This window comes from Streptomyces sp. NPDC047706 (assembly GCF_043204795.1).
GTDB lineage: Bacteria > Actinomycetota > Actinomycetes > Streptomycetales > Streptomycetaceae > Streptomyces.
On the sequence record NZ_JBIDCW010000003.1, the window covers coordinates 113,872 to 170,429 of the forward strand.

The window sequence follows — 56,558 nt, forward strand, 5'->3', positions numbered from 1 at the left end:
GCGGGCCTTCCTGAACCGCTCCAGGCCCTCGCGCAGGTCGATCACGGGCCGGGGGTAGTCGAGCGCCGAGCGCTCCGGGCCCGCCAGCTTCCACGGTTCGTGCACGGCGGGGCCCTCGACCCCCTGCAGCTCGGGAACCCAGCGCCGTACGTATTCCCCGTCGGGGTCGTACCGCTTGGCCTGGGCGACCGGGTTGAGGACCCGGCCCGGCCGGGTGTCGGTGCCGGTCCCGGCCACCCACTGCCAGTTGAGCTGGTTGTTGGCGAGGTCCCCGTCGACGAGCAGCGACAGGAAGTGCCCGGCGCCCACCCGCCAGTCGACGTAGAGCGTCTTGGCCAGGAAGGACGCCGTCAGCAGCCGGCCGCGGTTGTGCATCCAGCCCTCGTGGCGCAGCTGCCGCATCGCGGCGTCGACCACCGGGTAGCCGGTGCGGCCCGCGCGCCACGCCTCGATGTCGTCGTGGGCCTCCGGTTCACCGCGCCAGCGGTCGCCGCGGTCCCGGTAGTCGGCCCGCGCCGCGTCCGGCCGGGCCGCCAGCACCTGGCGGTGGAAGTCCCGCCAGGCCAGCTGCCGTACGAAGGCGTCGGCCCCGGCACCGCCCGCAGCGCGGGCCCGGTGGACGGTCTCCAGGGGCGAGAGGGTGCCGAAGTGCAGGTGCGGCGAGAGCCGGGAGGTGGCGTCGCCGGCCAGGTCGTCGTGGCGGTCCTCGTAGTCGCGCACGCCCCCGTCGAGCCAGGCCGTGAGCTGCTTGCGGCCGGCCGTCTCGCCGCCGCGCGCCAGTCCCGGGGAGACGCCCTCGACCTTGCGGCGGGAGGGCAGCGGCTCGGAACCGATGCCGTCGGGCACGCCCACCGAGCGCGGCGCGTCGAGGGGTTTGCGCAGGCTCTCCTGCGACCACCGGCGGAAGTACGGCGTGAAGACGGCGAAGTGGTCAGCGCCGGCCGGGGTGATCGCGCCCGGTGCCACGGCCGTGGTGACCGTGTCGTGCACGTGCAGTCGGCGGCCGTCGGCCTCCAGCGCGGCGCGCAGGCGCTCCTCGCGGTGGTGGGCGTACGAACTGACGTCGGAGGCCATGTGCACCTCGTCGGCGTCGGCCTCCGCGGCCACCTTGCAGACCTCGCGCACGACCTCGCCGGAGCGCACCACCAGCCGCCCGCCCCGGGCCCGTAGCCCGGCGTCCAGATCGCCGAGGCAGTCCGCCAGGAAGGCGGCCCGGTTCGGCACCGCGAACCCGGCGTCGAGCACGCCCCGGTCGTGGACGAACAGGGGGACCACCTGACGGGAGCCGTCACGCGCGGCGCGCAGCGGCGGGTGGTCGTGCAGCCGCAGGTCCGCGGTGAACAGGACGACGGAGACGTTCATGGGCGGGCTCCAGGGGATCCGGGAGACGGGACGGGGGACGCGGGGGGCGGCCGGCGCGCGGCGGGGGCCCGGCGGCGGGCGCGCGTCACGGGGCTCCACCGCCCCGGGCGCCGGTGGTCCGCGGTGCGGGCGCGTCCGTCGCCTTCGCCGCGGCGCGCGCGATGTTGCGGGCCATGCCGCCGAAGACGGCCGCGTGGAAGGGGGAGATGCTCCACCAGTAGAGGTGCCCGAGGAGGCCGTGCGGATGGAACAGGGCGCGCTGCCGGTAGCGGGCGCGGCCGTCGCCGAGCGGCTCGGCGTACATCTCCAGCCAGGCAAGCCCGGGCAGCCGCATCTCCGCCCGCAACCGCAGCAGGCGGCCCGGCTCGACGTCCTCCACGCGCCAGAAGTCCACGGCGTCGCCCACGCGCAGCCGGGTCGCGTCGCGGCGGCCGCGGCGCAGGCCCGCACCGCCGACCAGCCGGTCCAGCCAGCCGCGTACCGACCAGGCCATCGGCAGGGAGTACCAGCCGTTCTCGCCGCCGACGCCCTCGATGATCCGCCACAGCGCCTCCCGCGAGGCGTCCACGGCTACCGCCCGCCTGTCCTGGTAGAGGCTGCCGCCCGCCCAGTCGGGGTCCGTGGGCAGGGGATCGCTGGGCGCGCCGGGCAGCGCCGAGGACGACCAGCGCGTGGTGACCTGGGCGTCCCGGACGCGCTGGAGGGCGAGCCGCACCGCCTCGTCGAAGCCGATCAGGCCGCCGGGCGGGTCGGGGACGTACCGGGCGATGTCGTGCTCGCGGCAGACCACCTCGTGGCGCAGGGACTCGGTCAGCGGCCGGGCGATGGAGGACGGGACGGGCGTCACCAGGCCCACCCAGTGGCTGGACAGCCGGGGAGTCAGCACCGGCACGGGCAGGATCAGCCGCCGGGGCAGGTCCGCGACCGCCGCGTAGCGGAGCATCATGTCGCGGTACGTCAGGATCTCCGGGCCGCCGATGTCGAACGAGCGGTTCACCGAGGCCGGCATGCCGGTGCTGCCGACGAGCAGCCGCAGCACGTCCCGCACGGCGATGGGCTGGATCCGGGTGTGCACCCAGCTGGGTGTGACCATCACCGGCAGCCGTTCGGTGAGGTAGCGCAGCATCTCGAAGGAGGCGGAGCCCGACCCGATGATGACGGCGGCCCGCAGGACGGTCGTCGGCACGCCCGACGCGAGGAGGATGCGCCCGACCTCGTCGCGGGAGCGCAGATGCGGCGACAGCTCGCGGTCGGGGACGCCGGCCGGCTTCAGGCCGCCCAGGTAGACGATGCGGCGCACCCCGGCGGCCCGGGCCTGCTCCGCGAACACGCGTGCGGCCCGCCGGTCGGCGTCCTCGAAACCGCCGCCCGTGCCGATGGCGTGGACCAGGTAGTAGGCGACGTCGATGCCGCGCAGCGCCCCGGCGGCCGACGCGGCGTCCGTGACGTCCCCGCGCGCCACCTCGACCTCGTTCCTCCAGGTGTGGTCGCGCAACTTGTCCGGCGACCGCGTCAGACAGCGCACCCGGTGCCCCGCCTGCAGCAGTTCCGGGACGAGCCGGCCGCCGATGTAGCCGGTGGCACCGGTGACGAGGCAGTGCGGCCCGGGTGCGGTGGCGTGCTGGACCATGGGTGTTCCTCCGTGTCGGCGCCTTCGGGATACCTTCCACTCTGGCGGCGCGTTCGGATGCGGTGACGTTTCCCATAGGCTGATCAGGTGGCCGGAACAGACGTGGAGCACAGCGGGGCGGACGGGACCGACGAGGCGCCCGGGAGCCGGGCTCCGGGCGGCGGCCGGGACGTCGACCTCCAGTCGCTCGCCGTGGGGCTGCGCAGGCTGCACGGCGAGATCGGCCGGGTGGTCCAGCGCTTCGCGGGGGAGCGGGGCCTGCACACGACCGACGTCCAGGCGCTGGCGGCGATCCTGGACGCCCAGGAGCCGATGACGCCCGGACGGCTGCGCGAGAGCCTCGGACTGACCTCCGGTGCGGTCACCGCGTGCCTGGACCGGCTGGAGCGGGCCGGTCACATCCGCCGGGTACGGGAGAGCAGCGATCGCCGCGTCGTTCACCTGTACTACGTGGAGGACGCGCGGGCGGCGGCCCATACGCACTTCCGTCCGCTGGCCGACGCCACCTGGTCCGCCATGGACCGTTTCACCGACGAGGAGCTGGCCGTGGTGGTCCGCTTCCTCGCCGTCCTCAACGAGGAACTCGCCGTGGGCCGGTGAATCCGAAGGGCCGCCGGCGGCGGAATCAAGGGCGTCACCTATGATCACGAGCGGCCCAGACAACTCAATGATTGAGATTCTTTATAGTTGAGTTGTTGTGCCCGCCCGTCGTACCGCAGACCCCGACGCCTGGAGAACCATGTCCGTCCACCCCCGACGAGCGCGTCTGCTCGTCCCCCTCCTCCTCCTGATCGCCTGGCTCGGCATCGGCGGCGCGCTGGGCCCCTTCGCCGGCAGGCTCGGGGAGGTGGCCACCAACGACCAGGCGGCCTTCCTGCCCCGCAGCGCCGAGTCCACCAAGGTCATCGAGGCGCAACGCGCCTTCAGCCAGGCGGAGTCGCTGCCCGCGGTCGTCGTCTGGACGACCGAGGGCGAGGCCGCGAGCGCGCGGCCCGAGGCGACCCGGGCGCTGGCCTCGCTCGCCGGCACGCCCGGCGTGACCGGACGGCCCTCACCCGCGCTCCTCTCGGGGGACGGCGCGGCACTCCAGGGCGTCGTCCAGCTCCGCCCGGACCTCGGGGACGAACTGCCCGCGACGCTCGACCGGATCCGTGCCACCGCCGAGCGGGTACCGGGGACCACGGTGGCAGTGGCCGGCCCCGCCGCCACCCAGGCGGACCTGTCGGACGCCTTCGCCGGCATCGACGGACTGCTGCTGGTGGTGGCGCTGATCACCGTCCTGGTCATCCTCCTGCTGGTCTACCGCAGCGTGCTCCTGCCCTTCGTGGTGATACTCGGCTCGGTCTTCTCCCTCGGGCTGGCCTGCGCGGTCGTCTACGCGCTCGCCGACCGCGACGTCGTACGCGTCGACGGCCAGGTGCAGGGCATCCTCTCCATCCTGGTGATCGGCGCGGCCACCGACTACGCCCTGCTGATCACCGCCCGTTTCCGGGAGGAACTCGCGCTGCGCGAGGACCGCTTCGAGGCCGTGCGAGCCGCGCTGCGGCAGTCCTGGGGCGCCGTCGTCGCCAGCGCCGCGACCGTGGCGCTCGGCCTGCTCGCCCTGCTGCTCAGCGACCTGACGAACAATCGGGCCCTGGGACCGGTCGGCGCGATCGGCATCGCGTGCGCCGTGCTCAGTTCGCTCACGTTCCTGCCGGCGGCGCTCGTCCTGCTGGGCCGTGCCGCGTACTGGCCCGCGAAGCCCCGGACCGGCGGTGCGGGGAACGCCGCGACGGGCGTGTGGCGCAGGGTCGCGGATCTCGTGGACCGCGCGCCGCGCAAGGTCTGGGCGATCGCCCTGGCCGGACTGCTGGCCTGTGCCGCCCTGGCACCCGGTCTCACCTCCAAGGGGGTGCCGCTGGACGAGATCTTCGTGGACGACGCCCCGTCCGTCGCCGCACAGCGCACCCTCGGCGAGCACTTCCCGGGAGGTGCCGGCAACCCCACGGTGGTCCTCGCCGACGCCGGACGGCTGGACCGGGTGATCGCCGCGGCCCGGGCCACCGACGGGGTCGCGGGCGCGGCGGCCGTGACACGTTCCGGGCGGCCGGGACAGGAGCCGTTCGTGGTCGACGGGCGGGCACGCGTGGACGTCACCCTGAAGGCGGCCGCGGACAGCGAGGCTGCCAAGGAGACCGTGGCGCGCCTGCGCACCGCCGTGCGGGCCGTGCCGGACGCGGACGCGCTGGTCGGCGGCTACACCGCCCAGCAGTACGACACGCTGCGCACCGCCGAACGGGACCGCACCCTCATCGTGCCCGTCGTCCTCGCGGTGATCTTCCTCGTCCTCGTCGGGCTGCTGCGGTCCCTGCCGGCGGCGGCCCTCCTGGTGGCGACCGTGGCGCTCAGCTTCCTCGCCACCCTGGGGGTCGCGTCCCTGGTGTTCACGCATGTCTTCGGCTTCACGGGCACCGACCCCTCGGTGCCGCTGTACGGCTTCGTGTTCCTGGTGGCCCTGGGCGTCGACTACAACATCTTCCTGATGTCCCGGGTACGGGAGGAGTCGCTGCGGCACGGTGTGCGCGAGGGCATGCTGCGCGGGCTGGTCACCACCGGCGGTGTGATCACCTCCGCGGGTGTCGTGCTCGCGGCGACCTTCGCCGCGCTCGGCGTGATCCCCCTGGCCTTCCTGGTGCAGATCGCCTTCATCGTGGCGTTCGGCGTCCTGCTGGACACCCTGGTGGTCAGGTCCCTGCTGGTGCCCGCCCTGGTACGGGACATCGGAGCCCCGGTGTGGTGGCCGGGCCGGCTGGGCCGCGGGCGGTAGCGCCCCGGCGGTGGCGGCCCGGCCCGGGACTCACGGCTCCCCGAGCAGGGCCGCCAGGCCGCGCAGCGGTGCCGAGCGGCCGTGGCCCGGCACCGTCCGCAGGGGTTCGGCCCGTACCCCCCACCGGCGCAACAGGACGTTCGCGGCCAGGAATCCGCTGGTCGCGGCGCGTTCCATGAGGGCGACCGGGAGACCGGTGGCGACCATGTCGCCGGCCACGACGACCGCCGGGTCCGCCGTCCGTACCCGGGGGCGGCGGTCGTAGCCGCCGACGGCGAAGAGCGGGCAGTCCTCCCGCCATTCGTCGCGGGAGTCGATCACCGCAGCGTCCCGGGTCTCCGGATACACCCGGTGCAACTGGCTCACCAGCCGCTCCCGCACGTCCTTGCGGTCGGCGCCCGGCGGGACGGCGTAGGCGTGGAGTTCGACCACCGAACCCCCCGTGCGCAGCGCCCAGCGGTGCGCCTCGCCCTCCCAGCGGTCCAGGACGCTGATGTTGTCCAGCTCCGCGTAGCCGCTGGTGCCCAGGAACGCCGGGCGGTCGGGGTGCACGGGCCGGTCCAGCCAGAGCCGGGACACCAGGAACGGCGGGGCGGTGCGCAGCCCGGCGACCCTCTCGCGCCAGGACCGGTCGACCAGCTCCGGTGACGCGGCGGCGACCTGCCGCAGGCCCGGCACGTCCATCGCCAGCACCACGGCGTCGTAGGGCCGCGTCCGGCCGGCGACGGTCACCCGGACCGTGCCGTCCGGGGCAGGCGCCACCGACTCCACCGGGCTCGCCGTGAGGACCGTCGCCCCGCGTTCCTGGAGGTAGTCCCCGAGGGGCTCCCACAGCGCCTGGGGGAACGACTCGCGCGGCACGTCGAACAGCAGCCCCTCGCTGGAGCCGAGGAAGTAGATGTGGAACATCAGCGCCAGTTCCGCCGCCGAGAGCTGCCTCGGGTCCGCGAAGAAGCTGCGCGAGAACACCTCGAAGGCGAGGTGCCGGGCGGCCGCCGGGAAACCGATGCGCGTCAGGAAGTCATGCGCGCTGACGCCGTCCAGCCGCTCGTACACCTGGGGTACGCGGACGTCCAGCAACGGCAGCGCGGCCCGCGCGTTCATGGTCATCAGGTCCCGCCAGCCGAACGTCGGGCTCAGCGCGACGAACCCGAGGGCGTTCAGCGGGGGAGTGCGCGGCACACGGGCGAAGCTGTCGAGCAGCCCGGCGCTGTGGCGCAGCGGATAGTCGGGCAGGGCGGTCAGCCCGTGCAGGCCCGGGTCGGTCCGCCGCAGCAGCGCCCGGAGGTTGTAGTACTGGCGGAAGAAGGCGTGGAAGCCGCGTGTCATGGTGGCCGACGACCCGTCGGCCAGGCGCACCTGCCGGCCCGCCAGCCGCCCGCCCAGGTCGGACTCCCGCTCCAGCAGGGTCACCCGCACCCCGCGCTCCGCCAGGACGGTGGCGGCGGCGAGCCCCGCGATGCCACCGCCGGCGACGGCGACGGACGGCGCGGCGCCCGCCAGCCGCGACACGCCCCTGCGGTCCGTCAGCAGGCGTGCCCTGCGGTCCCGTCCCCGTCCGGCACCCCCGGCAGCGGCTTCGCCGGCGAAGCGCGTCCTCCTCATGCCCGTCCCCCTCGGGTGGCCGGCACCCGCGCCACGAACGTGTGGGTGATCCCGGTCTGCCAGCCCGTCAGCGGCAGTGTCCGCACGTCCGCGAACCCGGCCCGCTCCAGGCGCGCCGCGAAGGCGCCCGCGGTGTCGAACTCGACGACGCTGCGCCACAGGTGCGCGTACAGCGCGTCGTCCCCGGTGCGCCGGGCCACCGGCAGGACCAGGCCCTTGCACACGGCCGTCCACACCGCGCGGTGCGGCGTCCGCCCGGTGAGGCTGTACTCGTGCACCGCGAGCCGTCCGCCCGGCACGAGCAGGTCCCGCACGCCCGCGAGGACCCGGTCCGGGTCGGCCACGTTGCGGAACAGGTACGCGGCGAACACGGCGTCGAACGGGCCGGTGACCCCGGCCGTGGCCAGTTCCTCGGCGGAGGCGTGCACGAAGCTGACCCGGGCCGGCCAGCGCTTGGTCCGCGCCTTGGCGAGCATGCCCGCCGACGCGTCCACCGCGGTGATCCGGGCGCGCGGCGCGGCGGAGAGCAGGGCGGCGGTGGAGGCGCCGGTACCGCAGCCGAGGTCGAGCAGCCGCAGGCCGCTGCCACCGTCGGGCAGGGCCAGCCGGCGGGCGGAGCGGCGCAACTGGCCGTGGTACCCGGGGTTGGCGGCGACCATCCAGTCGTAGGACGGTGCCGCGTGGTCGAACGCGTCCGAGAGGTCGGCGTCGCGCAGGAGTGACATGGAGGTGCTCCTCGGTACGGCGGTGGAGGGCCGGGGCACGGTGGGGTGCTGGGCGGGGAGGGTCGTCGTCCGGCCGGACGGCGGGGCGGGCCGGGAAGACCGGGAAGGCCCAGAGACGCCGGAACGGCTGGAAGGATCGGGAAGGCCGGAAGGCCGGGAAAGCTGGGAGAGCCCGGAGGGAAGAGTCATGGTCCGGCCTGGCGCCGGGGAAGGAAGGGCAGCTCCAGGGCGGTGCGCAGCATCGGCCGTGCCGGGGTGCGCAGCCCGACCGCGATGTCCTCCAGCGCGTTGGTCCGGCCGTCGAGGAAACGCAGCAGGCGCCGCGCCGGCACCGTGCCGAACAGCCCGGTGAACAGGGCGGCCCCGTCGACCCGCCCGGTGTCCAGGGCGCGCAGCAGCACGGCGTCCATGGCGCGGGCCCGCGCCGCGTGCGGAGCGGGGGCGAGCGGCGTACGGCCCTGCGCGATCGCCACCGCGATCGCCCGCGTCTGGCGCTGGGCCGCGGCGAACGAGTAGCCGGTCGCGGGGCGGGTGGCACCGCCCGCCACCCCGATCGGGAAGACGGACCTGCCGGTACGGCGCGGAAACCGGGCGTCGGCCATCGCGATGACGCCCTCCTCCACGGCCGTCACCTCGAACTCCCCGAGGCGGAGCACTTCGGCGGCGTAGAGCGTCAGCGCATGGTCGTAGGAGGCGCCGTCGAGGACCTTGGCGGAGAACTCCGTGTACTCGACCAGCGCCTCCCGCCGGCCGAGGGGCAGGACGTACCCGAAGGCCAGGCCGTGCCGGGGCTGCGGAACGCGGAAGTCCATCAGGTCGGCGACACCCGGCTCGAAGGCGGGGCGGGAGGTCCGCACGAACCAGCCGCGGAAGTGCTGCAGGAGCGTGGTCCGGGCCGGTCCCGGCCGTTCCGGGGGCCGTGAGTCGAACACCCAGCGGGCCAGCAGCCGCACGGGGGCGCCGCGGTCGTCGTGCCCGCACACCTCGGCACCGCCGGGAACGTCGCGCACGCTCTCGACCACGGCCTCGTGACGGAGGCATCCGGAGCGGGCCAGCTCCACGCCCGCCCACCGCTCGAAGTCCACGGACCGGATCATCTTGTAGCGCAGCGGACCGGGATCCCGCACGACGGCCGTGCCGTCCGCGCCCGTGACGCGCAGGCGCCCCCAGTCGGCGTGGACGACACCGTCGTACTCACCGCCCGGCGCCTCCCAGTAGCACCACGTCCGGGGCGGCGGGCGTAGCGCGCCGGGCGGAGCGTCGACCAGCGCGACCGTCAGGGGCCGCCGGTTGCGCACCAGGGGCCCGGTGAGCCGCCGGGCCAGGGAAAGCCCCGCTGCGCCGCCACCGATGACGACTACGTCTGCGTCCCGCACCTAGGCTCCCTCGCGGCCGTGACGGTCCTGGGGCGCTGCCCCGGGCGCGTACTCATGATGCTGTTGCTTCCGTCCCGGACCCGCTCCTGGACGCACCCGCGCACGGAGTTCACGCGTTCGCCGTGCCCGCGTCCTCGCGCAGGCAGCGGGCGAGGCGGTGCAGCCCGCGACGGGCGTGGCTCTTGACCGTGCCCAGGGGCCAGCCGGTGACGTCGGCGATCTGTGCCTGGGACAGGTCGTCGTAGAAGGCCAGCCGCAGCACCTGGCGCTGCGGCGACGACAGCTTGGCCAGTTCGGTGGCCACCAGCACCCGGTCGATGGCCGCGTCCGGTTCCGCCGCGGCCCGCGCGGCACGGCCGGCCAGCAGCGACCCGGCGACCTCGGCGAGTTCGGTACGCCGGTACCGGGCGGCGAGCGCGTCCGCCACCTTGCGCCGGGTGATGCCCACCAGCCAGGCGGACAGCGCGCCCCGCTCCGGGGCGAAGCCCGCCCGGCCGCGCCACGCCGCCAGGAACACCGCCTGCGTGACGTCCTCGGCCTCGCCCCGGTCCGCGAGCGAACGGCTGGCCAGCGCGTGGACCAGCGGCCCGAACCGCTGGTACATCGCGGCCAGGCAGTCCTCGTCCCCGTCGGCGAACCGGGTTGCCAGGTCCTCGTCGACGATCCGCTGTGCGTTCATACTGCGTGGCCCCCTCAGCCGAGCGGTACTTCTGCGTCGTCCCAGGAGTCACCGTGCGACCCACGAACCAGGGGCCTCAACTCGCACCGACTGTGCATCGCTTTCGGGGATACCGGGGAAAACCGGTCGGCGCGCGGGACGGCCGCGGCTACTCTCGGCCGCGATGAACGGACGACGGCGCAAGAAGCTGGCAGGACGTCTCGTGACGGCGGCGTCCCGCGGTGATCACGCCGGCGTCAGGGCGCTGCTGCGGGCGGGCGCCGACGCGAACACGCGCGACGCCGAGGGCACCACACCCCTCTACGCGGCAGCCGTGAACGGTGACACCGCGGTCGTCCGCACCCTCCTGGCGGCCGGTGCCGCTCCTGACACCGAGAGCGCGGGAGCCGGCGCGGAGGGGACACCGCTGTGCGCGGCGGCGTGCTGGGGCCACACCGGGACGGTCCGTGAACTCCTGGCCCACGGCGCGGACCCGGCCCTGCGCGAGGACGCCGGCACGGGCCTCACCCCACTGGAGTGGGCGCTGCGCGCCCCCACCCCGAGACCGCGGAGGCACTGCGCCGTCACCCGCGACCGGTCACCGGGCGGCGGTCCGGGCCCGCCGGGGCGTGACCATCAGCGCGAGGCATCCCCCCACAGCGACCGCCCCCGCCAGGCCCGTGGCCGCCAGGATGACCGCGGCCGAGGCACCGGCCAGGCGGGGAACGGCGTTGAGCGGCGGGACGGCGCAGAAGGCGAGGAGTGCCACGCCGCGTGGACGGGTCAGCTCGGGACGGCCACGCAGCCGCCGCGGTACACGCCCGGCGAGCAGGGCGGCACCGGCGGGCAGCAGGGTCAGGGAGGAGAGGGCGGGTCCGAGCCACTGCCGGATCATCGTGAGTTCCGGAGTCTGCTGCTGCGGGGTTCCCGCCCTGAGCCGTGCCGCTTCCCGGTGAACACGAGCAGGCCGGTGACGAGCGCGGCCAGACCCGTGGCGAGGACGGGCAGGCCGGGGCCGGGCAGAACGTACAGTGCGGCGCCGGCGAGGGACAGCACTGTCCCCGCGACGGCCAGGGCGGCACCGGCATGCCGTGCGGTCATGCTGCTCCTCGCGGTCGAGGGCCGCTCGGCCTCATCGCCCGAGCGGCCCGGTGCGGGCGATGCGTGGGCGCACCCGCCAGGGGCACCAGCATGCAGGCGCGGGTGATGCTGCCGCATTGCGGGGTCCCGGCAGTCTTCGGTGACCTTCGCGCCCCGCCAAGATCCGGGCACCGGGGTGCGGCGGTCAGCCCACCTGCCCCATGCCCGCCGCGTTCGGCCACGTCGTCGTGCCCGGCCAGCCCGTCGCCGCCGCCGGGGCGAGGCCGGCCGGGGGGACCGGGGCGCCCGGGCCCGTGGCGCCACGGACCTGGGCCGCGGTGAGGCCGCCCCGCGCGGGGACGCCGGGCGGCGTCGGCGAGGGCAGGGGCTGCGGGGCCGCCGCCGGTTGCCGCACGGCGGGCTGGGGCACGGCCGGTTGTGGCACGGCGGGCTGAGGCATGGCCGGCTGGGGGACGGGAGGCTGCTGCATCGGCGGTTGCGGGACTCGCTGAGGCGCTTGCGGTGGGGGGACCTGCTGGGGGATCTGCGATGGCGGCATCTGCTGCGGCGGCGGGGGGTACGCCTGTGCCGCCGCCGGCATCGGCATGCCCGCGTCCGCGCCCGGTACGGCCGCCGCGACCGCCTGCGCGGCCAGGCCCCGCACGCCGGCCCCGTTGGTGGCACCGACCAGCCGGTCCACCGCCGCCGTGCCCGAGCTGTAGCTGGTCCCGGTGCCCAGCTCGGGCACGGCGGCTCCCCTCCTGGTCCCGTAGAGCACCTGTTCCAGGCCGGACACCAGGCGACGCACGTCCACCTGGGGACGCACCACGAGACGCAGGAAGCGGCTGGAGGATCCGATCTTGTTGCCGCACTCACGGACCAGGATCCGGTGCTCGGTGAGCAGCCGGTCCCGGACCACGGTGCCCTCCGCCCCCACGGGAAGACGCACGAAGAGGAAGTTTCCCTGGGAGGGGTAGACCGTGAGGCCGGGGAGGGAGGAGAGCTGGCTGGCCATCTCCAGGCGGTCCCGGCGGACCTGCTGAAGGCTCTGCGCGTACTCCTGGCCGTGCTCCTTCAGCATGAACACCACGTGCTCGGCGAAGGAGTTGAGGTTCCACTTGGGCAGCATGGAGCGGATCCGGCCCGCCAGAGCCGGGTTGGCGACCAGGTAGCCGAAGCGGATCCCGTGCAGGCCGAAGTTCTTGCCGAGGCTGCGCAGGACGACGACGTTGGGGCGGATCATCGCCTCCTGCACGACGCTCGGCTCGGCCTCCGCGTCCGCGAACTCCAGGAACGACTCGTCCACGACGACCAGGTCCCGGTCGGCCATCGCGTCCATGAACTGCACGACCGCGTGCTTGTGCACGAAGCCGCCGTCGGGGTTGTTGGGGTTGCAGATGACGGGGACCCGGGTGCCGCGGGCCCGGATGAACTCGGCGTACTGCGCGAGGTCGAGGGCGAAGCCGCTGGACTCCTGGAGCGGGAACATGTCGACCCGCTTGCCGGTCTCCATGGGCTGGTCGGTCCAGCGGCCGAAGGTGGGGACGGGGACGGCGAGGGACTCACGGACCAGCAGGTGGTCGATCCAGGTGATGAGTTCGGTGGATCCGTTGCCCATCGCCACGCACTGCGGCGGGAGCTGGAGCAGGCTGCACAGTTCGGCGGTGATGGTGTCGGCGCTGCTCGGGTAGTACGTGATGATGTCGCGCAGCTTGCCGGCCATCTCGTCGAACATCGCCGGGGTGGGGAAGTACGGGTTGCAGGGGATGCAGAAGTCCACCGGGCCCGATCCGTCGCTCTCCCGCGTCAACGCCGCCATCGACGGGCTGTGCGCCGCGGTGCCGCGGAACAGCGAGGTGACGTTGTCAGGCAAGGAGACCTCCGGTTGGGGCGGACCCGGCGGGGAGGACCGGGTCCGTCGTGCTGGGGGCCCGCGCGGGGGAGCACGGGCCGCCCTTACATACGGAGGCTGCGGTGGCCCCGTTCAGCTCATGTGACGAAAGTATGAAGCCGCGCACTGAACGAGTGGGCCGCCGCCGTCGACCACGAAGGACGAGGGGCCCCGCCGCGCGGCGGGGCCCGGGTGAGCTACGAACCGACCTTGCGCTTGTTCCACACGTCGAACCCGACCGCCGCCAGCAGCACCAGGCCCTTGATGACCTGCTGCCAGTCGGTGCCGATCCCGACCAGGTTCATGCCGTTGTTCAGCACGCCGAGCACCAGGCCGCCGATGATCGCGCCGAGCACGGTGCCGACCCCGCCGCTCATCGACGCGCCGCCGATGAACGAGGCGGCGATCGCCTCGAGTTCGAAGTTCAGGCCGGCCTTGGGCGAGGCCGCGTTGAAGCGCGCGGCGAAGACCAGACCCGCCAGCGCGGCGAGCATGCCCATGTTCAGGAAGACCAGGAAGGTGACCTTCTTGTCCTTCACACCGGACAGCTTGGCGGCGGGCAGGTTGCCGCCGATGGCGTAGATGTGCCGGCCGACGATCGCGTTGCGCATCACGTAGCCGAAGCCGACGACCAGGACGCCGAGGATCAGCAGCACGATCGGCGCGCCCTTGTAACTGGCCAGCAGCAGCGTGGCGACCAGGACGGCGGCGACCAGGGCTACCAGCTTCAGCAGGAACAAGTTCCGCGGTAGCACCTCCAGCGTGAACTCCTGCTGGCGCCGCCGGTCGCGCACCTCCTGGACGACCACGAAGGCGATCAGCGCGAAGCCCAGCAACAGGGTCAGGTTGTGGTAGTTGGTGTACGGTCCGACCTCCGGCAGGAAGCCGTTGGCGACCTTCTGCAGACCTTCCGGGAACGGGCCGAGGGTCTGGCCCTCCAGGAAGATCTCGGTGAGACCGCGGAAGATGAGCATGCCCGCGAGGGTCACGATGAACGACGGTATGCCGCCGTAGGCGATGAAGAACCCCTGTACGGCGCCCGCGACGGCACCCATGGCCAGGCAGAGGATCACCGCCAGCGGCCACGGTATGTCGTTCCTGACCATGAACACGGCGGCCATGGAGCCGATGAACGCCGTCAGCGAGCCGACCGACAGGTCGATGTGGCCCGCGATGATGACGAGCATCATGCCGATCGCGAGGATCAGGATGTAGCTGTTCTGCAGTACCAGGTTGGAGACGTTGCGCGGCAGCAGCAGGTCGCCGTCGGTCCACACGGCGAACAGCACGACGATCAGGCCGAGGGCGATCAGCATGCCGTACTGCCGCATGTTGCGGCGCATCCCGTCCAGCACCATCTGGAGCAGGCCGCCCCCCGCGCCCGCTCCGCCCTTGCCCGGCGGCGCGGGGGCCGGGGTCCTGGCGGTCACATCCGTGCTCATCGCGTTACCTCCTTGTCCTTCGTCATCTGACGCATCAGCGCTTCCTGGGAGGCCTCGGCCCGCGAGAACTCGCCGGTCAGCCGGCCCGCGGCCATCGTGTAGATGCGGTCGCACATGCCGAGCAGCTCCGGCAGTTCGGAGGAGATGAAGACGACCGCCCTGCCCTGGGCGGCGAGTTGGTCGATGACCGTGTAGATCTCGTACTTGGCGCCGACGTCGATGCCGCGCGTCGGCTCGTCCAGGATCAGCACCTCGGGACCCGCGAAGATCCACTTGCTGAGGACGACCTTCTGCTGGTTGCCGCCGGACAGCTTGCCCACCGGCTCGAAGACGGTCGGCGCCTTGATGTTCATGGACTTGCGGAAGCCCTCGGCGACCTGCCGCTCCCCGTGCTCGTCCACCACACCGCGCTTCGCGACCTTCTTCAGCGCCGTCAGCGAGATGTTCCGGTTGATGGTGTCGATGAGGTTCAGGCCGTAGTGCTTGCGGTCCTCGGTGACATAGGCGATGCCGTGCTTCACGGCCTCCGCCACGCTCTTCGTACGGATCTCCCGGCCGTCCTTGAGGACCGTGCCGCCCGCGTACCGGCCGTAGGCGCGCCCGAAGACGCTCATCGCCAGTTCGGTGCGGCCGGCGCCCATCAGGCCCGCGATGCCGACGATCTCCCCGCGCCGCACCGACAGCGACACGTCGTCGACCACCTTGCGCTGCTGGTCGATCGGATGGTGCACGGTCCAGCCCCGGATCTCCAGCGCGGGCGCGGCACCCTCCTCGGGCCGGTGCGGGGTGCGCTCCGGGAAGCGGTGCTCCAGATCGCGGCCGACCATCCCGCTGATGATCCGGTCCTCGGTGGTCTCCGCGGCCTTCACGTCGAGCGTCTCGATGGTCCGCCCGTCGCGCAGGACGGTCACCGAGTCGGCGACCTTTCGGATCTCGTTGAGCTTGTGCGAGATGATGATCGAGGTGATGCCCTGGTTCTTCAACTCCAGGATGAGATCGAGCAGTTTGCCGCTGTCCTCGTCGTTCAGGGCGGCCGTCGGCTCGTCCAGGATGAGCAGCTTCACCTTCTTCGACAGCGCCTTGGCGATCTCGACGAGCTGCTGCTTGCCCACCCCGATGTCCGCGACCCGGGTGTCCGGGTGGTCGGACAGACCCACCCGGCGCAGCAGTTCGGTGGCGTGCCGGAGGGTCTCGGTCCAGTCGATCCGCCCGCGTCTGGCGTGTTCGTTGCCGAGGAAGATGTTCTCCGCGATCGACAGGTACGGCACCAGCGCCAGCTCCTGGTGGATGATCACGATGCCGTGCTGCTCGCTGGCCCGGATGTCCTTGAACCGGCAGGCCTCCCCCTCGAAGAGGATCTCCCCGTCGTAGGTGCCGTGCGGGTGGACGCCGGAGAGGACCTTCATCAGGGTCGACTTCCCGGCGCCGTTCTCCCCGCAGATGGCGTGGACCTCGCCCTGCCGGACGGTCAGTGTGACGTCCGACAGCGCCTTGACGCCGGGAAAGGTCTTGACGATCGAGCGCATTTCCAGGACGGGTCCCGCCATGGTCGTGCCTTCCAATCCCTGGGTCCGGCGGTTTACTTGAGGTCGCTTTCCTTGATGTAGCCGGAGTCGACGACGGTCTCCTGGTAGTTCGCCTTGTCGACGCTCACCGGCTCCAGCAGGTACGCGGGGACGACCTTGGCACCGTTGTCATAGGTCTTGGTGTCGTTGACCTCGGGCTTGTCGTCGTTCAGAAGCGCGTCGACCATGTCGGAGGCCACCTTGGCGAGTTCGCGGGTGTCCTTGTAGACGGTCATCGACTGCTCGTCGGCGATGATCGACTTCACGGACGCGACCTCGGCGTCCTGGCCGGTGACGACCGGCAGCGGCTTGCCCTTCGAGCCGTAGTCGTCCGACTTCAGCGCCGAGAGGATGCCGATGGAGATGCCGTCGTACGGCGAGAGCACCGCGTCCACCCGCTCGGACTTGTACGCCGAGGTGAGGATGTCGTCCATGCGCTTCTGCGCGGTGCCGCCGTCCCAGCGCAGGGTGGTGACCTGCGTCAGCTCGGTCTGGCCCGAGCCGACGACGAGCTGCTTGTTGTCGATGTACGGCTGCAGGACGTTCATCGCGCCCTGGAAGAAGTAGCGGGTGTTGTTGTCGTCGTTCGAGCCGGCGAACAGCTCGATGTTGAACGGGCCCTTCTCGCCGCCGTCCTTCAGGCCGAGCTGCTCGAGGATGTAGGTGCCCTGGAGCTCGCCGACCTTCTCGTTGTCGAACGAGGCGTAGTAGTCGACGTTCTCGGTGCCGAGGATCAGGCGGTCGTAGGAGATGACCGGGATGTCCGCGTCCTTGGCCTGCTGCAGGACGTTGTTCATCGACTTGTTGTCGATGGCCGCGACGATCAGGGCCTTCACGCCCTGCGTGATGAGGTTCTCGACCTGCGAGACCTGCTGGTCGGGGTCGTCCTCGCCGTAGACGAGCTTGGTCTTGTAGCCCTTGGACTGAAGGTCCTTGACGACGTTGTCGCCGTCGGCGATCCAGCGTTCGGACGACTTGGTGGGCATCGCGATGCCGATGGTGGCGCCCTCGGCGCCGCCCTCGTCCTCCTTGCTGCCGCCCTCGCCGCTCTGGCCGCAGGCGGAGAGGGTCAGGGCGAGGGAGGCGGCCGCGGCGGTCGCGGCGAGTGCGGCTCTGCGGTTACGCATGATCATCATCCTTGATGTGTGCGAGGAGCTGGATGAGTGCCAGGAGGGACTCGGCGTGACGAGGTGTGTGGGATTGTGCGCGGCTGTGTCTTCTTCTGTGAAGCCGATTTTCCGGAACGTTATGACGAGATCTCGAATCTGCGCAGATCGCCGGGGAGCCGGGAGCCGAGCGGCGCCATCTCGCCGTCCACTCCGTGGCGGGCCAGCAGGTCGAGGGCGAGCCGGCCGCGCCGCACCCGCTCCTTCGCGGTGGCCAGGGTCAGCTCCCGCAGATGGTGGCCGTAGGGGTAGATGCCGGGGGCCTTGGAGAGGCCGAACTTCAGATACAGCGGTGCTCCGCGCCGGATCAGCTCGGCGACCTCGTACATCCGCACATAGCCGCCGAGGTCGTCGGGGGCCTCGATGTACATGTCCATGGGGGCGCCGGACACCCGCCGGATCTCGGTGAGGTGATCCGGCGTCAGGTCGCTCGGCACATTGACCGAGTCGGCGCCCAGGCGCTCGTACACCGCGTAACTCGCCGGATTCACCGGCCCGATGAGCGCCGATACCTTCAGCGTGGTGTCGGCCGGGAGCACGCCCTGGGCCCGCGCCCGGTGCAGCGTCCACAGCACGCCCTCGTCCGCGACGAGGAGGCAGCGCACACCCAGTCCGGTCGCGCGTACGGCGTCCTCGACGCAGCCGGCGACGGCGTCGTGGCCGCGCGCCCGCGGACCGCCGCCCCGCGAGTCGGTGCGCGTCGAGCCGCCGATGTCCCAGGTGCCGCGCGGGCCGGTGAACAGGCAGAGCTCGATGCCGCGTGCGCCGGTCGCCTCGACCATCTCGGTGATCTCGGCGTCGGTCAGCATCCACACCCCGCTGCCCTGGCTGATCCGGTGGATCGGCACGTCCAGGCGCGAGGACTCCTTGAGGACGACGGCCAGTGCCTCGGGGCCCTCGCACGAGGGGATCTCGGTGCGCCAGCGGCCACCGCCGGGGAAGCTGTGCGGTGAGGCGTCGGCGGGATCGGGGGCGGGCGCGCCCAGGCCGAGCGCGGTCAGCGCCGGCTCACCGGGCCTGCGGGCGGCCGTGGCGGAAGCGTCGGTCACGAGCTGTCCTTCTTGTTCGGTATTTCGGATGTGGTTCGGAACGATGGGTGTGCGGAGGAGCCGGCGCGGGACGGCGCGGTGGGCCCTCCCGCCGCCCCGGTACGGCGGCCGCCGGGCCGGCTGCGCACCGGCGTACGGACCGGGGGCTCAGGGCCGGAGCAGTACCTTGCCGACCTTCGGGCCGCCGGACCCGACCAGCTCGATGGCGTGCGAGAACTCGGAGAGGGGCAACTCATGGGTGACCAGCGGCGCCGGATCCAGCAGCCCGGCGGCGAACATCCGCACCGCGTGCGCCCAGGCGTCCGGCGGCGCCCCGAACACGGTCTGCACCTGAAGCTGCCGCACCACCAGGTCCGTCGGGTCCAGGCCGTCGGCGCCCGGCGCCGGGATGCCCGTCAGCACCAGCCGGCCGCCGCGGCGCAGCAGCGCGGCGGCGCTCCGGGCGGCGTCGGCGGACCCGGCCGCCTCGATCACCACGTCGAAGCCGCCGGGCAGGGGCTCGTCGCCGGTGCGGAAGCCGGTGGCGCCGAACTCCCGCGCCAGCGCGGCGCGGTCCTCGCGGGCGCCGACGACCAGCAGCTCGGCCGGGGAGACGGCCCGCAGGAACTGCACCGCGAACATGCCGAGGGTGCCGGTGCCGACGACGGCGACCCGCTCGCCCGGTTTCGCGTCCGCCTTCACAGCCGCGGCGGCGACACAGGCCGCCGGCTCCAGCAGCGCCGCCGCCGTCAGGTCGGCGTCGTCGGGCAGGACGTGCAGCAGGCGGGCCGGCAGGGTGAGGGTGGGGGCCATGGCTCCGGGCAGGGTGAAGCCGGTCTCCTCGTACCCGTCCGTGCACAGCGTGGTCTCGCCCGCGTGGCAGCGGTCGCACACCTGGCAGTTGCGGAAGCCCTCGCCGACCACCTTGCGGCCGGCCAGCGACGCGGGGACGCCGGGGCCGGTCACGGTGACCGTCCCGGACCACTCGTGACCGGGGACGAGCGGATAACGGACGTAGCCCTCGGGCCGGTTGCCCTGGTAGACCTCGCGGTCGCTGCCGCAGATGCCGACGGCGTGCACCCTCACCTGCGCCTCGCCCGGACCCGGCGGGCGGGGCGTGTGCGCGGCGAGCCGGTGCGTCCCGGGCGCCTCGACGACGACGGCCGTGCTCACCGCGTCGCCCCGGGCTTGCGCTGCTCCCAGCCCTCGGCCCACAGGTCGAAGCGGGCCTGCTGCTGCGGGAACTCGGCGGCCGCGTCGGTGTCCAGCTCGACACCGAGGCCGGGGGCGTCGGAGAGGTGGAAGCAGCCGTCCTCCGGGTCCACCCGGGGCGCGCCCTTGACGACCTTCTTGATCTCCGCGTCGGCGAAGTCGTTGAAGTGCTCCAGGATCTTGAAGTTGGGGGAGGTGAAGCCGACCTGGAGCGAGGCGGCGGTGAGCACGGAGCCGCCCACGTTGTGCGGCGCGACCAGCATGTAGTGGGTCTCTGCGGTGGCGGCGAGCTTGCGGGTCTCCCAGATGCCGCCGATGTGGCCGACGTCCGGCTGGACGATGTCGGCGGCCTGGCTCTCGAACAGCTCCCGGAACTCGATCCGGTCGTGGATCCGCTCACCGGTGGCGACCGGCATGTCCACCTTGGCGGCGACCTTCTCCAGGGCCTTGAGGTTCTCCGGCGGGACGGGCTCCTCCAGCCACGCCGGCCGGAAGGGCGCCAGCTCGTGGGCGAGCCGGACGGCGGTGGCGGGGGAGAAGCGGCCGTGCATCTCCAGCATCAGCTCGGCCTCGGGGCCGATGGCGTCACGGACCGCCTCGATGAGGGAGACGGCGTAGAGGGTCTGCCGGTGGTCCAGCTCGAGGTGCCCGGTCCCGAACGGGTCGATCTTCAACGCCCGGTAGCCGCGCGCCACGACCTCCTGGGCGGCCTTGTGGTACGCCTCGGGCGTGCGCTCCGTGGTGTACCAGCCGTTGGCGTACGCCTTCACCTTGTCGGTGACCTTGCCGCCCAGCAGTTGCCACACCGGCACGCCGAGAGCCTTGCCCTTGATGTCCCAGCAGGCCATCTCGACGACCGCGATGCCGGACATCACGATCTCGCCGGCCCGCCCGTAGTCGCCGTACTTCATGCGGCGCACCAGGTCTTCCACGGCGAACGGGTCCGAGCCGAGGACGTGGTTGCCCTCGGCCTCCCTCAGATAGCCGAGCAGGGCGTCGGTGTGGCCCAGCATCCGGGTCTCCCCGACGCCCGTGATCCCCTCGTCGGTGTGCACCTGGACGTACGTCAGGTTGCGCCACGGCGTCCCGACCACGTGCGTGCTGATTCCGGTGATGCGCACGGCAGTTGCCCCTTGTGAAGGTCGGTTCTGTTCGATATATCGTCACTCGTTCGAAATGCTGGCGTGACAGTAAGGAGGGGGCGGCCGGGGTGTCAATGGGGCGGGTCGATAACGGTTTCGAGACTTTCGATGGCCGGTTTCGTGATGATGCGCGTGGGTTGCTCTCCGGCCGGCATGCCGGAAGGAAACGTTCCGCACAGAACCTTCACCCTGACGACTATGAACGGTACCGATCAAAAACTTAACCTTCCCGCGTCATGGACTACTGCCACCCGTGCCGACGGCACCTGAACGGCGCGCTCGCGTGCCCGGGGTGCGGCACACCGGTCGAACAACTCCGCGCCTACGCGGAGGAAACCGTCGTGCGTACCGTCGTACGGACGGATGTGCGCACGGACGTCGTCACGGTGGTGCGGGCCGCGGAGCCCGGCGAGCCGTACGACGCCGACGACAGCGACGCCGACGACGCCGGCGACGACCGCCCCGGGCGGGAGTCCAGGCGCCGTCAGCCGAACGTCAGCCGGCGCGACCGCAAGGCCGCGGTCCACCGCCGCCGGCGCCGCCGCACCCTGCTGGTCGCGGCCGGTTTCCTGCTGGCCGCCGGCGCGCTCAGCCTCGCCGAACTCGGCCTGGACGCCCCCGGTTCCGCCCCGAACCCGGCCGCGGCCGGGGGCGCCTCGCCGGACGGCGGCGCGGAGGTCGAGTCGCAGGAGTCGACCGACCCGCTGACCGGCCCCGCCACGGGCGCCACACCGGGCAAGGCCACGTCCTCCGCCGACGGCTCCACCTCCCCCTCCCCGTCCAATTCCGAGGACAAGGACAAGGACAAGGACAAGGAGGACGACAAGGAGTCGGCGAGCCCGTCGCAGGAGGGCGGCTCGTCCCCGACGGACACGGCTCCCGGCCCCTCGGCCTCCGCCCCGGCGCCCCCACCCGCGCCGGACCCGACGCCGACCCCCACGGCGGACCCGCCGTCCTCGGACCCGGCCCCGCAACCGTCACCCACCAAGACGTGCGACCGCTTCCTGTGGTGGTGCACCTAGCGCCGCAACAGGCAACGCCGACGGCGAGTCCGCCGAGGACGGCCGTCCTGCCCGGACGGCGCGGGACCCGGCGCCGACGGCGCCACCCGGCCCGCCGGGGCCTGCGCGCCGGAGCCGATGCGGACGGACGGTCGGGACGTCGGGACCCGGCCGGTCGTCACCCCCCGAGAGGCGCGAGGGGTTCCTGCGGTGGTGCGCCCAGTTCCGGCGTGCTCCGGTCGGTGCCGGCCTCCTTCGCCCACGCCTCCAGCAGGTCCGTGAAGTCGGACGCCCGCTCCCCCCAGTCGAGTTCCGCCACCGCCGCCGCCCGGCCGCGTGCGGCCGTGTCCAGGCGCAGCCGCGTGTCGGTGCGCAGCCGCCGTACCGCCTCCGCGGTCGCCGCCGGGTCGCCGTAGGGGACGACGAGACCGCAGCGGTGCCGCTTCACCAGGTCCGACGCCAGCGGGTTCGGCGTGGTCACGACGGGGACGCCGTGGGCCATGTACTCGACGACCTTGGTCGGCCGCGAATGGCGGTAGTTGGGCTGGTCGTGGAGGAGGGACAGCCCCGCCGTCGCGCCGGAGAGCAGGGCCAGCGCCTGGTCGTTGGGCAGATAGCCGTGCCAGCTCAGGACGCCCTCGCGGTCGGCCTCGGTCAGCGCGCCGCGCACGTCCACGTCCGCCGCGCCGATGGCGTCGATGCGTACGTCCGGCGCCAGCAGCCGCGCCGTTTCGACGAGGTCGAGCGCGCCGCGCGCCCGGGACAGATGCCCCAGATAGACGACCCGGTCCGGGCCGGGCGGCTCGGGCGGCGCGGCCGGTACGGCGGTGAGGTTCGGCACGACGGGGTGGGGCCGCCGGAAGCGCTCCCGGTAGGCGTCCTCGGCGAGCAGCAGCCGTACATGCCGCTCGGCCAGCCGTTCCGCCGCCCGCACCGCCACCTTCAGCGGCATCCGCAGCGCCGGCGGCACCCAGCGCTTCATCGTCAGCGCCGCAGCCGTGTCCTCGTGCACGTCCCACACGGTCACCGGGGCCCGGCCGCCGCGCCGCCACCGGCGCAGGGTGCCGGGCAGGGCGAGCAGCAGCTCCGGGTCGTGCAGCAGCACGACATCCGCCTCCGGCCCGCGCTCCGCGAGCAGGGCGCGCGCGGAGCGCAGGGCGGCCCGGCGGTCCCGGCCGGCTGCCCGGGGGAGGTCCACGCCCTCGACGCCCGGGCGCGGCGCCACCCCGCGGGCGCCGAAGGGGGCGGCGTACACGATCCGGTGGCCGCGTTCGGCCAGGGCCGCGATCTGCCGGTGCAGTATCCGCGCGTCCTCGGGATGGTGGACGACGGTGACCACGAGTATCCGCATCAGAGCAGCACCTTTCGGCTCCGGCCGGCCCGCTACAGCACCTCGACACCGGGACGGAATATCCGCCCCCGGGTGTCGAAGAGCAGACGGGCCGCGTCGGCGAGGGCGGGCAGGTCGTAGGAGGTGTGGTCCTGGAGCAGGATCGTCAGGTCGTGCCCGGTGACGGCGGCCATGGGGTCGTCGACGCGGGGGACCGGCACGCCGTCGACGGACCACTCGTCGACGTGGGGGTCGTGGAAGTAGATCTCGGCCTCCCGCTGCCGCAGCAGCCGCGCCACCGGCACGGCCGGGCTCTCCCGCTGGTCGGCGACGTCGGGCTTGTAGGTGACGCCGAGCAGCAGTACCCGGGAGCCGTGCAGCGGCCGGCCGTCGTGGTTGAGCAGGTCCTGGGCGCGGCGCACGACGTACTCCGGCATCCGCCGGTTGATCTCCTGGGCCAGCTCGACGAACCTGAACTCGTAGCCGAGCGACGAACGCACCTTGTAGGAGAGGTAGTTCGGGTCGATGGGGATGCAGTGCCCGCCGACTCCGGCGCCCGGCCGGAAGGCCTGGAAGCCGAACGGCTTGGTGCTCGCGCAGCGGATCGCGTCCCACAGGTCGACGCCCAGCTCGTGGCTGATGACGGCGAGCTCGTTGACGAGGGCGATGTTGACGTGCCGGTAGGTGTTCTCCAGCAGCTTGGCCATCTCGGCCTCGCGGGTGCCCTTCGCCTGCACGACCGTGTCGACGAGCTTGCCGTAGAAGGCGACCGCGCGGGCGGCGCACGAGGCGGTGCAGCCGCCGACCACCTTGGGGGTGTCGCGCAGCCCGTGTCCGGTGTTGCCGGGGTCGATGCGCTCCGGCGAGAACGCGAGGGCGAAGTCCCGCCCGGCACGCAGCCCGGAGACCTCCTCCAGCAGCGGCCGTACGACCTCTTCGGTGGTGCCCGGGTAGGTGGTGGACTCCAGCACCACCAGCTGTCCGGGCCGCAGCCGGCCCGCGACCGCCCGGACGGCGGCGGTGACCGCGCTCAGGTCGGGCCCGCCGTCCCCGTTGAGCGGGGTCGGCACACAGATCACCACGGTCTGGACGCGGGCCAGACAGCTGTCGTCGGTGCGGGCGCGGAAGCCGGCCGCCAGCATCCGGCGGACGTCGTCGTCGGACACGTCGTCGACGTGGGAGCGTCCGGAGTTGAGCCCGGCGGCGATCCGGGGGTTCTTGTCGAGGCCGACGACCTTCAGGCCGACCGCCGCCGCCTCCCGCGCGAGCGGCAGCCCGACGTAGCCGAGCCCGATCACCGCGAGTTCGGCGGTGCCGGCCATCTCTGATTCCCCGAGCTGTGCGCTCTTGTCCCCGAGCGGTTCGGACTGGTCGACCTGCATAGGGCTGCTCCCGTCCCGTGGGCGGACTCGGATCTGAAGTTGTGCGGTCCGGTCCGCTCCTCCGGAAGCCGGGCGGCTCCTTCAGAGACAGCCGAGGGCGCGGTACGCCTCCCGGGTAGTGGCGGCGACCCGCGTCCAGGTGCGGTCGCTTGCCACGGTCTCGCGAGCGGCCGTACCCCATTCGGACCGCTTTCGACTGTAAAGAAGGAATTCGATGGCATCTGCCCAAGCCTGTTCGGACGAGGGCGGAACCAACTGCCCGGTCACTCCCGGCTTGACGAGCTCGCGCAGCGCGGGGAGATCGCTGGCGGCCACCGGCAGCCCGCTCGCCATCGCCTCGACCGGCTTCAGCGGCGTCACCAGCCGGCACACCCGCGCATCCGTGCGCGGCACCGCGAACACGTCCAACACGGCGTGAAACGCGCGGACTTGGGCGTACGCGACGCGGCCCGTGAACACGGCCGTCCCGTCGTCCATGCCCAGCCGGCCGGCCAGCCGCAGCAGCGCCGCGCGCTCGGGTCCGTCCCCCACGATCAGCAGCCGCAGCGGCACTCCGCGGCGCCTCAGCTCGGCACCCGCATGGAGCAATGTGCCGATTCCCTCGTGTGGAGTAAGGGTGCTGACCGTGCCGACCACGAAGGCGTCCGGCGCGATGCCGAGCCGGGCCCGCAGCGGCGCCCCGTCCGGCAGCGGCGTCAGGAACTCCTCGTCCACCGCGTTCGGCACGATCAGGACCCGCTCCTGCGGCACCCCACGGGCCACGATCTCCGCCTTCATCGCCGTACCCAGCGTCAGCACCAGGTCCGCCTCCCGCATGCAGTGCGTCTCCAGTTCGCGCCGGGCCCGGTACGCCGGGTCCTCGGGGGTCCGCCCCGGCGCCTGGGTCAGCCAGGTGTCCTCCAGGAAGCCGCGCACCTCGTAGACCACCGGCAGTCCGTAGGCCGCGCGCAGGGCCAGCGCCACCCGCCCGTTGCCGTGGTCGGTGGCCGGGTGCAGCACGGCGGGCCGCAGCCGCTCCACGAGCCGGCCGGCCAGCTCGGCGTTGCGGGCCAGCAACGCCGCCTGCCCGTACGGCAGCCACGGCGGCAGCAGCCGGTGCTGCGGCACCCCGTCCACGGTCTGCACCGCACGGGCGTCCAGCACTCCCTGCGCCACCGGGAACCCGACCCGCGTCACCACATGCGGATCGAGCCCGGCGGCCAGCTGCGCCGCGGCGATCTTCTGGGTGCGCACGGTGTATCCGGCGTGCTTGAACGGCAGCCCGTTGGTGACCAGATGCAGCACCCGGCCCGGCACCGGCCGGACGGCCGTGCGGGCGGGCGGCGCGGGCACCTGTACCCCGGATGGAGCAGCGGCCGGACCGGCTGTCCGGGCCCGGCCGGCGAGCCGCAGTTCCAGCGGACGGGCCCGGCGCCGCACGGGCGGCGGCAGCATCCGTACCCCCAGCAGCGCGGCCCTCAGGGGGTCGTGGCGCAGTTCGCCCCACGCCACGGATGCGGCCAGACTGAGCGCACGGGGGATATGACGCGACATGCCGTCACGTTAGGCGGCGAGAGCGGAGAAAGTACGACATGAACGGCCGCATACTTCACGTCGTCGGCACCCGACCGAACTTCGTCAAGGCCGCCCCGGTCGTCGCCGCACTGCGCACGGCGGGCTGCGACCAGGTGCTCGTGCACACCGGCCAGCACTACGACGAACGGATGTCGGACATCTTCTTCCGGCAACTGGGGCTGCCCGAACCGGACACCGATCTCGGTGTCGGCTCCGGCAGCCACGCCCGGCAGACGGCCGACCTGCTCCTCGCCCTGGAGGGTGAGCTGTCCGCCCGCGACCCCGACCTCGTGATGGTCTACGGCGACGTCAACTCCACGCTGGCGGCCGCCCTGGTCGCCGCCAAGCTGGGGATGCCGCTCGCCCATGTGGAGGCGGGCCTGCGCAGCTTCGACATGACGATGCCGGAGGAGGTGAACCGGCGCCTCGTCGACCAGCTGGCCGAGCTGCTGTTCGCCACCAGCCCGGAGGCGGTCGGCCACCTCGCCCGTGAGGGCGTCGACCCCGGCCGGGTCCACCTCGTCGGCAACCCCATGATCGACACCCTGCTCACCCATGTGGACCACTTCGACCCGGCCGCCGCCCGCGCCGCGTACGGGCTGCCCGAGCGCTACGCCGTGGTGACGCTGCACCGCCCCGCCAACGTCGACGACCCCGAGGCGGCCGAGGCGGCCGCCCGCGTGCTCACCGAGGCGGCCCGGCTCCTCGACCTCGCCGTCCCCCTGCACCCGCGCGGCAGGGCGGCACTCGGCGCCGCCGGCCTCGACGGCGCACCGGGCGTCCACGTCCTCGACCCGCTGGGATACGTCGAGTTCATGAGCCTGGTGCGCGGCGCGGCCGCCGTGATCACCGACTCGGGCGGCGTCCAGGAGGAGACCACCGTGCTCGGTGTGCCCTGCCTGACACTGCGCACCACGACCGAGCGCCCGGTCACCGTCACACACGGCACCAACCGGCTCGTCGGCCACGCCGAAGCCGTACCCGCCCTGCGCAAGGTGCTGGACGGCGGACAGCCGGCACCCGACGAGGGCCCGCCGCTGTGGGACGGGCACGCCGGGCCCCGGATCGCCGCCGAGGTCGTGCGCTGGCTGGAGCACCATGTCTGAAGTCGTGCGCGACTACTGGGACACCCGCCACCGCGAGCACGACGACCTCGCCTCCGGCGGCCACATCGGCCTGGACCGCGCGGGCAACGAGATCTTCTACGCCCAGCGGCTCGGCGCCCTGCTGCCGCTGATAGGCGACCTGGCCGACGGGTCGGCCCCCCTGTTCGTGCTCGACGCGGGCTGCGGCAAGGGGCACTTCGCCCGCGCCCTGGCCCGCTGCGGTCACCGCGTCGACGCCTTCGACACGAGTGACGAGGCCGTCGAGTACGCCGCCGCGCAGGGCGGCGGCCCGCGCTACGCGCTCGCCGCCCTGGACGAGTGGCGCAGCCCCTGGCCGTACGACGTCGTGCTCTGCGTCGACGTCCTCTTCCACGTCCTCGACGACGACGAGTGGGCGGCCGGCCTGCGCAACCTCGCGTCGCTGGTGCGGATCACCGGACGGCTGATCCTCACCGACGAGGACACCGGCACCCGCCGCCGGCGCGGCGACTACATCCTGCACCGCCCGGCCGCCGAGTACGCCGCGCTGCTCGAACCCCTCGGCATGCGGCACACCCTGTTCACCCCGTACGGCTTCCGCGAGAACGAGGTCGGCTTCCACGTCTTCACGAGGACCCGCTGATGCGCCTGACCGATCTGCTCCACCCTCACCTGGACGGCGTCACCACGGTCGTGGACGCCACCGACGGCGGGCTCGATCTGGAGCCCTATCTGCACCTGCCCCGCGATGTCGCCCTGCACCACGGCGAACGTGACATCGGCGAGAGCGAGCTGGTGATCGTGTCGTTCGGCCCCGACCCGGCGCTGCACGGCACCGAGACCGACTGTCTCGCCGTCCTGCAGCGCATGCGCCCGGGCGGCCGTGGCCTGATCCTCTTCGGCCACCGCGGCCCCGAACTCCCCTACCACCGGCTGCTCGACGCCCTGGTGGCGCACCGCTGCCAGGTGCTGCGCGCCGCCCCGCTCGACTACGTGCACCTGCACGCGGCGGCGGTGATCGTCCGCACCGACGAACTCCGGCCGCCGCACGACTGGTTCGGGCGGCCCGTCCCAGCGGAGGGCTTCGCCACCGCGCTGCGGATCGCCGACGAGTACGTCCTCGCCGACCTGGTCGCCCGCACGCTGCGGGCCCGCGTGCTGGACCTGGAACGCGACGCCGAGGAGGCGGAACGCGCCCGTGGCCCGGTCCACGAGGAGGGCCTCGCCGAGCGTCTCGCCGCCGCCGTACGGGACAAGGACCAGCTGGCGGCCGCCCTGCACCGCGCGCGGGACCGCGTCGGCCTGCTGGAGGCGCGGGTGGCCATGCTGGAGGGCTCCACCTCACTGCGGGTGGGCCGGGCCCTGGTGTCGGCGGCACGCTCACCCCGGCAGGAGGCGCCGCGACTGCCACGGGAGCTGTACGGCCTGTGGCGGGGACGGGTGAGGTCCCGTTCCCTGTCCGCGTCCTCACGCGCGGAGCGGGAGGCGGGGCTGCGGGAGCTGTACGGGCGCTGGCGGGGACGGCTCAAGCCGGGTGCCGTCGCCCCGCCGGTCACGGCTGCCCGGGGGACGGCGCGGCGCGCGCCGGCCGGTCTCCCGGCCCATGTCGCGGTGCCCGACGCGCGGATGCACCTCGCCCACCGGGCGTTCGCCTCGACGCCCCGCGACCGCATGGTGATCGCCGGTGTGCTCACCGACACCACCGCCGCGGATCTCGCGGCGGACGCCGTGGTCAACCGGGCGCTGCCGCACGACGGCCGGCTGATCGTGCAGCGCTCCGACCCGGACGCCCTGGTGGTCCAGCTCAGCGCCTGCACGGGGGAGGGGCCCTGGTCGCTCACCGGCACCGGACTCGCCCCCGACCTGGACCGGAAACTTGCCGAACTGCTCACCGAGACCCGGGCGGCGGGCCGCGCCTGCGTGCTCTGGCGGGACGGCCCGCTCTCCGCGGCCCCCGGCCTGACCCGGCTCGCCTGGGACGCCGTCCTCGACGCCGACGCCGGTGTGCGGCTGGCGAGTCTCGACCCGGCCGCGGTGGGCAGGCAGCGTCTGCGCGAGGCGTTCCGGGTGGACAGCACCCGGGTACGGCTGTCGCAGCTGGCCCGCCGGATCGGCGCCCCCGATCCGCTGGACCGGCGCCAGGTCTGCGTGCTGGCCGACCCACGGGACCGGGCCGGCATCGCCCGGCTCACCGAGCAGGTGCTCAGCCAGCGGCACCGGCCCGCCGAGGTCGTCGTGCCCGACCCCACCGGACTCGACGAACTCGCCGCCGCCGGCGTCGCCGTACGCACCGGCGCGCCCCTCGCGCCGTGGGTCGCCGACTGGACGGACCTCACCGAGGACCGCCCGGACACCCTGCTGCTGGACCTGATGTGCGCGCAGGAGTACTCCGGCGCCGACGCGGTGGGCTCGACGCCCGCCGCCGACGACTACACCTTCGTCCCCGAACTGCGCCCCCTGCTGGTGCGCCGGTCGCTGCTGACCTCCGGCGCCCCGCCCGAGGCCTGGGCGCGCCAGGGACACCGCCTGTTCGCCTGGTGCGGGAAGGAGCCGACATGAGCCGGACACTGAACGCGCTCGTCTACGGCGACGTTGACCTCAATCTCATCGACGGCTCGGCCGTCTGGGCCCAGTCGACGGTGCAGGCACTGTCGCGGGCCGGCTGCCGGACCCGGCTGGTCCTGAAGGCACCCGTACTCACCAGCCGGCTGATCGACCCGCTGGCCGGGCTGCCCGGCGTCACGGTGGTCCGCCCCCACGAGCAACGGCTGCTGTCCGGTCTGTCCGACCGGCCGCTGTCGCCCGTGCAGGCCTCTCAGGCGCTCGTCCAGCTCGACCAGGACGAGCCCTGCGACCTGCTGGTGCTGCGCGGCCGGCGCCTGGTCGGGCGGGTGGTCGCCGACGGCCTGTTCGAGGGGCGGATCTGGGCCTACCTCACCGACATCCCGCAGTCGGCCGCCGAGATGACCGAAGGGGTCCGCGCGGAACTCACCCGGATCGCCCTCGCCTCCCAGCGGCTGCTGTGCCAGACCGAGGAACTGCGCTGCCTGCTGGAGACGTCCGTGCCGGAGGCCTGCGGCAAGTGCGTGCTCAGCCCGCCCGCCGTACCCGAGCCGGGGTTCCCGCTGCCGGAACACGAGCGGCCGCACGACCCCTTCCGGCTCGTCTACACCGGCAAGTTCGCCCCGTTGTGGAACACCCTGCCCATGACACAGCTGCCGGCGCTCCTCGCCGAGCAGGGTGTCCGCGCCGAGCTGCACACCGTCGGCGACAAGATCCACGACGATCGCCGCTGCCCGGAGTTCCAGGCCGCCATGGCGCGTGCGCTGGCCGTCACCCCGGGCGTCGAGCACCACGGCGGCCGGCCGCGCGAGGAGGCCATGCGCATCGCCGCCGACTGCGACCTGGGCCTCGGCTGGCGCGAGCCCGCCCTGGACGCGAGCCTCGAACTGTCCACCAAGGTACTGGAGTTCGGCGCGCTCGGGCTGCCTGTCGTCCTCAACCGCACCCCCGCCCACGAGGCGCTGCTCGGCGGTGACTATCCACTCTTCGTGACCGGGCACGCCGCGCTCGACGACGCCGTCGAAACGGTCGCCCGCGCCGTGCGGGAGCCCGAGGTCCGGCGGCTCGCCGCCGAGCGCTGCCGGGACGCCGCCTCCCGGTACACGCTCCGGGCGGCCGCCGAACGCTGGCGTGCCCAGCTCGACGAGGCCTTCCCCGAGGCGCCGGCCGCCGTCGCCGCCCGGACGCGGCCCCTGCGGGTCGGTGTCGCGGGCCACGACCTGAAGTTCCTCTCCCGGCTCCTCGACCACTTCCGCACCGTGCCCGGTCTCGACGTCCGCGTCGACGCCTGGCCGGCGCTCGCCCGCCACGATCCGGCCGCGAGCCGGGAACTCGCCGGGTGGGCCGACGTCGTGGTCGTCGAGTGGTGCGGTCCGGCCGCCGTCTGGTACAGCCGCCACAAGCGGCAGGACAGCCGGCTGATCGTCCGGCTGCACCGCTTCGAACTGGACGCCGAGTGGCCCGCGCAGGTCGACATCGACGCCGTCGACAAGGTGATCTGCGTCAGCTCCTCATACGCCCGCCGCACCCTGGAGGAGACCGGCTGGCCGGAGTCGAAGGTCACGGTCATCCCGAACTGGGTGGACACCGACCAGCTCGACCGCCCCAAGGCGCCGGGCGCCCGCTTCCGGCTGGGCATGATCGGCATCGCGCCCAGCCGCAAGCGCATGGACCTGGGCCTGGACGTCCTGGAGGCCCTGCGCGCCCGGGACCGCCGCTGGCATCTCTCCGTCAAGTCGAAGCCGCCGTGGGAGTACTGGTGGATCTGGAACAAGCCCGAGGAGCGCGCGCACTACGACGCCGTACTGCGCCGGATGCAGACCTCGCCGCTGCTGGACGGGGCGGTGGTCTTCGACGACTTCGGCGCGGACGTGGCCGGCTGGCTGCGGCGCGTCGGGAACGTGCTGTCCACCAGCGACGACGAGAGCTTCCACCTGGCGCCGGCCGAGGGCATGGCCTCCGCCGCGGTCCCCGCGCTGCTGCCGTGGCCCGGCGCGGACGAGATCTACGACCGGCGGTGGATCCACCAGGACCCGCAGACGATGGCGGACGCCCTCGCCGGGCTCGGCGAGGAGGGCTGGCGGGAGGCCGGGCAACTGGCCCGCGCCCAGGTGCGGGAGCAGTTCGCGCTGCGCCGGGTGGCCCGGGACTGGACGGAACTGCTGGTGTCCGGCTGATGATCCCGGCCGGGTCTGACCCCCGGAGGTCAGGCCCGGTGCCCGGGTTTGGCGACCCGGAAGACGAACTGGCCGCAGAACGTCAGCTTGCGCAGGTTGACCAGTGCCGTCCGCCGCCCGGTCTGCCGCGCCCAGCTGTCGATCTCGGCGTTGAGCGGCGACTCCTCGTTCCAGTACCGCCCGTACTCCTGCTTCCGTTTGTCTCCGTAGGACCGCATGATCAGCGTCACCCCGTCCAGGGACGGCCGGATCTCCCGCAGGGCGAGCCCGGCCTCCTCGACGAGCATCCGGAACCCGTACGGCGTGTAGTTCCACAGGCTGAAGGAGTGGTACGGCTCGAACTGGGAGGTGCTGCCGATGAACAGCCCGCCCGGCCGCAGCACCCGGCCGATCTCGGCCAGCAGCTCACGCGGGCGCGAGACGTGCTCGAAGACCTGGTGGGAGTAGATCAGCGGCACGGTCTCCGAGCGGAACGGCAGGCGGACCCCGTCGAAGTGGACCAGCGGATCACCGTTCGGCCGGTGCTGCCTGGCCTCCGGGGAGTCCCGGATGTCGACCCCGACCCACCGCACCTTCGGATCGTGCCTGCGGAAGAGCGCGACGGACGCGCCCCGCCCGCACCCCAGGTCGACCACCCGGTCCGGCGCGCCCGGCGAGGTCATGACCTCGTCCAGGTAGTAACGGGACGTCACCTGGCGGGCGTGGTCGTCGGGGATGCAGTCGCGCATGAGGTCCCACAGGGTCGCCATGGGCCGAGGCTAAGGACCTGCGGCGCCCGCGGCCCAGGACCCGTGCGGCGGTTCGCGCCCGCCGCCACCCGGAAGGCGTGATGCCCCGGCCCCGCGGCGCAGGCTCCCGGTGCCGCGCGGAACCGGTGTCCGGCCCCCGTGACGCCGGCGTGGTCCGGACGACGGACGCTAGCCCTCCACCGCCACCATCCGCTGAAGCAGGTCCCGCAGTGTCCGCCGTTCTCCCTCGCTCAGCCCCGCCAGCGGCTCGCGGGCGAAGCGCAGCGACTCGCGCAGGCTGCGGGCCACCCGGTGGCCCTCGTCCGTCGCCGCCGCCAGCTTCACCCGGCGGTCGGCCGGGTCCGGGCGGCGCTCGGCCAGGCCCCGCGATTCGAGGCGGTCGACGATGCCGGTGACGTTGGACGGCTCGCACTTGAGCCGGTGGGCCAGCTTGCGCATGGGGAGCGGCTCCAGGGAGAGCAGGCTGAGCAGTCTCGCCTGGGCGCCGGTCAGGGCGTGCTCGGCGGCCGCCTCCTCGTACTCCTCGTGGTACCGGGCCACCACCGAGCCGATCAGGTCGACGACTTCCATGGTCAGCGCGTCGGGGCGGGTGGTGCGAGGTGTGGCCATGGCGTCCAGGGTACCCGGTTACTTGACAGCATGAAATGTTACGGCGCATCGTTGTTTCAGGTACTGAAGTATTAGCAGTGGAACCCGAGGAACACGAGGAAAGGTGCCCCCCATGACCGACACCCCCGCCCTCCCCGCCGTCAACCGCGAATGGCACCTGCTCCGCCGCCCCGTCGGCTGGCCCCGGCCGGAGGACTTCGCCCTGGTCGAGGCTCCGATGCCCGCCCCGGAAGAGGGCCAGGTCCTGGTCCGGAACGTGTACGCCTCCGTCGACCCCTACATGCGCGGACGCATGAGCGCCGCCAAGTCCTACGTCGCGCCCTTCGAACTGGGCAAGGCCATGCAGGGCGGCGCCGTCGGCGAGGTCGTCGCGTCCCGCGCCGAGGGCGTATCCGCCGGCGACCACGTCCTGCACTTCTCCGGCTGGCGCGAGTACGCCGCCGTCGACGCCGGGAACGCCGTCAAGGTCGACCCGCAGGCCGCGCCCCTGTCGACGTACCTCGGCGTCCTCGGCATGACCGGGCTCACCGCGTACGCCGGTCTGCTGCGCACCGCCGCCTTCAAGGAGGGCGACGTGGTGTTCGTCTCCGGGGCCGCCGGTGCCGTCGGCAGCCAGGTCGGGCAGATCGCGAAGCTCAAGGGCGCCTCCCGGGTCATCGGCTCCGCCGGGTCCGACGAGAAGGTCAAGCTGCTGACCGAGGAGTACGGCTTCGACGCGGCCTTCAACTACAAGGCCGGGCCGGTGAGCGAGCAGCTGCGCGCCGCCGCCCCCGACGGCGTCGACGTCTACTTCGACAACGTCGGAGGCGACCACCTGGAGGCCGCGATCGGCTCCCTGAACCGGGACGGGCGCATCGCGATCTGCGGCATGATCTCGGTCTACAACAACACCGAGCCCGCGCCCGGCCCGAGGAACCTCGCCCGCCTCATCCAGACCCGCGGCCGCATCGAGGGCTTCCTGGTCGGCGACCACTACGACCTCCAGCCCCAGTTCGTCCAGGAGGTCGGCCCCTGGGCCGCCTCGGGCGCCCTCAAGTACCGCGAGACCGTCGTCGAGGGCATCGACAACCACCTGGAGGCCTTCCTCGGCGTCCTGCGCGGGGACAACTCCGGAAAGATGATCGTCAAGCTCTGAACGGGGGGCACACCCGCGCCGGGGCGGCCCCGGTGGCCCGGCGGTCACCTGCGCAAGCCCACGTCGGGGTGCTCCGGCGACGGGCCGTGCAGCAGCGGTTGGGCGGTGCCTTTCGGGTGGAGGCCGAGGAAGGCCCCCGCACAGGCGCGCGTGGCCCCGAACCGGCCACGGTCGGCCGGCGCTTCCAGCCGTCCGGGCGCGGCCGGCCCTCGGTCCGGGAGTACCACATGCCCCCGGCTCGCCAGGTCCTCGGCCGGCCGTCAGGGTATAGCGGCCGACGGTGAAGCCGGGGGAGAGCACGACCGGCGGAAGCCTGCCGCGCACGGGCGGCGCCCCGGCGCGAGCTGCGTGCGCGTGCCGGGTGGTACGGCGACACCCTCAGCTCCCGCGCGCCGGCCCGGGGCGCCCACGGGTCGGCGCGGCCGGTGCCCACCGGGTGCAGGGTGTCGCGGTCCACGGGCAACGGGCCGGTGGCACGCGGTAGTTCGGGGCGTCCGTGCTCCGCCGCGCCCGCCGGTGCGGGTGCGGCGTTCGTGGTTCCCGAGCCGGCTCGCCCTTTCTTGGCTTTCCGGTATGCGGTAACTTCTTTCCGAAATCATCCGGGATCGTGGGCGCGAGTCCCGGATGGAACCAGGGAGGAAGACCACCGCATGCCCATCCAGCAGTCCGACGTCCTGTACACCGCCGTCGCCACCGCCCAGGGCGGCCGCGACGGCCGGGTCGCCACCGACGACGGCAAGCTCGACGTCGTCGTGAACCCGCCGAAGGAGATGGGCGGCAGCGGTTCCGGCACCAACCCGGAGCAGCTGTTCGCCGCCGGCTACAGCGCCTGCTTCCAGGGCGCCCTCAGCGTGGCCGCCCGCCAGGAGAACGCCGACATCTCCGGCTCGACCGTCACCGCGAAGGTCGGCATCGGCAAGAACGACGACGGCTTCGGGATCATCGTCGAGATCTCGGCGGAGATCCCGAACGTCGACGAGACCACCGCGAAGGCGCTGGTCGAGAAGGCCCACCAGGTCTGCCCGTACTCGAAGGCGATCCGCGGCAACATCACCGTGACGCTCGTCTGACGGTGCTCGTTGCGCACGGCGAAGGCCGCACCCCTGGACGTGGGGTGCGGCCTTCGCCCATGGCTCGCGCTCACACGGCGGCCCTGTGCACCGCCCGCACGAACCGCTCGTTCTCCGGCGCCGCCCCACCCGGAAACGCGCAGCGCCGCCGTGTGTAGCCGTACGTCAGCCCGCTGCGCGGATCGGCGAAGGCCTGCGAACCGCCGGCGCCGCTGTGCCCGAAGGCGCCCGCGCCGAGGAACGGGTACCAGTTCTCGGCCGTCGCCTGGAAACCGAGCCCGTACGCCTTGTGGGCCCGCGCCACCAGGTCGTGGCCGACGGAGTGGATCTGCCCCACCTCGGCGACCGTGTCCGGTTTCAGCAGTGGCGGCCGCCCGGCCACCTCGCTGATCGCCGCCGCGTACATCCCGGCGAGCCCGCGCGCGGAGGCGACGCCGCCCGCCGACGCCGGGCCCTTGGCGCGCACCAGGCGGGAGTTGGCGTGGTCCACCAGCTCGCCCGGCTCGCCCACATGCGTGTTGAACGCGATCGCCGTGAGCGTGTGCGGGCCGGCCGGCCGGGCGTCCAGCACCGCCTGCTGCTCGGACGTCGGCAGCATCGGCTGCACCGGCCGGAAGCGGGCCTCCTCGGCGGCGGGCAGCCCGAGGTAGAAGTCCAGTCCGTAAGGGGCGCGCACCCGCTCCTCGTACACCTCCTGGAGAGTACGGCCGGTGGCCCGCCGTACCACCTCACCGGCGAGCGCGCCCATCACCAGCGCGTGGTAGCCGAACGCCGTGCCGGGACGCCAGAACGGCCGCTGGTCCGCCAGCCGCTCGGCGATCATCCGGTCGTCCGCCAGTTCCTCGTCGGTGAACCCGCCGTCCAGCCCGATCAGACCGGCGCGGTGCGTGAGCAGCTCGCGCAGGGTCAGCGCGCCCTTGCCCTCGGCCCCGAACTCCGGCCAGTAGTACGTCACCTTCCGGTCCAGTTCGAGCGTGCCGTCCTGGACGAGCAGCGCGACGACGAGGTGGGCGGCGCCCTTGGTGGACGAGAAGACGCCGTGCAGCGAATCGGCCGAGGCGCCGTCCGGACCCGCCCACAGGTCGACGACCCGCCGCCCGTGCACGTACGCGCACAACTGCCCCTCGTGGTCCGCCCGCTCCCGTGCCACGAACGCGGCGAACTCCGCGCGCACCTCCTCGTAGCCGTCGGCGACGGTGCCGTGGATCTCCTGCGTCATCCCGATCTCCTCTACCTCCCCGGCCGTCCGCTGCTCGCGTGTGTGCCGTTCCAGCTGGTCGCCAAGGTGAACAATGCCCTCCCGACCTGAGCGAATTCCCCCTTGGGGTGATCACGGAAGAGTGGTTCCGTACCGAAGAGCACCACGCGCGGACCGCTGATCACCGAGGCCCGTCCGGCCGCGGCGGCGGGCCCGCCGGTGCCGTCCGGCAACGCCCGCCAGTGCCCCGACACGAGCGGATTCCCGGTCGCGTACGACTGTTCCACACGCACCTCGCGTCCGAGATCCGTGAACCACGCCGGCGCGTAGACGAAGGAGTGCTCCGGCGCTCCGCCGGTGATCCGGCCGCCCGCGTTCACCACCCGCACCACCCCGTTGGCGTCAGCGTCAGCCGCGACGGGCTTCACCGGCAGCAGCCCGGCCGCGGCGTTGAGCTCCGCCCCCGCCTCCCCCCGGCCGACCAGGCCGTGACGGCCGAGGAAGCGGCCGAGCGCCTGCCGCGCGGCCGGGTTCAGGTCGCCGTACGCCGGACCCGCCGACACGAACAGCACGTTCACCCCCGACCAGTCGAAGCAGGCGTTCAGCACCCCGGCCGACACCGTCACGGTGACGAGATAGAGCCGGTGGCCGCCCGCCGAGCGTCCCGCGACCCCGACGCTCACCCGGTCGCCGAGGCGCTGCAGGGCGTTCAGCTTCGGCACGACGGCGTGGTACGGGGTCAGGCCCAGCTTGAGGGACTTGTCGCCGGGGTTCACCGGGTCCGGGGGCAACTGCTGCTCGCGCGGGTAGCCACGCGAGGGGTCCGACAGATCGGGAACGGGCTCGGTGAACGCCCGACGGGCGGTGCTCGCCGGGGAGCCGGCGGGGAGGGCGTCGAGTGCGGGGCTCTCCGCCTCGGCCCGGGTCACGGGGTCGTCGTCCGCGCCGGCCGGGCCGGGGACGGCCAGCAGCAGTGAGCCGCCCGTACCGGGAGCCAGGGCGGCGCTCAGCACAGGTCTCGCAGAGGTCGTTCTCGTGATGCGCACGCGTACCTCCTCCGGGGTTCCTGAGATCGGTACGGCGAGGTGTACCTGTTCGACTCAACCGCAACAAGAGTCTCTTGGTGTCGCCGATGCCCGGCGTTGCCCCGGATGGCGCACGGCGGGCCCGCGGCCCGGCGGCGGCCCGGCCGTCACGCCTGGGTGACGGCCGTGGGGGACGCCCCGATAGGGTTTCCCCATGCGTGATCTCGGGGTGGGTTTCAGCTATCTCCTGAAGGGCCAGCGATGGGTGGCCCGGCACGGCAAGCAGTACGGCTTCGGGCTGCTTCCGGGCCTGATCACCCTCGTCCTCTACGCGGCGGCGCTGGTGGCGCTGGCGCTGTGGGGCGAGGGCTTCGTCGGCTGGGCGACGCCGTTCGCCGACGACTGGCAGAGCCCCTGGCTCGGCCTGTTCCGGGGCTTTCTGACAGCCGTGCTCTTCGCCCTCTCGCTGCTGCTGGCCGTCCTCACCTTCACGGCCGTCACACTGCTGATCGGCCAGCCCTTCTACGAGGCGCTGTCCGAGTCCGTCGACCGTGACGTCTCCCCGGACGGCACCGCGCCGGTCTCCGGCCTGCCCCTGCACAGAGAGCTGTGGATCTCGGCACGTGACAGCCTTCGCGTCCTGGCCCGTGCGGCCGTGTGGGGCGTGCTGCTCTTCGCCCTGGGCCTCGTCCCGGTGGCCGGCCAGACCCTCGTGCCCGTGCTCGGCGTCTTCGTCACCGGCTTCTTCCTCACCGAGGAACTCACCTCCGTCGCCCTTCAGCGCCGTGGCGTGGAACTGCGCGACCGGCTCGCCCTGCTGCGCTCCCGCAAGACCCTGATCTGGGGCTTCGGCACACCGCTCGGCCTCGCCTTCCTCGTCCCCTTCGTCGCCGTCTTCCTGATGCCGGGCGCGGTCGCGGGCGCCACGCTGCTCGCCCGCGACCTGCGCGGCGAGGAGACCTCCGAGGGGGACCTGAAGGAGGGCGGTCACCGGGAGGTCACCCGGTGACCGAGGTACTCGCCGTCGCCGTCATCACCGTCCTCGCGGTGATCGCCCCCGGCGCCGACTTCGCGATGGTCGTCCGCAACAGCTACCTGCACGGCCGCCGCACCGGCCTGCTCGGGGCGGTGGGCGTCGCCGCCGGGGTCCTGGTGCACGTCACCTACACGATGCTCGGCGTCGGCCTGCTGATCGCCTCGTCCACCGTCCTCTTCACGGTCGTCAAGCTGGTCGGCGCCGCCTACCTCGTGTACATCGGCGTGCGCACCTTCCGCACGCGGGGCGAGCTCCGGGTCGACCTGGAGCACGGCGGCGGCCTGACCCCCCTCGCGGCCCTGCGTGCGGGCTTCCTCACCAACGTCCTCAACCCGAAGACGACCCTGTTCGTCGTCTCGACCTTCGCCCAGGTCGTCGGCCCCGGCACGCCGGTCCCCCAGCAGGTGGGCTACGGCCTGTTCATGTCGCTGGCCCACCTGCTGTGGTTCGGCGTCGTCGCCGTCTTCTTCTCGCAGGACCGGATGCGCACCCTGATGCTGCGCGGCCAGAGGGTCCTCAACAAGGTGATCGGAGCCGCCCTGGCCGGCCTCGGCGTCAGCCTCGCGTTCGCCCCGTCGCACTAGCGTCGAGGGCGACGGTCACGATCGCCCGTACCTGCGCCACGATGTCGAGCCGGTTGCGGACGAACTCGGGGTCGGTGACCTCCGTCGTGTTGCCCGCCGCGAACTGCAGTACCGGCGTGTGCACATGCCCGCCCGGCAGGGTGCCGTGCAGCCCGAGCCGGTCCCGCAGCAGCGTCGCCCGGTAGGCGATCTCGTTGGAGAGGTAGTCCCCGCCGCCCCCGGCGCGCGCCGTGGACCCGGGACTCGGCCCGTCCGGCCGCACGACCGGCTGGGTGCCGCCCGCCGGGATCTCGGTCACGGAGGTGTTGTCGTACACGGGGAAGCGGCCGCCGGCGGCCGCCACGATCGCCGCGTACGGCAGCGTCGTCGACGTCCACTGCGGCTGCGAGGCCGGGTCGGCGACCGGGACGGTCTCCGTCCGGCCGATGTTCTCGTTGTCCGCGAAGCCGCCCCGCCAGGCCCCGTTGGTCCGCTCGATGTCGAACCGCCCGACGCGGCCCTGACTCACGGTGGTGAAGAGGTCGACCTTCGGCAGGTGGGGCCGCAGCGTCCGCTCCACCGTCCCGTCCGCGAAGTCCGCCCAGCGCACCGGGAACACGGCGGTCTCCACCCGTGCCGGGCCGTCCGCCGTGCGGATCACCGTGCCGTCGAGCGCGAGCGCGGTGGCACCGGACGGATTGGAGATCCGCACGTCCCGGTCCAGGGTGAACGGGTCGAACCCGGTGACCAGGACCCGCTTCACGCCCTTGCCGCGCGGGGGGTAGGCGATGTCGCTCTGTCCGCGCGAGGTCCGCTCCAGCGCCTCCAGCAGTGCCGTCCGCTGCCGCTCACCGAGCCCGAACGCCGGTTCCCAGCCGCGCACTTCCCGGGTCATCCCGAGCCGCGCCCAGTACAGCGGCCGGTCGTCGTCCCGGCTGAGATCCCCCGTGGCGGGCCCCCGTCCCTGCGCCCGGTCCACCGCGCGCCGCCACAGCGCCGCCCCGTCCCGTACGACGGTCCGGTGGGCCTGCGCGTACGACCGGGCCCCGTTCAGCGCCTCGGCGAACTCCTGCGCCACGGTGCCGAATCCGGACCGCCGGAGTATCTCCTGCGGCGCGGCCCGTTCCAGCCGCTGCTCCTCGACGGTGACCGCCGTGCCCGCCGATGCGGTGGTGGGGGCCGCGAGCCAGGCCACCAGGGCGAGACCGAGTACGCCGATGCGAACACATAGGGATTTCACGGGGGCTGGGGTCCTTCCGTCGCAGTGGGGTGCGGGAACGGCCGCAGTATCCCGTGACGGAAGTGGTGCACGCCATGGTGTGTGACCCCACGGGCGTCATTCCTCGCCCAGCAACGTCAGGAAGTCGCGGAACGCCCCGGGCATGTCCACCGGCTCCGGGTCCGGCGGCGCGCAGCGCCCGGCGCACTGGCCGGCCGGCTTCGCGGGCGTCGAGGCGGGGCCCGGGGAGAGAGCGCCGAGGCCGTCGTCGAGCTTCCGCGCCGGGTGTTCGAGGTCTGGGACGAGACGAGCCACTCGTGGTCGTTTGTGAAGGGTTCGTACGAGATCCGGGTGGGCCGCTCGATCGCGGACCGCAGGATCACGCTGACGGCTACTGTCTGATCCAGGGCGATTCGTCCCCACCGAGCAGCCCCGGTCCGGGACCTGACGGCCGGACCGGGGCTCAGGGGCACGCAAGGGGCTCAGCGCGCCGAGAAGCCGTACACCGTCTCCGAGCGGAAGACCTCACCCGGCCGCAGCACGGTGCTCGGGAACAGGGGACGGTTCGGCGAGTCGGGGAAGTGCTGCGTCTCCAGCGCGACGCCGTCCCCGGGGGCGAACGGGCCACTGAGGTGGTCGGCGGTGTACAGCTGGAGCCCCGGCTCGGTGGTCGAGATCGTCAGCACCCTGCCGGAGGCCGGGTCGGACAGCTCCGCCACCTCGACGGGCGTGCCGGTCACACCCTTGTCGAGGACGAAGTTGTGGTCGTACCCGGAGGCGGTCTTGCGGGCCGCCCGGAAGTCGTACCGGGTCCCCTCGACCGGATCGATCCCCGTCGGGATCGAGGCGCCGTCCACCGGCGTGTACCGCCCGGCGTCGATCCGCAGCTCGTGCCCGCTCGCGCTGCCCGACCCGCTCAGGTTCCAGTACGCGTGGTTCGTCAGGTTCACCACGGTCGGCGCGTCGGTCTCCGCCTCGTATGCGATCCGCAGCGCCCCGGTGGCGTCGAGGCGGTAGGTCGCCGTGACCTTCAGCCGCCCCGGGAAACCCTCCTCGCCGTGCGGGCTGACCCGGCTGAGCCGCACGCCGTGCTCGACGGGCGTCGCCTCCCACACCCGCTTGTCGAAACCGCGTTCACCGCCGTGCAGCGAGTTCGGTCCGTCGTTCTGCGCGAGTGCGTACGTCCGCCCGTCGAGCGGGAAGCGGCCGCCCGCGATCCGGTTGGCGTACCGCCCGACCAGGGCGCCCAGATAGGGCCCGGGGTGCTCCAGATAGCCGTCCAGCCCCGCGAACCCGAGCACCACGTCCGCCGTCCGCCCGTCCCGGTCCGGCACCTGGACCGACTGCACGATGCCGCCGTACGAAAGGACCCGCACCCGTACGCCCGCGCGCTCCAGTGTCCAGCGGTGCACGGCCGTGCCGTCGGAAAGTGTGCCGAAGTGTTCGCTCATGAGCGAGACCTTACGGCTTGTTGCCGGTGACCTCCCGATAGGCGATCTCCGCCAGCCGCGCCTGGCCGTTCCTGCTCGGGTGGAACCAGTCCCAGTGACTCAACTGCTCGGTACCGAACCGGTACTCGTACACCGCGCCGCCGTCGTACCGGCAGCGGTCGTCGGCGCCGCAGACCTCCGCCAGCACCGCGTTGTAGTCCTCCACCCGCTGCTGCACCGTCGCGCGCCGCTGTTCGGCCGCCGCGTCCAGGGCGTCCGCGTCGCCCAGCATGGTGGGGCAGATGCCCAGCTTCCACACCTGTTTGCCCAGCGGATTCGTACGGCCCTCGGACCACAGCCGCATCAGGTTCGGGATGCTCGCCACATACACCTGAGTCTTGGGCAGAGTCCGACGCAGTGTCCGCATCGCGTCCTGGAAGTCCGCGCGGAAGTCGTCGACCGGCGTCATCGCAGACGTCGAGGACCGGCAGGCGTCGTTCGCCCCCGTCATCACCGTGACGAGCTCGGGACGGCGCGCCGCCGCGCGCTCCATCTGAGCCGGGAGGTCCGCCATCCGGGTCCCGCTCACCGCGTGGTTCCAGCTGTGCGTGGCGGCTCCCGCGGGGCCCAGCAGCCGCACGGCGAGACTTCGCACCTCGGGGCTGCTGCCGGTCGCCCAGGACACTTCCGGACAGTCCGACAGCACCAGGCACGTGTTGAACCCCCGGGTGATGGAGTCACCGACGGCGGCGATCGAGGCCGGACTGGCGTCCCACACCACCTTCGGAGCCGCCTTCCGCTGACGTCCGAGGCCTGCCTCGTCCGGCGGGTCGCCGCCCACCACGGCGCAGCCGGTCAGTCCCACCACGGCCGCCGTGAGCACGGCCACCGTCGTCCGCACCCGCTGTCCGGTCCTGCGCATCGTCCGCCTTCCCCCTCGCTCTCCTTCTCCCCTCCATGACAACCGGGAGGGTCCCCGCCCGCGCGCTGGGCAACGGGTTACGCCCGTACAAGCGTCCCCCTGGGTGAATGGCGGGCCCTTCCGGGCCCCGGGACCGACGGTACGTCACACTCCTCGCGCCGCCGCACGGTAGCCTCGCCATCAACGAGGCCGACCGGCCACGACCGCCCTGCCAGCCGCAACACGCCCGCTCAGCCCGGAGGTCCCGGTGACGACACGTGGAGTCCTGTACGTGCACTCCGCGCCGCGCGCGCTGTGCCCGCACGTCGAGTGGGCCGTCGCCGGGGTGCTCGGCACGCGCGTCAACCTCGACTGGATCCGGCAGCCGGCCGCGCCCGGCACCTGGCGCTCGGAGTTCTCCTGGCAGGGCGAGCCCGGCACGGCGTCCAAACTCGCCTCGGCACTGCGCGGCTGGCACCTCCTGCGCTTCGAGGTCACCGCCGAACCCTGCCCCACGGCCGAGGGCGAGCGCTACAGCTGCACCCCCGACCTGGGCATCTTCCACGCCGTCACCGGCATCCACGGCGACATCCTCATCCCCGAGGACCGCCTTCGCGCGGCCCTGGTCCGCGCCCAGCAGGGCGAGACGCGGCTGGAGGCGGAGATCGCCAAGCTCCTGGGCAAGCCCTGGGACGACGAGCTGGAGCCCTTCCGCTACGCGGGCGAGGGCGCCCCGGTCCGCTGGCTGCACCAGGTGGTCTGAAACGCCTTCAGGTGACGCCCCGGCACACCACGCGCACCGGAACGGCGATGGCCCGAACCCCCTGACAGGGGTTCGGGCCATCGCCGTAAGGCAGGAATCAAACCGTACGGAACGCCAGCACCACGTTGTGGCCACCGAACCCGAACGAGTCGTTGAGGGCGGCGATCCGGCCCTCGACAGCAAGCTTCCGCGCCTCCCCCCGCACCACATCGGCGTTCGCCTCGGCCTCGGGGTCGAGGTTCTCGACGTTGATGGTGGGCGGGGCCACCCGGTGGTACAGCGCGAGCACGGTCGCGACCGTCTCGACGCCTCCGGCACCACCCAGCAGATGCCCCGTCATCGACTTCGTCGCGGACACCGCGATGTGGTCGGCGTCGTCGCCGAACACCTTCCGCAGCGCCTTCAGCTCGGCGATGTCACCGGCAGGCGTCGACGTCGCGTGCGCGTTGACGTGCATGATCTCGGCCGGGTCCAGGTCGGTCCGGTCGAGCAGGTTCTGCAGGGCGTGCGCGATACCGCGGCCCTCGGGCTCCGGCTGCACGATGTCGTGGCTGTCGGCGGAGATGCCCTGCCCGACCGCCTCGGCGTACACCCGCGCCCCGCGCTTGGCGGCGTGTTCGGCGGACTCCAGGACGACGACACCGGCGCCCTCACCGAGGACGAAGCCGTCGCGGTCGACGTCGTAGGGGCGCGAGGCGCCCTGCGGGTCGTCGTTGTTCTTGGACATCGCCATCATGTTGCCGAACGCGGCGATCGGCAGCGGGTGGATCGCCGCCTCCGTACCACCGGCGACGACCACGTCGGCGCGGCCGGAGCGGATCATCTCGATGGCGTAGCCGATGGCCTCGGCACCCGAGGCGCACGCGGAGACCGGGGTGTGCACGCCCGCCCGGGCGCCCACGGCCAGACCCACGTTCGCGGAGGGGCTGTTCGGCATCAGCATGGGGACGGTGTGCGGGGAGACGCGGCGTACGCCCTTCTCCTTGAGCACGTCGTACTGGTCGAGGAGGGTCGTCACGCCGCCGATGCCGGAGGCGATGACCGCGCCGAGCCGGTCCGGGTCGACCTCGGCGCCCTCACCGGCCTTGGCGGTGAAGCCCGCGTCGGCCCACGCCTCCTGCGCGGCGATCAGCGCGAACTGCGCCGAGCGGTCGAGGCGGCGGGCCTGCGGCCGCGGGATGGTCTCGGTGGGCTCCACCGCGACCGGCGCGGCGATACGGACCGCCTGTTCGGCGGCCCACTCCTGCTCCAGGGGCTTGACGCCGGAACGTCCGGCGACCAGGCCCTCCCAGGTAGAGGCTGCGTCGCCACCCAGCGGTGTGGTTGCGCCGATACCGGTGACGACCACGGTGCGATTGGTCGGGCTCACGGGAATTCTTTCTCCAACGGATACGAGGATTCAGCGGCGCCACCGCCGGGTGGCGGGGCCGGGGACACCCGGCCCAAGGGGCCTTTAGGCCTGGTGCTTGAGGATGTACTCGGTCGCGTCGCCCACCGTCTTGAGGTTCTTGACGTCGTCGTCCGGGATCTTCACGTCGAAGCGCTCTTCGGCGGCGACGACGACCTCGACCATGGACAGCGAGTCGACGTCCAGGTCGTCGGTGAAGGACTTGTCCAGCTGGACGTCCTCGGTGGGGATCCCGGCGATCTCGTTCACGATCTCCGCGAGACCGGCGACGATCTCTTCCTGAGTGGCGGCCATGTCAGGCGCTCCTTCGTAGTGTTCCAGAGGGTGTGGCGGTGCTGCTTCCGTGCCGGACCGGCGAGATCCGGCACGAAGTGCCTAGGGGAGAGTAACGACCGTCGCTGCGTAGACGAGACCCGCCCCGAAACCGATGACGAGCGCGGTGTCGCCGCTCTTCGCCTCGCCGGTCGCCAGGAGCCGCTCCATCGCGAGCGGGATCGAGGCGGCCGACGTGTTGCCGGTGGTGCGTACGTCACGGGCGACCGTGACGGACTCCGGCAGCTTGAGTGTCTTCACCATCGAGTCGATGATCCGCTCGTTGGCCTGGTGCGGAATGAAGACGTCCAGTTCGTCCGGGCTGATCCCGGCCACCTCCAGCGCCTGCTGAGCGACCTTCGCCATCTCGAAGACGGCCCAGCGGAACACCGCCTGGCCCTCCTGCGTGATGGCGGGGAACTTGATGTTGCCCTGGCTGTCGAGCGGGAGCCGGGAGACGTCGCCGACCCGGAACTCGTCCCACGGCACGGTCTGCTTGATGGTCTCCGACTTGTCGCCCTCGGAGCCCCACACCGTGGGGCCGATCGCGGGCTCCGCCGACGGGCCGACGACCACGGCGCCGGCACCGTCGCCGAACAGGAAGGCCGTCGCGCGGTCCTCCAGATCGGTCAGATCGCTCAGCCGCTCGACGCCGATGACCAGCACGTACTCGGCGCTGCCCTCGACGATCATGCCTTTGGCGAGGGTCAGGCCGTAGCCGAAACCCGCGCAGCCGGCCGAGATGTCGAAGGCGGCGGCCTTCGCCGTGCCCAGCTTGTCGGCGATCTCGGTGGCGACGGCGGGCGTCTGCTTGAAGTGGGTGACGGTCGAGACGATCACCGCACCGATCTGCTCGGCGGAGATCCCGGCGTCGGCGATCGCCTTGCCGGACGCCTCGATCGACATCGCGGCGACGGTCTCCTCGTCGTTCGCCCAGTGCCGGGTCTCGATGCCGGAGCGCGAACGGATCCACTCGTCGGACGAGTCGATCGTCTCGAGGATCACCTCGTTCGGCACGACCCGCGTGGGCCGGTAGCCGCCCACGCCGAGGATCCGCGCGTACGGGGCACCCTTGCTGGGCTTGATCTTCGACATGTTGCAGTCGGCTCCTTAGGGCGTCAGCAGGGCGTCAGACGTGCTCGGCGATGAGCTCGCGGGCCGCGTCGATGTCGTCGGGGGTCTTCAGGGCCAGCGTCTTGACACCGGGCAGGGCGCGCTTGGCGAGTCCGGTCAGGGTGCCGCCGGGGCACACCTCCAGCAGCGCGGTGACGCCGAGTTCCTGGAAGGTCTGCATGCACAGGTCCCAGCGGACCGGGTTCGCGACCTGGCCGACCAGCCGCTCGACGACCCCCGCGCCGGTGGCGACCGTACGGCCGTCGCTGTTGGACACGTAGGTGAGCTTCGGGTCGGAGGGCGTCAGCTCCCGCGCCGCGGCGGCCAGCTTCTCGACCGCCGGCGCCATGTGCTCGGTGTGGAACGCGCCGGCCACCTTCAGCGGGACGACCTTGCGCACGCCCTCCGGCTTGTCCTCGTTCAGCGCGGCGAGCTGCTCCAGCGTGCCCGCGGCCACGATCTGCCCGGCGCCGTTGACGTTGGCCGGCGTCAGGCCCAGCTTCTCCAGGTGCGGCACGGTGACCTCGGGGTCGCCGCCCAGCAGCGCCGACATCCCGGTCCGGGTGACCGCGGCGGCCTCGGCCATGGCCAGGCCGCGCTTGCGTACGAGCGTCAGCGCGGCGGTGTCGTCGAGGACGCCGGCGAAGGCGGCCGCGGTGATCTCACCGACGCTGTGGCCGGCCACCGCGCCCGGCGAGATGTCACCGAGTGCCGCGGCCGAGAGGATCCCGGCGGCGACCAGCAGCGGCTGCGCCACGGCCGTGTCGCGGATCTCGTCCGCGTCGGCCTGGGTGCCGAAGTGGGCGAGATCCAGTCCGATGGCGTCCGACCAGGAGGCGACCAGGTCGGCGGCACCGGGCAGTTCGAGCCAAGGAGTCAGGAAGCCGGGCGTCTGAGCGCCCTGGCCGGGAGCGACGAGTACGAGCACTCTCACACTCTCTCTTGGTTACGGGCGTAGCCGCCCGTGAGGACAAGGACGAAGAACAGGAGGGGGTTTTGTGGGCCCTCGACAAAAGACTAGAGCTGGGGATCACCATCGGCCAGACGCCCCAGGATCAGCGCGATGCGCAACGTGAACGCGGAACGTACATCCGATGGCGACCAGCCGGTGACGTCAGTCACACGTCGAAGCCGGTAGCGCACGGTGTTGGGATGAACGAAGAGCATCCGGGCCGCGCCTTCGAGACTGCTCGCCTGTTCGAGATAGACGCTGAGGGTCTCCAGGAGCGCGGAGCCGGCTTCCTCCAGCGGTCTGTAGATCTCCTCCACCAACTGCTCGCGCGCGCTGGGATCCGAGGCGATCGCGCGCTCCGGCAGCAGGTCGTCCGCCAGCACCGGCCGGGGCGCGTCCTGCCAGGCGGAACACGCCTTCAGGCCCGCCGCGGCGGCCTGCGCGGACCGGGTCGCGGCCAGCAGGTCGGGCACGATCGGCCCGGCGACCACCGGACCTGCGGCGAAGGGCCCGATCAGCGACTTGGCGACGGCGAGCGGATTGTTGCTGCCGCCCGCGATGACGACGAGCCGGTCGCCGAGCACCCCCGTCAGCACCTGGAGCTTGGCATGCCGCGCGGCGCGCCGGATGGCCTCCACGGTCAGCTCGGAGTCGCCGTCGGGTGCCGTGCCCAGCACCACGCACACGTGCTCCGGCGCGTTCCAGCCCAGCGCCGCCGCCCGCGAGACCGCGCCCTCGTCGGCCTCGCCGCTCAGCACGGCGTTCACGACCAGCGACTCCAGCCGCGCGTCCCAGGCACCCCGTGCCTCGGCGGCCTGCGCGTACACCTGGGCGGTGGCGAAGGCGATCTCCCGCGCGTAGACGAGCAGCGCCTCCCGCAGGATCCCCTCGTCGCCGGGTGCGGCGACCTCGTCGATCGCGCTCTCCATGACCTCGATGGTGGTGCGCACCATCTCCACGGTCTGGCGGAGCGTGATCGCCCTGGTCAGCTCGCGCGGAGCGGTCCCGAAGACATCCGTGGAGATCGCCTGCGGGGCGTCCGGGTGCCGGAACCACTCCGTGAACGCGGCGATACCGGCCTGCGCGACGAGCCCGATCCAGGAACGGTTCTCCGGGGGCATCGCCCGGTACCACGGCAGCGTCTCGTCCATCCGCGCGATGGCCTGGGCGGCGAGACTGCCGGAGGACTTCTCCAGCCGCTTCAGGGTCGCGGAGTGCGGATGCACGCCGTGGGAGGCGGTTCGGGCGTTGCTGGTTTCGGGTTCGGGCACGGGACAAGACTGCCTCATCCGGACGCGGACCCGTGCCGCCGGGTGGGGACGAGGTCCCCGGGCGGCGGCCTCCGGGTGCGCGGGTGCGGTGTGCCACGGGTGCCCGGCGGGCTCCCGGGGCGGTCCGGCGGTGGCTGGACGGGCACCGGTTCGACGGCGCGCTGCCGGGCCGCGCGGTGCGGTCCGCGGCCTGGCGCGGCGGGTCTACGGTGGTGTCCGTGATGGATGTACGGCGCGCCGGTGAGCGCTACCCCGGGGGCGACGCGGAGGCCGGGATCGAGTCGCGTCACGCCTTCTCCTTCGGCCCCCACTACGACCCGGGCAACCTGCGCTTCGGCGCCCTGATCGCCTGCAACGAGGAGCGGCTGGCCCCCGGCGCCGGGTTCGCGGAGCATCCGCACAGCCACACCGAGATCGTCACCTGGGTCGCGGAGGGCGAGCTGACGCACCGTGACTCGGCCGGGCACGAGTCGGTCGTGCGCGCCGGTGACGTACAGCGGCTGAGCGCCGCGTCCGGCGTGCGGCACGTCGAACGCAACGAGAGTGAGGGCCCGTTGACCTTCGTGCAGATGTGGCTGGCCCCGCTCGTGCCGGGCGGCGACCCGGCGTACGAGATCGTGCGCGGTATCGCGGACGCGACGCCGTACGCGGTCCCGGAGGCCGGCGCGATGCTCCACGTGCGCCGGCTGGCGCCGGGCGAGCGCACGGCGGTCCCCGACGCCCCGCACGTCTACGTCCATGTGGTCCGCGGCGAGATCGTCCTGGACGCGGATCGCCTGGGCCCCGGTGACGCGGCCCGCGTCACGGACGCGAAGGACGTGGAGGCCGTGGGGGTGAGCGCGGCGGAGCTGCTGCTGTGGGAGATGGCCTGACGGCCGTCAGGCCCCCCGCGCCTCGGCCAGCACCGCGTCCGTGAACGCCGGCCACACCTCGATCGCCCAGGGCCCGAACGCCCGGTCCGACAGGGCGGCGCAGGCCAGTTCCGCGTCCGGGTCGATCCAGAGGAACGTACCGGACTGCCCGAAGTGCCCGAACGTGCGCGGCGACGACGAAGCCCCCGTCCAGTGCGGCGACTTGGAGTTCCGGATCTCGAAGCCGAGCCCCCAGTCGTTGGGGTTCTGGTGTCCGTACCCGGGTACGACACCCTTCGTCCCCGGGTACTGCACGCTCATCGCCTCGGCGACCGTGCGCGGGTCGAGCAGGCGCGGCGCCTGGACCTCGGCGGCGAACCGCAGCAGGTCCTCGACCGTCGAGACGCCGTCCTTCGCCGGGGAGCCCTCCAGGGACGTCGACGTCATGCCCAGCGGCTCCAGCACCGCCTGCCGCAGATACTCGGCGAACGGGATGTCCGTCGCCTTGGCGACATGGTCCCCGAGCTGCTCGAACCCGGCGTTGGAGTACAGCCGCCGCTGCCCGGGCGGCCCGGTCACCCGGTGCTCGTCGAAGGCCAGCCCCGAGGTGTGCGCGAGCAGGTGACGGACCGTCGACCCGGGCGGCCCGGCCGGTTCGTCGAAATCGACCGCGCCCTCCTCGTAGGCGACCAGCACGGCGTAGGCGGCCAGCGGCTTGGTCACCGAGGCCAGCGAGAACCGCCGGTCGGCCGGGCCGCGCATCCCCAGGACCGTGCCGTCGGCCCGTACGACCCCCGCGGCAGCGGTGGGCACCGGCCAGTTGTCGATCAACGCCAAGCTCTGCAAGGACATGCCCCGACCTTAGCCCCGCTCGGCGCACCAGCCGCAGGAAGGGGTCCCGGTCCGCCCGAAGCCCGGTGACCCGTACAGCGGCTCCACCTCCGCGGAGGCGGTCGGGCCGAGCCGACCGGCCCCCCGCTCACGGAACCGCTCCAGCGGTTCCGCCGTGCAGGCACGCGCGCATCCCCGGCCGCGCGCGTCCGGGTCCGTGGCCACGCCGAGGACGCACCCGACCCGCCCGTGCGGATCGCCCGCCGTGCCGTGATCTCCTGCAGTCTCTTTCCGGTCACGCTTGCCTGGAGCGCACTCCAAGGCCATAGCGTGGAACGCATGACGGTGATGCAGACCACGGCGGCAGCCACCGAGCAGGCCCCGGACGAGACCCTCACCCGCACGGACATCTGTTCCGCCCCGCCCCGCAGGCACCCTCGCCCCGACGGCCAGGACCGCTACACGATCAGCGAGGTCGTCGCCTTCACCGGCCTGTCGGCGCACACCCTGCGCTGGTACGAGCGGATCGGCCTGATGTCCCACATCGACCGCTCGCACACCGGCCAGCGCCGCTACACCAACCGCGATCTGGACTGGCTGGACCTCGTCGGCAAGCTGCGGCTGACCGGCATGCCGGTGGCCGACATGGTGCGGTACGCGGAGCTGGTGCGCGCGGGCGACGGCACGTACGAGGAGCGCCGCGAGCTGCTGGAGACGACCCGGCGGGACGTCCTGGAGCGGATCGCCGAACTCCAGGACGCCCTCGCCGTGCTCGACCGCAAGATCGGTTTCTACGCCGGCGCGGGCCGCGCGCACGCGTCGCACGAAGGGGACAGCACGCGATGAACGACGGCACCGTCGCGACGACGCGGCTCGGCGCCGGCGGACCCGAGACCGGCGTGCAGGGCCTCGGCTGCATGGGCATGAGCTTCGTATACGGACCGCTCTTCTTCCGCGCGCACCGGGACGAGGTCGTGATCGAGCTCCACTGCATGCACCGCCGGGACGTGCGGTGAACTGCGCGCCGCGCACTGCGTCCACCCCGTCGCCGCCGTGCAGTCGGAGTGGTCGCTGTTCAGCCGGGACATCGAGGCGGAGGTCGTGCCGGCCGCCCGCGAACCGGGCGTCGCCCTGGTCCCGGACTCCCCGCTCGGGCGCGGCTTGCGCACCCATTGCTTCGTGAACGCCGAACAGGACCTCACCGACGGCCACTTCCGCCGTCAGCAGCCCCGCTTCACCGGCGCCAACGCCGTGGCGAACGCGGCGCTGCTGGAGCCGGTCCGTGAGGTCGCCGCCGCCCACGGGGCGACCCTCGGCCGGATCGCCCTGGCGTGGGTCCAGCAGCGGGCGGCCGTGCACGGGCTGCCGGTCGTCCCGATCCCGGGGACGCGCAGGGCGGCCCGCGTCGAGGAGAACACGGCGGCGACCCGGATCACCCTGACGCCGGAGGAACTCGCCCTGCTGGACACGGTGGCCGCGAAGGTGTCGGGCACGCGCTACGCGGACGTGACGTTCACGTCGGCGGGCCGGGAGCGGCAGAGGCCCTGGAGGGCGCGGGGCCGTGCCGATCCTCGGCTCCGCCGCCGGGCGGACCAGCCTCCGACCCGCGCCCGGGGGGTCAGAGCTCCGCCAGCAACTCGGCCTTCTTGAAGGAGAACTCCTCATCGGTGACCAGCCCGGCCCGGTGCAGCTCCCCCAGATGGCGAATCCGCTCCGCGATGTCCGCGGGATCCCGCCGCGGAGCGGCGGCTGCCGTCACCACGGCCCCCGCCGGCCCGGCGGAACGCACCGCCGAGAGCACGGCCGCCGCGAACGGCAGCGACTCGTGCACGGGGCCGTACCCCAGACCGAACACCACGGCCGCCGGATCCTGATCGGCCTGCGCCGGCTGATCCCCCGCATCGCGCCGCAGCAGCCGCAGATGCCCTTCGAACACCTCCGGCGACCGCCACTCCACCCCGCTGAGATCGGAAACCGCGAACTTCTGGTCCCCGGCCTTCCACTTCGCCGACGACGCCCCCGTCCAGAACCACCGGAAGGACACGGACGTACCGTCGAAGGACGCCTTCGCGTCGTACGCCTTGAAGTGCAGGGGTGCTTCGGGAGCCGCCACGAGGTGACGGCCGGAGGGCCCCGAGTGGGTCAGCAGGGCCCGCAGTTCGTCCGCGTAGTACTCGGCGAGCGTCTCCCGCTCGGCCGGCAGCACCAGCCGATAGGGGTCGCTGGACTCCTTCAGCTGTCCCCCGGCCGCCTCGATCAACGGATCCGCCCCCGGCCGTGGTTCCGCACGCAGGACGACCGTCCCGCGCCGCCCGGGGGAGAGCGTCACCCCTTGCAGCGCCGCGAGCGGCACCCGCCGCTCGCCGAGCGCCTGGAAGAGCTTAGGTGTTCGAATCCCCCGTTCGTAGCGGATGAGCACGGAGTCGGACTCGAACTCCCAGGCGGCATGAAATCCGGCCAGTACGTCACCCATGCGGCTCATCGTATGCGGCACGCGCTCTTTCGTCCCTTCCCCGCACACACCGCAGGTTCTGCGTCTCTACGCGCGTCCGGCCGCCGACGTGCCGGACAAACCCACCCGGCACATGCCCGCATCGTCGGCGCAGTCCACCGCGCGGTACGCGCCAACCCCGATCTCGGCGAAGTTGGCGAGGCTGCCCGTGCCCGGCACGAAATACCCGGCGTGCCCCCGGGCGCCGCGCGCCGACAGCACGCGCGCCCCGAACGCCGCGGACACCGGATCGGCGCCGTGCCCGAACCCGCCGAACTCCATGTAGGGCACGTCCTGGATCCAGTCGTCGGCGTCCCGCATCGCCCACACCCGCGCGGAGGTGCGCAGTTGCGCGGCGTTGGTGACGCGCATCCCGGGGCTCCCGGCCACCGCTATGTCGGACACCCGGCCGGGCAGGCCGTGTGCCGCGACTCCGCAGACCACGGAGCCGTAGCTGTGACAGAAGAGCGAGACCGGCGCCTTCCCGGGCAGCGCGCGCACCAGCGCGTTCAGCCGGACCGCCCCGTCCTCGGCACGCATCGCGGTGGCCGACTCCATGCCGAGTCCCGCGGGCGCGGTGTAGTCGGCCCAGGCGATCACGGCCGTACGCGTCGAGGCGCTGGCGGCGCGCTCGGCGGCGTAGAGGGACTTCGCCATGCCGACCGGGGCGGCGTAGCGGCGGTTGGTGCGCTGGAAGGTGAGCAGATCGGTGTCGACGCCGGGGACGACGACGGAGACCCGCTCGGCCCTGTCGAGGTCGCCGAACACCTCGGCGGCCCGGCCCGCCCCGTCGGGGTCGAAGGCGAGGATGTGCCGGTCGGCGCGCATCAGTGACGCGAAGCGGTGCATACGGCGGCCCGCCTCGTGCTGTCCGGCGGGACTGAGCCGGCTGTCGCGCATGCGTTCGCGTTCGACCTTGCGTGCCTGGTCCAGGGCGATGCGGTTGGCCCGGTAGCGCAGGCCGACGGGGGCGCCGTTCATGTTGCCGACCGCGAGCGGATACCGGCGGGCCAGCTGGACGCGCTGCCCGTCGGTGAGCGAGGCGAAGAAGGCGGCGAGCCGGCCCGGCGCGGTGTCCGGGTCCGGCAGCCGGTGCCCGTCGAGACGGCCGCGCTCCCAGGCGGAGAGGGAGCGCTGGAGCGGCGCGTCCGACCGGTGGTTGCGCAGTGCGGTCCAGCCGGTGGTCGTCAGCATCACGAACACCACGGCCAGCGCGAGCAGCGCGCGCCAGACGCCGAGTGAGGGGGAGGTGTCGAAGGAAGTCACTGGGAGGACACACTAGGAGAACGACAGGGTCTCGCGTGAACCGAGTGTCGTGGATCACGTTTGAGGAAAGTCACCTGATCGCAAGGCGGATGACCGCACCGCGCTGCCTCGTCTCCCCTTGTGCCGCCCGCCGCAGGGGCCTGATCTCAGCGCCCCCGCCAGTCGCCCGCGAGCACCGGACCCACCTGATCGAGGTACGCGGCCGTCAGCGTCCGCATGGCCTCCAGGCTGATATCCGGGCCCGTGCTCCACAGTCGTTCCGTCACCCGTATGACCCCACCGAAGACGGCCACCGCCACTCGCGGACGCGGATCGGCGTCCACGTCCAGGCCCTCCCGCTCGGCGATCAGGCGCGCCATCTCCTCCTCCGTCTCCGCCGATCGCCGCAGATGAGCGGCGAGCAGGACGGGCGTCGACTCGATCACCCGGCACATCCGCAGATACTCCTCGACCGGGACGACCGCCTCGATGACCTCGCTGATCCGGTCCCAGCCGTCCAGCACCGCGCGGCGCAGCGCCTCCATCGGCGGCTCGTGCGGCGGGCGGGCGCGCACCGCCTCCACGAAGTGCGCCACCGTCATCGTCTCCAGTGCGAGCGCGGCGTCCTCCTTGCCGGAGAAGTAGCGGAAGAAGGTGCGCTGGGAGACGTCGACGGCCGCGGCGATCTCGTCGACGGTCGTGCGGTCGTAGCCGCGCGTGGTGAACAGCTCCACCGCCGCGCGCAGCAGCGCGTCCCGGGTGCGCTGCTTCTTGCGTTCGCGCAGGCCCGGCCGCGGCCCTGTCCGTGTGTTGCCGACCGTGTCCATGGCGCCTCTCCCGCGAACTGTTCTGCCTGATCAGGCTATATGCAAGTGTCGTGACAGTTACTGACTTGTGAATCGGTTTGTCAACTGTCAGAGGCTGTCATTAGCCTCTACGGTATGACTGGTCAGACCACCATCGACACGACGGGACCGGGGGACAAGGCGCCGGCCGCCCTGTCGGACCCGGCGCCGGTCAAGGGCCTGCGCGGCCATCCCTGGCTCACCCTCATCACCGTCGCCGTCGGCGTCATGATGGTGGCCCTCGACGGCACCATCGTGGCCATCGCCAACCCGGCCATCGCCACGGACCTGAAGGCCAGCTGGGCCGAGGTCCAGTGGATCACCAACGCCTACTTCCTCGCCCTGGCGGTCTCCCTGATCACCGCGGGCAAGCTCGGTGACCGCTTCGGCCACCGGCAGACCTTCCTGATCGGCGTGGTCGGCTTCGCCGCCGCCTCGGCAGCCATCGGCCTGTCCGACTCGATCGCCTCGGTCATCGTCTTCCGGGTCTTCCAGGGCCTGTTCGGCGCCCTGCTGATGCCGGCCGCCCTCGGCCTGCTGCGGGCCACCTTCCCCGCCGAGAAGCTCAACATGGCGATCGGCATCTGGGGCATGGTCATCGGCGCCTCCACCGCGGGCGGCCCGATCCTCGGCGGCGTACTGGTCGAGCACGTCAACTGGCAGTCGGTGTTCTTCATCAACGTGCCGGTCGGCATCCTCGCCCTGGTCCTGGGCCTGCTGATCCTGACCGACCACCGCGCGGAGAACGCCCCGCGCTCCTTCGACATCCTCGGCATCGCCCTGCTGTCGGCCGCCATGTTCTGCCTGGTCTGGGCCCTCATCAAGGCGCCCGAGTGGGGCTGGGGCAGCGGCCGGACATGGACCTTCATAGCCGCGTCGATCGTGGGCTTCGTGCTCTTCGCCCTGTGGGAGAAGCGGGTCCGTGAGCCGCTGATCCCGCTGGCCCTGTTCCGTTCGATCCCGCTGTCCGCGGGTGTCGTGCTCATGGTGCTCATGGCCATCGCGTTCATGGGCGGCCTGTTCTTCGTGACGTTCTACCTCCAGAACGTGCACGGCCTGAGCCCCGTCGACGCGGGCCTGCACCTGCTGCCGCTCACCGGCATGATGATCGTCGGCTCGCCGCTCGCGGGCGTGATGATCACCAAGTTCGGCCCGCGGCTGCCGCTGGCCCTCGGCATGGCGTGCACCGCGCTCGCCATGTACGGCATGTCCACCCTGGACAAGGGCACGGGCAGCGCCGTCATGTCGCTCTGGTTCGCCCTGCTCGGCCTCGGCCTCGCGCCGGTCATGGTCGGCGCCACCGAGGTCATCGTCGGCAACGCGGCCATGGAGCTGTCCGGGGTGGCCGGCGGCCTCCAGCAGGCGGCCATGCAGATCGGCGGCAGCCTCGGCACGGCCGTACTGGGCGCCGTGATGGCCTCCAAGGTGGACAGCGACCTGCCGGGCAACTGGGTGGACGCGGGACTTCCGCCGCTGACCCCGGCACAGGAGGGGCAGGCCGCCGAGGCGGTCCAGCAGGGTGTCGCCCCGGTGCCGCCGGGCACGCCGGAAGCCGTCGCGGCGAAGATCACGGACGTCGCCCACGCCACCTTCGTCTCCGGTATGAGCCTGGCGTCACTGGTCGCGGCCGGGGTCGCGGCGGTGGCGGTGCTGGTCGCGTTCCTGACCAAGCGCGGCGAGAACGCCGAGGCGGGCGCGGGAGCGGCACACATCTGACGGGACTCACCTATCAGGGTGACAGTCCGGAAGATCCCTCCCG

Annotated in this window: 48 protein-coding genes and 4 pseudogenes (1 of these 52 running past the window's edge); 18 read left to right on the forward strand and 34 right to left on the reverse strand. The window is 72.8% G+C overall.

Annotation, left to right across the window (positions count from 1 at the left end; all coding sequences use genetic code 11):
• On the reverse strand, positions 1-1,362 hold the 5' portion of the coding sequence (locus tag ACGF8A_RS04260; RefSeq protein WP_393104051.1) for a cryptochrome/photolyase family protein. 12 nt of this gene lie to the left of the window's left edge; the window shows 1,362 of its 1,374 coding nt (coding positions 1-1,362); its start codon is at positions 1,360-1,362; its stop codon lies beyond the left edge, outside the window.
• Between the two features lie 85 nt (positions 1,363-1,447).
• On the reverse strand, positions 1,448-2,992 hold the full coding sequence (locus tag ACGF8A_RS04265) for an SDR family oxidoreductase (RefSeq protein WP_393104053.1): 1,545 nt from the start codon (positions 2,990-2,992) through the stop codon (positions 1,448-1,450).
• Between the two features lie 87 nt (positions 2,993-3,079).
• On the opposite strand from ACGF8A_RS04265, the gene ACGF8A_RS04270 reads away from it, so the two are divergent.
• Positions 3,080-3,592, forward strand: a complete 513-nt coding sequence (locus ACGF8A_RS04270; RefSeq protein ID WP_393104055.1) for a MarR family winged helix-turn-helix transcriptional regulator — start codon at positions 3,080-3,082, stop codon at positions 3,590-3,592.
• A gap of 139 nt (positions 3,593-3,731) precedes the next feature.
• Positions 3,732-5,801 (forward strand): MMPL family transporter, encoded by a 2,070-nt coding sequence (locus ACGF8A_RS04275; RefSeq protein ID WP_393104057.1) that lies wholly within the window; start codon positions 3,732-3,734, stop codon positions 5,799-5,801.
• Positions 5,802-5,831: 30 nt separating this feature from the next.
• Here the strand turns inward: ACGF8A_RS04275 and ACGF8A_RS04280 are convergent, their stop codons facing one another.
• The 4 genes from ACGF8A_RS04280 to ACGF8A_RS04295 form a co-directional block, all read right to left on the reverse strand.
• Positions 5,832-7,406 (reverse strand): FAD-dependent oxidoreductase, encoded by a 1,575-nt coding sequence (locus ACGF8A_RS04280; protein WP_393104059.1) that lies wholly within the window; start codon positions 7,404-7,406, stop codon positions 5,832-5,834.
• Positions 7,403-8,131, reverse strand: a complete 729-nt coding sequence (locus ACGF8A_RS04285; RefSeq protein WP_393104061.1) for a class I SAM-dependent methyltransferase — start codon at positions 8,129-8,131, stop codon at positions 7,403-7,405. Before ACGF8A_RS04285 ends, ACGF8A_RS04280 begins: the two co-directional genes overlap by 4 nt.
• Positions 8,132-8,316: 185 nt before the next feature.
• Positions 8,317-9,507, reverse strand: a complete 1,191-nt coding sequence (locus ACGF8A_RS04290; protein ID WP_393104063.1) for a lycopene cyclase family protein — start codon at positions 9,505-9,507, stop codon at positions 8,317-8,319.
• 109 nt (positions 9,508-9,616) lie between these two features.
• Positions 9,617-10,186, reverse strand: a complete 570-nt coding sequence (locus ACGF8A_RS04295; RefSeq protein ID WP_393104065.1) for a sigma-70 family RNA polymerase sigma factor — start codon at positions 10,184-10,186, stop codon at positions 9,617-9,619.
• Between the two features lie 163 nt (positions 10,187-10,349).
• Here ACGF8A_RS04295 and ACGF8A_RS04300 point away from each other — a divergent pair.
• Positions 10,350-10,798, forward strand: a pseudogene (locus ACGF8A_RS04300) (ankyrin repeat domain-containing protein).
• On the opposite strand, the gene ACGF8A_RS04305 reads toward ACGF8A_RS04300, so the two are convergent.
• The 9 genes from ACGF8A_RS04305 to ACGF8A_RS04345 form a co-directional block, all read right to left on the reverse strand.
• Positions 10,764-11,060, reverse strand: a complete 297-nt coding sequence (locus tag ACGF8A_RS04305) for a hypothetical protein (RefSeq protein ID WP_393104067.1) — start codon at positions 11,058-11,060, stop codon at positions 10,764-10,766. The pseudogene ACGF8A_RS04300 and the gene ACGF8A_RS04305 sit on opposite strands and share 35 nt — an antisense overlap.
• Positions 11,057-11,266, reverse strand: a complete 210-nt coding sequence (locus tag ACGF8A_RS04310) for a hypothetical protein (protein WP_393104069.1) — start codon at positions 11,264-11,266, stop codon at positions 11,057-11,059. The genes ACGF8A_RS04305 and ACGF8A_RS04310 overlap by 4 nt, the downstream gene beginning before the upstream one ends.
• A 184-nt stretch (positions 11,267-11,450) precedes the next feature.
• Positions 11,451-13,118, reverse strand: coding sequence for a pyridoxal phosphate-dependent aminotransferase (locus ACGF8A_RS04315; RefSeq protein WP_393104071.1), 1,668 nt, complete (start codon positions 13,116-13,118; stop codon positions 11,451-11,453).
• A gap of 215 nt (positions 13,119-13,333) precedes the next feature.
• Positions 13,334-14,578 (reverse strand): multiple monosaccharide ABC transporter permease, encoded by a 1,245-nt coding sequence (gene mmsB, locus ACGF8A_RS04320; RefSeq protein WP_393104073.1) that lies wholly within the window; start codon positions 14,576-14,578, stop codon positions 13,334-13,336.
• Positions 14,575-16,125 (reverse strand): multiple monosaccharide ABC transporter ATP-binding protein, encoded by a 1,551-nt coding sequence (gene mmsA, locus ACGF8A_RS04325; protein ID WP_393104075.1) that lies wholly within the window; start codon positions 16,123-16,125, stop codon positions 14,575-14,577. The genes mmsB and mmsA overlap by 4 nt, the downstream gene beginning before the upstream one ends.
• A gap of 32 nt (positions 16,126-16,157) precedes the next feature.
• Positions 16,158-17,270 (reverse strand): multiple monosaccharide ABC transporter substrate-binding protein, encoded by a 1,113-nt coding sequence (gene chvE, locus ACGF8A_RS04330; protein ID WP_393104077.1) that lies wholly within the window; start codon positions 17,268-17,270, stop codon positions 16,158-16,160.
• 119 nt (positions 17,271-17,389) lie between these two features.
• On the reverse strand, positions 17,390-18,358 hold the full coding sequence (locus ACGF8A_RS04335; RefSeq protein WP_393104080.1) for a hypothetical protein: 969 nt from the start codon (positions 18,356-18,358) through the stop codon (positions 17,390-17,392).
• A 147-nt stretch (positions 18,359-18,505) separates the two neighbouring features.
• The gene (locus ACGF8A_RS04340) at positions 18,506-19,510 is read right to left on the reverse strand and encodes a zinc-binding dehydrogenase (protein WP_393104082.1); all 1,005 of its coding nucleotides are present in this window, start codon (positions 19,508-19,510) and stop codon (positions 18,506-18,508) included.
• Positions 19,507-20,670: a mandelate racemase/muconate lactonizing enzyme family protein gene (locus ACGF8A_RS04345; protein WP_393104084.1), complete on the reverse strand. Its 1,164-nt coding sequence runs from the start codon at positions 20,668-20,670 to the stop codon at positions 19,507-19,509. The genes ACGF8A_RS04340 and ACGF8A_RS04345 overlap by 4 nt, the downstream gene beginning before the upstream one ends.
• A gap of 362 nt (positions 20,671-21,032) precedes the next feature.
• On the opposite strand from ACGF8A_RS04345, the gene ACGF8A_RS04350 reads away from it, so the two are divergent.
• The gene (locus tag ACGF8A_RS04350; protein WP_393104086.1) at positions 21,033-21,713 is read left to right on the forward strand and encodes a hypothetical protein; all 681 of its coding nucleotides are present in this window, start codon (positions 21,033-21,035) and stop codon (positions 21,711-21,713) included.
• 157 nt (positions 21,714-21,870) lie between these two features.
• Here the strand turns inward: ACGF8A_RS04350 and ACGF8A_RS04355 are convergent, their stop codons facing one another.
• The 3 genes from ACGF8A_RS04355 to ACGF8A_RS04365 form a co-directional block, all read right to left on the reverse strand.
• The gene (locus tag ACGF8A_RS04355) at positions 21,871-23,043 is read right to left on the reverse strand and encodes a glycosyltransferase (protein ID WP_393104088.1); all 1,173 of its coding nucleotides are present in this window, start codon (positions 23,041-23,043) and stop codon (positions 21,871-21,873) included.
• A gap of 32 nt (positions 23,044-23,075) precedes the next feature.
• On the reverse strand, positions 23,076-24,344 hold the full coding sequence (locus tag ACGF8A_RS04360; protein ID WP_393104506.1) for a nucleotide sugar dehydrogenase: 1,269 nt from the start codon (positions 24,342-24,344) through the stop codon (positions 23,076-23,078).
• 141 nt (positions 24,345-24,485) lie between these two features.
• Entirely contained in the window at positions 24,486-25,937 is a 1,452-nt protein-coding gene (locus ACGF8A_RS04365; RefSeq protein WP_393104090.1) for a glycosyltransferase family 4 protein, read from the reverse strand.
• 38 nt (positions 25,938-25,975) lie between these two features.
• Here ACGF8A_RS04365 and wecB point away from each other — a divergent pair, with 38 nt between their 5' ends.
• From wecB to ACGF8A_RS04385, 4 genes are read left to right on the forward strand one after another with little or no spacing between them, the layout of a single operon-like run.
• A complete protein-coding gene (gene wecB, locus ACGF8A_RS04370) occupies positions 25,976-27,064 on the forward strand; it encodes a non-hydrolyzing UDP-N-acetylglucosamine 2-epimerase (RefSeq protein ID WP_393104092.1) in 1,089 nt (362 codons plus the stop codon).
• Positions 27,057-27,686 carry a class I SAM-dependent methyltransferase gene (locus ACGF8A_RS04375; RefSeq protein ID WP_393104094.1) on the forward strand — a complete coding sequence of 210 codons (630 nt, stop codon included), beginning with the start codon at positions 27,057-27,059 and terminating at the stop codon, positions 27,684-27,686. Before wecB ends, ACGF8A_RS04375 begins: the two co-directional genes overlap by 8 nt.
• The gene (locus tag ACGF8A_RS04380) at positions 27,686-29,602 is read left to right on the forward strand and encodes a hypothetical protein (RefSeq protein WP_393104096.1); all 1,917 of its coding nucleotides are present in this window, start codon (positions 27,686-27,688) and stop codon (positions 29,600-29,602) included. Before ACGF8A_RS04375 ends, ACGF8A_RS04380 begins: the two co-directional genes overlap by 1 nt.
• Entirely contained in the window at positions 29,599-31,782 is a 2,184-nt protein-coding gene (locus tag ACGF8A_RS04385) for a glycosyltransferase (protein ID WP_393104098.1), read from the forward strand. The genes ACGF8A_RS04380 and ACGF8A_RS04385 overlap by 4 nt, the downstream gene beginning before the upstream one ends.
• 29 nt (positions 31,783-31,811) lie before the next feature.
• On the opposite strand, the gene ACGF8A_RS04390 is transcribed toward ACGF8A_RS04385, so the two are convergent.
• Together ACGF8A_RS04390 and ACGF8A_RS04395 are read right to left on the reverse strand one after the other, a co-directional pair.
• On the reverse strand, positions 31,812-32,531 hold the full coding sequence (locus ACGF8A_RS04390) for a class I SAM-dependent methyltransferase (RefSeq protein WP_393104100.1): 720 nt from the start codon (positions 32,529-32,531) through the stop codon (positions 31,812-31,814).
• 168 nt (positions 32,532-32,699) lie between these two features.
• Positions 32,700-33,140 (reverse strand): MarR family winged helix-turn-helix transcriptional regulator, encoded by a 441-nt coding sequence (locus ACGF8A_RS04395; RefSeq protein ID WP_393104102.1) that lies wholly within the window; start codon positions 33,138-33,140, stop codon positions 32,700-32,702.
• A gap of 112 nt (positions 33,141-33,252) precedes the next feature.
• On the opposite strand from ACGF8A_RS04395, the gene ACGF8A_RS04400 reads away from it, so the two are divergent.
• On the forward strand, positions 33,253-34,275 hold the full coding sequence (locus tag ACGF8A_RS04400; RefSeq protein WP_393104104.1) for an NADP-dependent oxidoreductase: 1,023 nt from the start codon (positions 33,253-33,255) through the stop codon (positions 34,273-34,275).
• Positions 34,276-34,925: 650 nt separating this feature from the next.
• Positions 34,926-35,345 (forward strand): organic hydroperoxide resistance protein, encoded by a 420-nt coding sequence (locus ACGF8A_RS04405; RefSeq protein ID WP_393104106.1) that lies wholly within the window; start codon positions 34,926-34,928, stop codon positions 35,343-35,345.
• Positions 35,346-35,415: 70 nt separating this feature from the next.
• Here the strand turns inward: ACGF8A_RS04405 and ACGF8A_RS04410 are convergent, their stop codons facing one another.
• Positions 35,416-36,564: a serine hydrolase domain-containing protein gene (locus ACGF8A_RS04410; RefSeq protein ID WP_393104108.1), complete on the reverse strand. Its 1,149-nt coding sequence runs from the start codon at positions 36,562-36,564 to the stop codon at positions 35,416-35,418.
• Between the two features lie 11 nt (positions 36,565-36,575).
• Positions 36,576-37,163, reverse strand: a pseudogene (locus tag ACGF8A_RS04415) (peptidase M28); the annotation flags it as partial.
• 619 nt (positions 37,164-37,782) lie between these two features.
• Here ACGF8A_RS04415 and ACGF8A_RS04420 point away from each other — a divergent pair.
• Entirely contained in the window at positions 37,783-38,577 is a 795-nt protein-coding gene (locus tag ACGF8A_RS04420; protein WP_393104110.1) for an EI24 domain-containing protein, read from the forward strand.
• Positions 38,574-39,188: a LysE family translocator gene (locus ACGF8A_RS04425; protein ID WP_393104112.1), complete on the forward strand. Its 615-nt coding sequence runs from the start codon at positions 38,574-38,576 to the stop codon at positions 39,186-39,188. Before ACGF8A_RS04420 ends, ACGF8A_RS04425 begins: the two co-directional genes overlap by 4 nt.
• Here ACGF8A_RS04425 and ACGF8A_RS04430 read toward each other — a convergent pair.
• Positions 39,160-40,407 (reverse strand): pyroglutamyl peptidase, encoded by a 1,248-nt coding sequence (locus tag ACGF8A_RS04430; protein ID WP_393104114.1) that lies wholly within the window; start codon positions 40,405-40,407, stop codon positions 39,160-39,162. The genes ACGF8A_RS04425 and ACGF8A_RS04430 overlap by 29 nt on opposite strands.
• A 169-nt stretch (positions 40,408-40,576) precedes the next feature.
• Here ACGF8A_RS04430 and ACGF8A_RS04435 point away from each other — a divergent pair.
• Positions 40,577-40,788: pseudogene (locus ACGF8A_RS04435) on the forward strand (fibronectin type III-like domain-contianing protein); the annotation flags it as partial.
• 80 nt (positions 40,789-40,868) lie between these two features.
• Here the strand turns inward: ACGF8A_RS04435 and ACGF8A_RS04440 are convergent.
• A complete protein-coding gene (locus ACGF8A_RS04440; RefSeq protein WP_393104116.1) occupies positions 40,869-41,837 on the reverse strand; it encodes an aldose epimerase family protein in 969 nt (322 codons plus the stop codon).
• A gap of 10 nt (positions 41,838-41,847) precedes the next feature.
• Positions 41,848-42,738 (reverse strand): SGNH/GDSL hydrolase family protein, encoded by an 891-nt coding sequence (locus ACGF8A_RS04445; protein ID WP_393104118.1) that lies wholly within the window; start codon positions 42,736-42,738, stop codon positions 41,848-41,850.
• 247 nt (positions 42,739-42,985) lie between these two features.
• Here ACGF8A_RS04445 and ACGF8A_RS04450 point away from each other — a divergent pair, with 247 nt between their 5' ends.
• Positions 42,986-43,480: a DUF3145 domain-containing protein gene (locus ACGF8A_RS04450; protein WP_393104120.1), complete on the forward strand. Its 495-nt coding sequence runs from the start codon at positions 42,986-42,988 to the stop codon at positions 43,478-43,480.
• Positions 43,481-43,577: 97 nt separating this feature from the next.
• Here the strand turns inward: ACGF8A_RS04450 and fabF are convergent, their stop codons facing one another.
• From fabF to fasR, 5 genes are all read right to left on the reverse strand, one after another.
• On the reverse strand, positions 43,578-44,849 hold the full coding sequence (gene fabF / locus ACGF8A_RS04455) for a beta-ketoacyl-ACP synthase II (RefSeq protein WP_393104122.1): 1,272 nt from the start codon (positions 44,847-44,849) through the stop codon (positions 43,578-43,580).
• 84 nt (positions 44,850-44,933) lie between these two features.
• Entirely contained in the window at positions 44,934-45,182 is a 249-nt protein-coding gene (locus ACGF8A_RS04460) for an acyl carrier protein (RefSeq protein WP_181659766.1), read from the reverse strand.
• 81 nt (positions 45,183-45,263) lie between these two features.
• A complete protein-coding gene (locus ACGF8A_RS04465; protein WP_393104124.1) occupies positions 45,264-46,295 on the reverse strand; it encodes a ketoacyl-ACP synthase III in 1,032 nt (343 codons plus the stop codon).
• A 34-nt stretch (positions 46,296-46,329) separates the two neighbouring features.
• A complete protein-coding gene (locus ACGF8A_RS04470) occupies positions 46,330-47,241 on the reverse strand; it encodes an ACP S-malonyltransferase (RefSeq protein ID WP_393104126.1) in 912 nt (303 codons plus the stop codon).
• Between the two features lie 89 nt (positions 47,242-47,330).
• Positions 47,331-48,536, reverse strand: a complete 1,206-nt coding sequence (fasR, locus tag ACGF8A_RS04475) for a fatty acid biosynthesis transcriptional regulator FasR (RefSeq protein WP_393104128.1) — start codon at positions 48,534-48,536, stop codon at positions 47,331-47,333.
• A gap of 218 nt (positions 48,537-48,754) precedes the next feature.
• On the opposite strand from fasR, the gene ACGF8A_RS04480 reads away from it, so the two are divergent.
• Positions 48,755-49,408: a pirin family protein gene (locus ACGF8A_RS04480; RefSeq protein ID WP_393104130.1), complete on the forward strand. Its 654-nt coding sequence runs from the start codon at positions 48,755-48,757 to the stop codon at positions 49,406-49,408.
• 6 nt (positions 49,409-49,414) lie between these two features.
• Here ACGF8A_RS04480 and ACGF8A_RS04485 read toward each other — a convergent pair whose 3' ends face one another.
• Positions 49,415-50,239 carry a serine hydrolase domain-containing protein gene (locus tag ACGF8A_RS04485; protein ID WP_393104132.1) on the reverse strand — a complete coding sequence of 275 codons (825 nt, stop codon included), beginning with the start codon at positions 50,237-50,239 and terminating at the stop codon, positions 49,415-49,417.
• A 318-nt stretch (positions 50,240-50,557) separates the two neighbouring features.
• Here ACGF8A_RS04485 and ACGF8A_RS04490 point away from each other — a divergent pair, with 318 nt between their 5' ends.
• Both ACGF8A_RS04490 and ACGF8A_RS04495 read left to right on the forward strand, forming a co-directional pair.
• Positions 50,558-51,064 (forward strand): MerR family transcriptional regulator, encoded by a 507-nt coding sequence (locus ACGF8A_RS04490; protein WP_393104134.1) that lies wholly within the window; start codon positions 50,558-50,560, stop codon positions 51,062-51,064.
• Positions 51,061-51,751, forward strand: a pseudogene (locus tag ACGF8A_RS04495) (aldo/keto reductase); the annotation flags it as partial. The gene ACGF8A_RS04490 and the pseudogene ACGF8A_RS04495, both read left to right, overlap by 4 nt.
• Positions 51,752-51,836: 85 nt before the next feature.
• Here the strand turns inward: ACGF8A_RS04495 and ACGF8A_RS04500 are convergent.
• The 3 genes from ACGF8A_RS04500 to ACGF8A_RS04510 form a co-directional block, all read right to left on the reverse strand.
• Complete coding sequence (locus ACGF8A_RS04500) at positions 51,837-52,691, reverse strand: DUF4429 domain-containing protein (RefSeq protein WP_393104136.1); 855 nt, start codon at positions 52,689-52,691, stop codon at positions 51,837-51,839.
• A 66-nt stretch (positions 52,692-52,757) separates the two neighbouring features.
• Positions 52,758-53,975 carry an alpha/beta hydrolase gene (locus ACGF8A_RS04505; RefSeq protein ID WP_393104138.1) on the reverse strand — a complete coding sequence of 406 codons (1,218 nt, stop codon included), beginning with the start codon at positions 53,973-53,975 and terminating at the stop codon, positions 52,758-52,760.
• Positions 53,976-54,121: 146 nt separating this feature from the next.
• Positions 54,122-54,781 carry a TetR family transcriptional regulator gene (locus ACGF8A_RS04510; RefSeq protein WP_393104140.1) on the reverse strand — a complete coding sequence of 220 codons (660 nt, stop codon included), beginning with the start codon at positions 54,779-54,781 and terminating at the stop codon, positions 54,122-54,124.
• Positions 54,782-54,895: 114 nt separating this feature from the next.
• On the opposite strand from ACGF8A_RS04510, the gene ACGF8A_RS04515 reads away from it, so the two are divergent.
• A complete protein-coding gene (locus ACGF8A_RS04515) occupies positions 54,896-56,515 on the forward strand; it encodes an MFS transporter (protein WP_393104142.1) in 1,620 nt (539 codons plus the stop codon).
• Positions 56,516-56,558 lie beyond the last annotated feature (43 nt).

Excerpts from the sequence above, each read along its gene's own strand:
- ACGF8A_RS04310 (WP_393104069.1), bottom strand. The coding sequence starts at position 11,266 with ATGACCGCACGGCATGCCGGTGCCGCCCTGGCCGTCGCGGGGACAGTG.
- ACGF8A_RS04440 (WP_393104116.1), bottom strand. The coding sequence starts at position 41,837 with ATGAGCGAACACTTCGGCACACTTTCCGACGGCACGGCCGTGCACCGC.
- ACGF8A_RS04515 (WP_393104142.1), top strand. The coding sequence starts at position 54,896 with ATGACTGGTCAGACCACCATCGACACGACGGGACCGGGGGACAAGGCG.
- wecB (WP_393104092.1), top strand. The coding sequence starts at position 25,976 with ATGAACGGCCGCATACTTCACGTCGTCGGCACCCGACCGAACTTCGTC.
- mmsA (WP_393104075.1), bottom strand. The coding sequence starts at position 16,125 with ATGGCGGGACCCGTCCTGGAAATGCGCTCGATCGTCAAGACCTTTCCC.
- ACGF8A_RS04485 (WP_393104132.1), bottom strand. The coding sequence starts at position 50,239 with ATGTCCTTGCAGAGCTTGGCGTTGATCGACAACTGGCCGGTGCCCACC.
- ACGF8A_RS04500 (WP_393104136.1), bottom strand. The coding sequence starts at position 52,691 with ATGGGTGACGTACTGGCCGGATTTCATGCCGCCTGGGAGTTCGAGTCC.
- ACGF8A_RS04375 (WP_393104094.1), top strand. The coding sequence starts at position 27,057 with ATGTCTGAAGTCGTGCGCGACTACTGGGACACCCGCCACCGCGAGCAC.
- ACGF8A_RS04405 (WP_393104106.1), top strand. The coding sequence starts at position 34,926 with ATGCCCATCCAGCAGTCCGACGTCCTGTACACCGCCGTCGCCACCGCC.
- ACGF8A_RS04275 (WP_393104057.1), top strand. The coding sequence starts at position 3,732 with ATGTCCGTCCACCCCCGACGAGCGCGTCTGCTCGTCCCCCTCCTCCTC.
- ACGF8A_RS04420 (WP_393104110.1), top strand. The coding sequence starts at position 37,783 with ATGCGTGATCTCGGGGTGGGTTTCAGCTATCTCCTGAAGGGCCAGCGA.
- ACGF8A_RS04295 (WP_393104065.1), bottom strand. The coding sequence starts at position 10,186 with ATGAACGCACAGCGGATCGTCGACGAGGACCTGGCAACCCGGTTCGCC.
- ACGF8A_RS04305 (WP_393104067.1), bottom strand. The coding sequence starts at position 11,060 with ATGATCCGGCAGTGGCTCGGACCCGCCCTCTCCTCCCTGACCCTGCTG.
- ACGF8A_RS04465 (WP_393104124.1), bottom strand. The coding sequence starts at position 46,295 with ATGTCGAAGATCAAGCCCAGCAAGGGTGCCCCGTACGCGCGGATCCTC.
- ACGF8A_RS04400 (WP_393104104.1), top strand. The coding sequence starts at position 33,253 with ATGACCGACACCCCCGCCCTCCCCGCCGTCAACCGCGAATGGCACCTG.
- ACGF8A_RS04395 (WP_393104102.1), bottom strand. The coding sequence starts at position 33,140 with ATGGCCACACCTCGCACCACCCGCCCCGACGCGCTGACCATGGAAGTC.
- chvE (WP_393104077.1), bottom strand. The coding sequence starts at position 17,270 with ATGCGTAACCGCAGAGCCGCACTCGCCGCGACCGCCGCGGCCGCCTCC.
- ACGF8A_RS04285 (WP_393104061.1), bottom strand. The coding sequence starts at position 8,131 with ATGTCACTCCTGCGCGACGCCGACCTCTCGGACGCGTTCGACCACGCG.
- ACGF8A_RS04365 (WP_393104090.1), bottom strand. The coding sequence starts at position 25,937 with ATGTCGCGTCATATCCCCCGTGCGCTCAGTCTGGCCGCATCCGTGGCG.
- ACGF8A_RS04265 (WP_393104053.1), bottom strand. The coding sequence starts at position 2,992 with ATGGTCCAGCACGCCACCGCACCCGGGCCGCACTGCCTCGTCACCGGT.
- ACGF8A_RS04360 (WP_393104506.1), bottom strand. The coding sequence starts at position 24,344 with ATGGCCGGCACCGCCGAACTCGCGGTGATCGGGCTCGGCTACGTCGGG.
- ACGF8A_RS04280 (WP_393104059.1), bottom strand. The coding sequence starts at position 7,406 with ATGAGGAGGACGCGCTTCGCCGGCGAAGCCGCTGCCGGGGGTGCCGGA.
- ACGF8A_RS04490 (WP_393104134.1), top strand. The coding sequence starts at position 50,558 with ATGACGGTGATGCAGACCACGGCGGCAGCCACCGAGCAGGCCCCGGAC.
- ACGF8A_RS04445 (WP_393104118.1), bottom strand. The coding sequence starts at position 42,738 with ATGCGCAGGACCGGACAGCGGGTGCGGACGACGGTGGCCGTGCTCACG.
- mmsB (WP_393104073.1), bottom strand. The coding sequence starts at position 14,578 with ATGAGCACGGATGTGACCGCCAGGACCCCGGCCCCCGCGCCGCCGGGC.
- ACGF8A_RS04510 (WP_393104140.1), bottom strand. The coding sequence starts at position 54,781 with ATGGACACGGTCGGCAACACACGGACAGGGCCGCGGCCGGGCCTGCGC.
- ACGF8A_RS04460 (WP_181659766.1), bottom strand. The coding sequence starts at position 45,182 with ATGGCCGCCACTCAGGAAGAGATCGTCGCCGGTCTCGCGGAGATCGTG.
- ACGF8A_RS04355 (WP_393104088.1), bottom strand. The coding sequence starts at position 23,043 with ATGCGGATACTCGTGGTCACCGTCGTCCACCATCCCGAGGACGCGCGG.
- ACGF8A_RS04410 (WP_393104108.1), bottom strand. The coding sequence starts at position 36,564 with ATGACGCAGGAGATCCACGGCACCGTCGCCGACGGCTACGAGGAGGTG.
- ACGF8A_RS04390 (WP_393104100.1), bottom strand. The coding sequence starts at position 32,531 with ATGGCGACCCTGTGGGACCTCATGCGCGACTGCATCCCCGACGACCAC.
- ACGF8A_RS04380 (WP_393104096.1), top strand. The coding sequence starts at position 27,686 with ATGCGCCTGACCGATCTGCTCCACCCTCACCTGGACGGCGTCACCACG.
- ACGF8A_RS04385 (WP_393104098.1), top strand. The coding sequence starts at position 29,599 with ATGAGCCGGACACTGAACGCGCTCGTCTACGGCGACGTTGACCTCAAT.